We start from the raw sequence: 57,671 nt of genomic DNA, 5'->3' as shown, positions 1-57,671 counted from the left end.
CGTCAGCGAGCCGCCGCGTGGAATCGCGCCATTGCCGATAAGGATCAGGTTGAGCAGCAGCTTCACCTTGTTCTTCGGAAGCAACACGCGGTTGCCTTCCCAGGAGAACTCGGCTTTCTCGCCCTTCATATATTCGGTCGCCACATTCTGCGCGTCGCCCGTATCGATCTGCACCCCGGCAGACCCGGCGGCGCCGAAGGCGATGCGGGCGAATTGCAGGCGGGCCGAGGCGTTGCGCGCGCTCGCCTTGATCAGGTTCATCGCGTCCTCGTCCGCGCCGCCTTCTTCCAGCAGCTCAAGGCCATTGTTGATCGCGCCGACCGGCGAAATGATGTCGTGGCAGATGCGGCTGCACAGAAGCGCGGCAAGATCGGCGGCGGAAAGCTGGAATGGCAAGGACATGCAGATATCTCCGGACAGCATGGATTGCTCCGGGCCGAATCACCCGGGATGATCGTCTTTTGGATACACAGCGGTTTCGGCGACGGCAAGGAAAGCGGCCAAGGCATCGACATGAAGTCATCGAAACGCCAAGATCGAAATGTAAGGACTTTCGAAAGCATATCGTCGTTTGATAGCGATGATTCGGGCCGAAGCGGGCGTCAGATCCGCGCATGCCCTTCAGGAGCATCAGACAGAGAAGCGAGCAGCCAGAAGGAACATTGAATGGCCTCTCTATCCCTGTCCCCGTCCCGCCTGCGCCTGGCAGGCATTTTCGTCGCATTGCTGATGGTGATGCTCGCACTTGCGCCGCAGGCGCGCGCGAACGACACATTCACGATGCAGGAGATCGTCGATTCCGGCCATCGCTTCTTCGGCTCGACCTCGGGCGGGCTCGCCTCGGCCATCGAAAAGATCTTCCAGAATTATGGCCTGCCCAATGGCTATATTCTCGGCGAGGAAGGCTCCGGCGCGCTCATCGGCGGCCTCACCTATGGCGAAGGCATGCTCTACACCAAGAATGCCGGCGATCATAAGACCTTCTGGCAAGGCCCATCCATCGGCTGGGATTTCGGTGGCCAGGGCTCGCGCGTCATGATGCTCGTCTATAATCTCGATGATGTGCAGAATATGTATGGCCGCTATGCCGGCGTTTCCGGCTCGGCCTATGTCATCGCCGGCGTCGGCTTCAACGTGCTGAAACGCGGAAACATGCTGCTGGTGCCGGTGCGCACGGGCGTGGGCGCACGCCTTGGCGTCAATATCGGCTATCTCAAACTGACCCCGACGCCGACCTGGAACCCGTTTTAAAACCTCGGTGTTATCGGTATTGGATGGGCGGCAACGCTGGATTACCGCTCCCAGCTGTGTCATTCTGTCCGCAATTCCTGAAAACCGGCAGCATCCTGGACCCCGGAAGTGATCGAGTCTGTACTTTTCTTCATTCTCGGCTTCCTAAGCGCCGCGTTTCTCGTGGCGCTCGTCGCGCCATCCATATGGCGGCGCGCGGAGGTCCTGACGAAGCGGCGGATCGAGGCCGAAGTGCCGCTGACGCTCAATGAGATCGCCGCCGACAAGGACGCCCTCAGGGCCGAACACGCCATGGCCGTGCGCAAGCTCGAAATGCGGCTCAAGGAGTTTCAGGAAAAATATAACAAGCAGAAGCTCGCCTTCGGCGTCAATTACGAAAGGCTGCGGCAGCTTTCCCAAGTGGAGCGTGAGGTGCGCGAGCTGCGCAGCCGCCAGAACGAATGGGAAGAGACCGCAAGCGCGCTCGCTGCGAGAGAGCAGAGCCTCGAGCAGGTGAAGGGTGAGCTGCAAGCCCTGCAATCGAGCCACCGCGAGCTCTCGAACCTTGCGGACACGCTGCGCATCGAACTGGCCGTGCGCGAGACCGAACTGGACAAGCTGATGGGAGAACTGGACGACATGCGCCACGACCGTCGCAATCGGGAAGCCGCGCAGCGTGAATTGTCCGCCGAAGCGAAGGCGGCCAAGGCGGAACTCGGCAGCGAGCGCAAACGCAACGCCGCGCTGGAAAAGCGCCTGGCGCGCCTGCTCTCCGACCTCACGGATGCCAGGGAAAAGCTGGAGCGGCGCGAAGGTGAACTGGCGGCGCTGAAAAAAGGCAGCGCCAAGCCCTCGGCAGCAGAAGCGAAGACGGACGCCGATCTGCGCGACCAAATCCGCGACCTGGCCGCGGAGGTGGTGGCAGTGACCGCAGAACGCGAAGGACCCGCCTCGCCGGTTTATCAGGCCTTAGACGAAGCGAAGGATGAGGGCAACGAGGACAGCCTTGCAAAGCGGATAAGGCAGAAGAAGGGGAAGTAGGCCACTTTCTTGTGGGAAGGGGTTGGCGGGACAGAGGGGGGGGGCCTGTCCCGCCAACACATCTAATTATCACGCCCTCACGGCACCAGATAATGCTTGCTCCATTCGCTACGAGGAACCACCGCGCCGACCTTGTAATCAAACGAGACGATCGACATGTTGTCGTCGGTTGTGTGGCAGGTATAGGACAGGTGGTACCACTTACCCTTGCTGCGGAAAGCGGCGCCGGGGGCTTTCATGGCGTGTTCGCTCTTGACCGTATCGGCAAAGGCATAGGCGACGAGCTCGTCCGGCGCCATGCCCTTTTTCTCCCGTGAGATGCGGCCCATCGCCCTGCCATTGCATCTCTGTTCCATCCGAGTTTGCGGATCGAGCTTGGCTATCTGCCTCTGGATGGCGGCGTTGTTGTCGGCGGCGAGGACAGGGCCGGCGAGCCCCGCGGCGGCAAGAACAAGAACAGCCGGTCTGAGCATCGATAGCCTCTCCGTTTTTCTAATTTACTTCTTTCCGTGGAACTCCCGGATGGCGTCGATGATACGGTCCTGGTCGGCGGCGCTCAAGTAGGGATGCATCGGCAGGCTCAGAATACGGCCCGGCAACGCCTCTGAAACCGGCAGGCCGCCGGGCGCTTGCGGATAGTGCTTATAGGCTGTCTGCTGGTGCAGCGGCTTCACATAATAGATGACCGAGGGGATGCCCGCCGCCGTCAGATGCGCCTTGAGGCCGTCGCGGTCGTCGCTCTCGATCGAATATTGCGCCCAGGCGGAGCGATATCCCGAAGGCGTATGCGGCACCTTCACCACATCCTTGAGACCATCAGCATAGCGCTTCGCCACCGCCTGCCGGGCTTCCATCTCGTCTTCGAGGATGGCGAGCTTCTCGATCAGGATCGCCGCCTGGATCGTGTCGAGGCGGGAGTTGAGGCCGATGCGCACATTGTCATATTGCGTCTCGCCCTTGCCGTGGAACAGCACGGAGCGCAGCGTCTCCGCCAGTTCGCCGTCATTGGTGAACATCGCGCCGCCATCGCCATAGCAGCCGAGCGGCTTGGCGGGATAGAAGCTCGTCGCCGCGACATGGCCGAACGCGCCGCACATCGCATTGTCGCGCTTGCCACCGATGGACTGTGCCGCGTCCTCGATGACGAACAGCCCCTCACGCTCCGCCACAGTCATGATGGCGTTATATTCGGCGGCAAGGCCGAAAAGATCGACGGGGATGATTGCCTTGGGCTGCAGCCGCCCTTCCCGGCGGATCTCGGCGATGGCCGCTTCGAGCTGCGCCACATTCATGTTGTAGCTGTCTGGGTCGACATCGACAAAGACCGGCTCCGCGCCGGCAAGCGCCACCACCTCGGCGGTCGCCGCGAAGGTGAAGCTGGGGCAGAACACTGCGTCGCCCCGCCCGATGCCTCGCGCCATCAGCGGCATCAGCAGCGCGTCGGTCCCGTTGGCGCAGGCAATCACATGCTCGACGCCGACATAATCCGCCAGCTTCTTTTCGAACTCGCCCACTTCCGGGCCGAGAATATAGCGCCCATCGGCCACCACCTTGGCGATGGCCTGGTTCAGCCGCTCTCCGATGCGCTCGCGTTGCGCCGCCAGATCGATGAATTGCATGTCTGCTCCATGACGACTAGCATGACCCCAAAAAGCGGCAGGCTTTTCGGCCGGATCATGCGGCTAAGGGACGGATCCGCCGCCACCCGCGGGCGAATCCTGTGGGGAGTTGTGTAACGTCTCGTACAGGCGGTTGCCACCGGCCGATATTCAAAGATTGCTCGGGCTTTTAACAACGCTTGAGAGCATTGTCATCGCCTGCCAATCACATCCCTGTGTTGATATGGCTCAACCTCGCCACGCTCGCCGTGATGCACCGTGCCGGCGGTCAGGATGCGCAACACGCTGATCGCCTCCTCGCCATCGGTGCGTGGCTTGGCGCGGGTCTCGATGCAATCGATGAAATGCTGGCACTCACGCGTGAGCGGCATCCCCTCGCCGACCGGAATATAGGTCGGCTCCTCGGCGGTGAATGCCCACTGCCCGTTATCCTGCCACACCGCATGGCGATAGACGGCAAGCTTGCGCTCCCATGGCTCGACATCGTCGAATACCGCCATCGCCTTGGTGCCGACCACCGTAAGGCGGCGCTCCCGATAGGGATTGAGCCGCGAGGCGAAGAGATGGCCGCGCAGACCGCCCGGAAACTTCATATGCACATGCGCGAAATCGCTGAGGTGGTCGAGCACCGCCGCCCCCTCGCCCCGCACCTCGATGGGCTCGCAGCCGGTGAGCGCCAGGATCATCGAGAGATCATGGGGCGCAAGATCCCAAAGTGCGTCGTTCTCCGTGTGGAATTTGCCGAGCCCGATGCGGTGCGAATGGATATAGCGCACCTCACCCAGCTCGCCCGACTGCACCAGTTGAAGAAGCTTCTCGAAGGCGGGATGGAAGCGCAGCACATGGCCGACCATGAAGATGCGGCCATTGTCGCGCGCGGCCTTGACCTCGGCCTCCGCATCGGCGACCGTCAGCGCGATCGGCTTTTCAACGAGCACGTCCTTGCCGTTGGTTACGGCGCGGATGGCGTTTTGCGCATGAAATTGCGGCGGCAGCGCCAGCACGATGGCATCCACATCCTCATGGGTGAAAAGCGCCTCGACCGGAATATGCAGCACGCCATGCTCCGCGGCAAAGCCCGAAGCCCGGTCGCTATTCTCGTCGGATACGGCATAGAGCGCACCGAGGGATTTCAAGGTACGGATGTGGTTGCTGCCCCAATAGCCGCAACCCAATACTGCAATGCGGGGTGCCATTAATTTCAACGCCTTCGATTTTGCCCCTCCCCTTATCGGTGCAAAAGACGGAAAACAAGTCTGTTAGGCATTCAAGAACGCTTGACAGCCCCTCACTCCCCACCTTATACCCGCGCCGTTCCTGACGAAAACGACGCATCGCTGACAGGTTTCCATGATGGAAAACAGCTATGATGCGGGCTCGGGGGCGGAGTAGCTCAGTAGGTTAGAGCAGAGGAATCATAATCCTTGTGTCGGGGGTTCGAATCCCTCCTCCGCTACCATATATCGAGCTAACCGCTTGATTTTAAAAGTATTTTTTGGCGTCAGGGGCTCGAATCGCTATAGCGCTACCATAATGGCGTCAGCCTTCATTGATGAGCCCATGGAGGGCTGCGCAAGCCCTCCCGGCGAATCTAAGCTCCCCCTCAGCCGAAATATTTTTCCACCAGCGCATAGAGAGTAGCCGCCGTCTCCACATCCATCACCCCGTCATAGTTGTCAGCGCGGAAGTGCAATTGGAAGGCGCGGACGAGCAGCTGATATTGCTGGTCCGTCATCGCGTCGGTGAATTGATCCGGCGGGCCATATCCATAGGTATAGAAGGTGTGGAGGAGTTTCGAACGCTCGGGCAATCCATTGGCGGTGAATTGATCGATATATTTCTGCTTGGTGTCGTCATCATACCATGCGCCGATGCCCGCCTCATAGAAATCCTTCCAGGGAAACTGCGGCCCCGGATCGCTTTTGCGGGCCCAGGCAATATCGGAATGCGCCACGACATGGGTGGGCGTGATATCGGGATAGCGCTGCAGGATGTTGAGTGACAATTGCTTGAGCGCGGCCATCTGTTGCGGATCAAAAGGAGGAAAGTACTGATCAGTCGCAAGGTTGACGTTTTCAATTCCGATGGCGCTGTCGTTGAGATTGCTGTGATATTTCCAGTAGCTCACTCCCGCATGCCAGGCACGTTCGGTTTCGCTCACCAGGTTGAAAATCTGGATATTTACAAAGCCGGCATTCTTGTAGCTGTCATCGTCAAGTTGCGGTATCAGATATTGCACGCTGACGTCCTGGGTCAGGCTCTTGATCGAATCTGCGAAATTCTCCGCCGTGTAATGCATGACCAGAAATTGGATGTGCCTGTTGTAGGATACTATGGACCGGTACTTGTGATACTCGATCGGATACATGTCGGGGCTTACCTGAAAGCCCACCTCGAGATCCTTGTCCGCATGGTCATGAACACCCGATACCGGATTGACGGCCGAAGTCGTAATCACCGCAAGCGGGATAACATCGATGGCATTCCCGCCCTGCGCCTTGATCTTAATGGTTGCCACGCCGTTTACAGTCTTCGATTTATTCGTAACATTTCCCTGATCGTCAAAGAACGTCAGCCTGTTGGAGGGATAAGCCGTCCAGGTGACCTCGGTGCCATCCTGGATAAGGTTGCCGCCGGAGTCCCGGTACGTGACCGATAATTGATGCTTGCTGGCCAGAGACAGAGTTTGCCCATCGGCGGATGTCACCACCATGCTTCCTTGTCCGGGAACACCGGAATTGACGGGACCGAAAACGACGGCAATCCAATCGCTGCTGTCACTGGTGTTATCCGCCGTAACCCTCACCTGGCCAGCGCCGGCGTTGACGCCCCGAAGAGCATTGGTCATGGTGCCGTCCGCGCCGGTTGTGCCATTCGTCGTGGCAAGGATAATGGTCCCGCTCGAGGTGAGAAGGGTCCAGGTCAGCGGCGCGCGCGATACGGGCTTGCCGCCGCGCGTATAGCTTGCCTGAAATACATGCCATTCATTGTAGGCAAGCTGCCCTCCCCCCGGATTATCGGCATCGGGAACCCAGATGTTAATCGTCCCGGCCTCGTCCTCTATGCTATTATCGCCGCTGCTCATGCTGGTTCCCCTGCTCTTTCAAAGCCGTTGACGCGCGCAACCCACCGCAGGGTGCGACTGAGGAACTCTACCATCGAGAGAAAACGATGCCAATACCTGCAACTTAAGCTTTATCGCCTCACGCCGACTCCCGCAGCATGATCTCCGCATTGAGCAGGATACGCTCGCCGTCAGGCAAAGGCGCGGTTGCAGGTGAGGCCTCGCCTAGCTTGTGCAGGAGCAGCGCCATGGCCAGCCGGCCGATCTCGTTATAATTTTGCGCCACGGTAGTGATTGGCGGGCAGGCATAGCGCGAGAGCGGATGGTCGTCATGCCCGGCGATGCGCAGGTCGCAATCGGCCTCGCGCCCCACCTTTAGCCCCGCATGATAAGCGGCGGAAATCGCGCCGAACGCCACGCGGTCATTGGCGCAGAGCACCGTTTTCGTCGGCAGCGGCCCGTTTTCCAGAAGCTTCAGCATTTCGTCATAGCCGAACTTCTCGAAATCCCATGTGTCCACCTTGGCCGTCGGCAGCACCACCGGCTCCATCTTCAGCTGCTGCATCGCCTCGATATAGGCCAGCTCGCGCGTCGTGGCGTTGGTGTTCACCGCCGGCATGCCGAGATAGCTGGGTGGCTCACCGGAACGGCAGAGGTAATCGACGATGAGATGAAAGCTTTGGCGATTGTTGGTGCCGACAAAGGGCGACGTCTCGTTGAGCGGCGAGTCGACATAGATGAGCGGGATGGATGCACCGAGCGACAGCAGCTTTTCGTGATGCGACTGCGCGCCCAGCGGCGCGATGATGGCGCCCGCGACATTCATCGCCTTGAACGTCTCGATCGCCCGCTCCTCGATTAGCGGGTTACCATCAGAGGAGAGTACGAAGGCGAGAAATCCCGCCTCGTTGGCGATGAGCTCCACCCGCCGCGTCAGCGCCATATAGAACGGGTCGGTGGAATTCGGCACGATAACGCCGAGAATGTTGGTGCGGCGGCGGTTGAGATTGACCGCAAAAATATTCGGCCGAAATCCCGAGTCCTTGATCGCCGCCTCGATCAGTTCGCGCGTCTTGCGGCGCACCGAACTGGGGTCGTTGAAGTATTTCGAGACGGTCGGGCGCGACAGCCCGACATACTCGGAAAAATCCTCCATCGTCCTGATCGGTTTGTCGGCCAAAATCCGAATCCCTTGCTCCTGAGTCGGTCTAGAGCGGATGGTAAATAGCGAATGGCTTGCTAGTGCTAGTCCTATCGCTCAGCCGCAAGCCTCGAAATAATCCTCCAGCACCTTCTCCACCGCCGCGAGCGCCAGCCCTGCCGCGGTGGGGATCGCCCTGCCCTGCCTTACCGCCGGGTACAGGCCCGCGAGGTCCTGGCTGATCAGCGTCTCGGGAATCGTCATACCGTCCAGCAGCGTGAACAATTCATCCACCGCCGCGGCCACCTGGGGCTGCGGCCAGTAATAGCGGATGCGGTCGCTATAGCTGAAATGGCGCTGCAGGCGCTGCTCGTCGGGCGAGCCGTGGTAATATCTCTCCCAGTTCTTCGGCTCCGCCGTCAGGACCCGCTCCATGGTCGCCTGCAGCGTTTCCTTGCGCTTGCCTGGGAAAAGGAACTCGGCGATCCGGTCAAGCCCATAGAACGCCTCACGCAACGCGAAGGTGAGCCCCGGCCCGACTTTCAGAATGGCGAAGCCGTCATTGACCAGGCTGCGCAAGGCCTCGCGCGTCTGGTAATCGGTCGAATGCGCCTCGAAGACGAGGCCGGGAAGCCGCTCGAGCGCGGCGCTCAAAGCCTTCGCCTTCGCCGGCTCATAGGCGATTACATTGTGGTTGCCAAACTCCACGCCCGGCTGCACCACCACGCCGACGACCCGCAAGAAAGCTTCCGCCGCCCCCGCCGCAGCGAATGCCTCGCGATGAACTGTCACGGTCTCCAGCGCCGCCTCCGGCTTGGTAACTTCCAGAACGTCCAGTTCCTCCATCGCGCCGCCGGGAATCGGAACCTCCGTGCCGACGATATAGACGGGCTTCACTGCACCCGCTGGCACGGCGGCTTCCGCCACCGCCGCAAGGCTTGCCGCGCGCTCCGCCGTGACCGAATCGGGAAGCGCCACCGGTTCTCCGGCGCAGCCCATGCTGGTGTCGAGATGCAGCTTGGTGAACCCTGCTTCCGCATAAGCGCGGATCATCACGCGCGCCTTCGCCATCGCTTCGCCGGGCGGCAGATGCTTCCACGGATTGGGGCCCAGATGGTCGCCGCCAAGGATCAGCTTTGCCGCCGGAAAGCCGGTCCGGACAGCGATCTCTTCCACGAAGCGGCGGAAATCGAGCGGCGTCATGCCGGTGTAGCCGCCATCCTGGTTCACCTGGTTGCAGGTCGCCTCGACGAGCAGATGCGTGCCGCGCTTGAGCGCATGGCGCATCGCCGCCTCGATCACCATCGGGTGGGCCGAGCAGATCGAGGGAATGCCGCGCATCCCGCTCTGCCGTGTGCGCCAGCTGGCGATATCGGAAAGGTGGTTCGTGCTCATGCCGTCAATTCCTTCGTTTGCGATGCGATCAGCGCATCAAGTTCGGCGCGGGTCGAAGCGCCTTCCATGGGACCCGCCCTCGTCACCGCACGCGCGCCCGATGCATTGGCGTAGGTCAGAGCCTCGCGCGGCGACGCGCCTGCCAGCCAGAAGGTGACGAAGGTTGCGCCGAAGCAATCGCCCGCGCCGGTGGGGTCCACTTCCTCGACGGTGAAGCCCGGCACGGTAAGCCGTGTCGCGGCGTCGAAATAAGTTGCGCCCTCGGCCCCGCGCTTGACCACGATGGCGCGGATGCCTGCCGCGATGAGTTCGGCCACCGCCTCTTCCTCCGTCTGCGCCTCGGCGAAAAGGAAAAGCTCCGGCCCGCTCGGCAGGAAAAGATCGGTCTTGGAAAGCACCGTCTTCAGCGCCTCACGCATACCGGGGCTGTCGAGGATTTCGGGGCGGATGTTGGGGTCGAACGAGACGGTTCCGCCGCGCGCCTTGATGCGCTCCACCGCGGTCAGAATGCCCTTGATGAGGCTGCGCGAATAAAGCGCGCTTCCCATCACATGCAGATGCGTGCAGCAGTCGATGAGATCTAGCGCCGCTTGCGTCAGCTTGATCCTGCCGCAGGCGCTGTGGCGAATGTTGAAGACGAAGGCCCGGCTGCCATCCTCGCGATAGCGCACAAAGGCGCTGCCCGTCGTCCCCTGCGGCACCACTTCGATGCCCGATATGTCGACGCCATCGGCCTTCAGCCGGTCGAGATTGACATGGCCGAAATCATCGTCGCCGACGCGCGAGATGATGGCGCAATCCTGCCCGAGCTTGCCCACCTGGTCGATGAAGATGGCCGGCGCGCCTGACGGGAACGGCCCGATCAGCGGCACCGCCTCGCGAAAGCCATTGCCGCGCTTGGTCGCGACGATCTCCACCAGAACCTCGCCGATGGTGAGAATTTTTGACATGTGTATTGCCTGCTTTGATTACTGCTTTGCCCGCTTCGCGCGCACATCGAGATAGACGGCGATGAGGATCACCAGGCCCTTGACGATCAGCTGGTAGAAATACGGGACGGAGAGCATGTTCATGCCGTTGTTCATGACGCCGATGATGAGCGCGCCGATCAGCGTGCCGACCATGGTGCCGACGCCGCCGGCAAGGCTGGTGCCGCCCAGCACCGCCGCGGCGATGGCGTCGAGCTCATAGCTCACCCCGGCATTGGTCTGCGCCGAGAAGAGGCGCGAGGAGAGCAGGATGCCGCTCACCGCCGCCATGACGCCCGAGATCATGAAGATGATGATCTTCAGACGGTCCACCTTGATGCCTGAATAGAGCGCCGCCTCGCGGTTGCCGCCGGTGAGATAGGCGCGCCGGCCGAAGGTCGTCTTGCTCAAGAGGATATGATTGACGAGAAACAGCGCCGCGACGATCCAGATGATGATGGGTATGCCGAGAAAATTGTTCGTGCCGATGGCGGTCCAGCTCGCATCGGTGATCATTTCCGGCGCGCCATTGGTCGGCAGGCTGACGAGCCCGCGATAAATGCCCATCGTCGCCACCGTCACGATGAAGGACGGCAGCATCAGCTTGGCCGTGAGCGTGCCGTTGATGAAGCCGAGGATCGCCCCGGTCAGCAGCGTCAGCGCAATCGCCGGAACGAAGCCGAGCCCGAAGGCGAAGCACTGCGCTCCCACCATCCCGGCCACGGCAATGATCGAGCCGATGGAAAGGTCGATTTCGCCCAGCAGGATCACCCAGGTCATGCCGAAGGCGGCGATGGCGATGACCGACACCTGCTGCAGCACGTTGAGGAAATTCGCCACCGACATGAAGCGGGGATTGACCACCGAAAAGATGACGCACAGCACGATGAGCGACAGGAGAATGCCGCCATATTGCTTCGCCGCCCTCATCATCGTGGCGTTGGAATTGTTGCTCATGATGCGAAACCCGTTGCAAAAGTCATGATCTTTTCCGGCGTGCGGTCGTTGCCCGAAAGGGTGGCGCTGAGCCGCCCCTCATGCATGACGGCGATGCGGTCGCTCATGCCGATCACCTCCGGCAGCTCGGAGGAGATGAGCAGGATCGCCGTGCCTTCCGCGGCCAGCTGGCGGATAATCTTGTAAATTTCGAATTTAGCCCCGACATCGACACCGCGCGTCGGCTCGTCGAGGATGAGGATTTTCGGGCGCGTCAGCAGCCATTTCGCCAGCACGATCTTCTGCTGGTTGCCGCCTGAAAGCGCGCCGGCAGGTGTTTCCAGCGAGGCGGTCTTGATCGCAAGCCGCTTGACCTCGCCATTGGCCGCCTCGCGCTCCTCGCCCCTGCGGAGGAAACCGAAGAAATTGGAGAATGCCTTCAACCCCACCATGGAGATGTTGGAGGAGACGCTGTGACTCAGCACCAGCCCTTCCTCCTTGCGGTTTTCGGTGACGAAGGCGATGCCCCGGCCGATGGCTTGCGCGGGAGAGGCAGTCGAGACCGTGCTGCCATCGATGGCGACGGTGCCCGACGAGGCGCGCTTGATGCCGAACAGCGTGTTCATCACCTCCGAGCGTCCAGAGCCGACAAGCCCGAAAAAGCCGAAGATCTCCCCTGCCCTCACCTCGAAGGAAACCTGCTCGAACTCGCCGTCCCGCGAAAGGCCATTTACTTCCAGAACCGGCGCACCTGTTGGCACGGCTACGTCGCGGGGGGGGTAAATCTCGTTCATGTCGCGCCCGACCATCAGCGCGATCAGTTCCTCAATGGTCGCGTCCTGCTTTTCGCGGGTGGCGATATAGCTTCCGTCGCGCACGACGGTGATGTCGTCGCTGAGCCGCATGATCTCCTCCATGCGATGCGAGATGTAGATGACCGCAACGCCCTTGCGCTTCAGCCTCTCGATGATGCCGAAGAGAATTTCCGCCTCGCTGTCGCTCAAGGAGGAGGTCGGCTCGTCGAGGATCACCACCTTCGCCTCGATGCTGAGCCCCTTGGCGATTTCCACCAATTGCCGCTGGGCGATGGAGAGATTGCCGACCTTTTCGGTCACATCGACAGGCAGGCCCAGTTCCTCGACAAGCGCGGCAGCTTTGGCCACAAGCGCCCGGTCGTTGATGAAACCCGCCGTCGCCGGTTCGCGCGTCGCCAGAATGTTTTCGGCAACCGTCAGATTGTTGCAGAGGCTCAGTTCCTGGAAGACGATGGTCAGCCCCGCCCGCGCCGCCTCCTGCGGATCGGCGGGCGCATAGGGCGTGCCGTCGAGCACGATGCTGCCGGAAGTCGGCTGATAGACCCCGGCGAGGATCTTCATCAGCGTCGATTTTCCCGCGCCGTTTTCGCCCAGGATCGTATGAACCCGCCCGCGCCGGACCTGCAACTGCATGGATTTCAGCGCCGCTACCTGCCCGAAGGTTTTGGTGACGTCACTGATATCCAGGATGATATCGTTACCGGAAGAAGCCATGGATTTATCCTCTGGGCCGGCGGTGCGCAGCAACCCCTCATCCGTCCGCGCTACGCGCGGCCACCTTCTCCCACAAGGGGAGAAGAAGCTTGCGCGAGCGCTTCCGCCAATCGCAAACGTTAGGGGCTGGCATCAATGGGAATGCCACCCACCTCCCTTCTCCCCTTGTGGGAGAAGGTGGCCGCAAAGCGGCCGGATGAGGGGTAGGCCACAGCGCCGCCGCACGGCCCTGACCGAATTACTTCTTCTTCGTGTAAACGCCCGGCTCGATCGGCTGCTCGGCGGGGACCTTCTCCCCGGCGATCACCTTCACCGCCGTATCGACGGCGAGCTTGCCCATCTTGTCCGGATATTGCTGGATGACGCCGACCATGTCGGGATCGGTGTTCACAGCGTTAATCGCTTCAGGCATGCCGTCGAAGCCGATCACCTTCACCTTGCCGGTGAGGCCCGCCGACTTCACCGCCACGGCAGCAGCAAGCGCCGCGTCGTCGCCGAAGCCGAAGATGCCGTTGATGTCAGGATTGGCCTGCAGCATGTTCTGCGCCGCCGCCAGCGCCTCGGCGCGGGTGATGCCGGTCTGCTGGGCAACGATCTTGATGTTCGGATGCTTGGCGAGGGCGTCCTTGAAGCCCTTGACGCGGTTTACCACCGACTGCACGGTCGGATAATCGATGATTGCCACATTGCCCTTGTCGCCAAGCTCCTGGGCCATGAGCTCGCCCGCCTTGACGCCGCCGGCATAATTGTCAGTGCCGATATGCGAGGTCACTTCCACGCCATCCACAGGCACGTCGACCGTGATGACCTTGATGCCCGCCGCCTCCGCCCGCTTGATCGCTGCGACAGCGCCCTTGCTATCGACAGGCGAGATGATCAGCACGTCGATGCCCTTGACGATGAAGTCTTCTACATCGGCAAGCTGCTTGTTCAGGTCCTGATTGGCGATGGAGATTTCGAGCGGCACATTTTTGGCCTTCGCCTCTTCGGTGATGGCCTTGGCCAGCTCGTTATAGAACGGATGCTGCTGCGTCAGCAGCGAGGCGCCGATGCCATCCGCATGGGCGGCAATCGTCATGAGAGAGATCGCCGCGGAAGCGAGCAGCGGCTTCAGGAAACGAGAAAGGGTCACGAAATCCTCCCGGGATTTATCGGAGCCGAATTATGAAACTATTCTGTGCTGACGGGCTCCCTATGCCAGCCGACAAAGGAAGCCAACCACAAAACTTTCCGCGCGTCAAATTTAATTTCTATGTGCGTAAATTATATGTGACAGACGAGTGACTGCTCGCCCCGTGCTTTTTGCGGCCACCGCGAGCACACAGAGAATGTGCTTCGAGACCACGATCGAGCCCCTTCCCTACCTTATTTCCCCGCCTTTAAGGACACTATTAACCTTCATTTTTTATTGATTATAGGTAAGCCAAGCGGGCGATCTCCTATTTGCGGGTTGCAGGTGTAATGCGTATCCAGAGAACAAATTTCCCAATTAATTCAAACGACTACGACGAAGAAAACGAACGGCGCGAGCCGATCCCCCCCAGCGTACCCAGCCGTACGGCCGCCGAATCCATCAACCCATCCCATGCGCCCACCGGTTATCGCGGGGAAGCCGTCCGGCAGACCGCTCCGGGCGTCTATCAGCCGCTCCGTCCGGTCCAGCTTCAGCCGATAACGCCGCGTCCGGTGCAACCGGCGGCGAGCGCTATGCGCCCCGTCCCTCAGCAGCTGGCCGCATCCGGTGCACGCAGCGAGCACACGAACCAATCCGGCTATCCCCCGGTGTGGAAGCACGCTTTTTCCATGGGCGAAAATGTGCGCTTTACCCGCACGCCGCAGATCGAGCTGGAAAAGTCCAAGACGCCGCCCACCGATCCGCGTGCGAATGATCTGGTGCGCCCGAAAAAGGACGCTCCGGTGAAGCCCCAGCCGGCGGCAAGCGTTGCCGTGGCTGCGCCCGCCCCTGCCCCGCAGGCAGTGGTGGCCGCCCCTCAGCCTGTGGCGGCTGCTCCCATTGTAAAGCCGGCGCCCGTCATGGCCGCCGCTCCCGCAAGTAAGGAGCAAGCCGTCAGCCGTCATGACACGCCTTTCACCCATCTGTCCGATTTCGCCTTCTGGGAATCGGTCGATATTTTCGGCGAACTGCCCGCTGCACCGGTTGCCGCCCCCGCCCGGCCGAAGCCGCAGGCGACGGCAATCACCGAGCTCTTCCGCGTGCGCGAATGGAAGCAGCCGGGCATGGCCGACAAGGTGGCGGAAGCGCTGGCCGCAACCATGCCCGTGGCCGTCACACCGGAGCCGGTAGCGCCCGTGGCGGAAGTTGCCGCGACGCCGGAAACCGTAGCCGCCGCGCAGTCCAAGCCGGAGATTGAAGAAGCAGCAGCCGAGGTCGTTCAGGATAACGAGCCGCAAGCCGAAACGGTAAGCGCCCCGGAAGCGGCAGTGGAACAAGAACAGGCCGTCGAGCCCGCGCCGATCGCCGCAGCTCCTGCCCCTGTATCCTCGACCGTCGTCACCATGATGCCGCGCCGCGAGCAGTCCTTCACGCCCGCTCGCATGGAGTTGCGCCTGATGGGCGCGCAGGGCCAGCATGGCTACGAGCTGCCGCCGGTCGAGCTGTTGCAGGAGCCGCCCGCGCAGGAGGGCGAAGTCATCACGCAGGAAATGCTGGAGCGTAAGGCCGGGCTTCTGGAAAGCGTGTTGGAAGATTTCGGCGTCAAGGGCGAGATCATCCATGTCCGCCCCGGCCCTGTGGTCACGCTCTACGAGTTCGAGCCCGCGCCGGGCATCAAATCCTCGCGCGTCATCGGTCTTGCCGACGATATCGCCCGCTCCATGTCGGCCCTTTCGGCCCGCGTGGCGGTGGTTCCGGGCCGCAATGTCATCGGCATCGAGCTTCCGAACGCCAATCGCGAAACGGTCTATTTCCGCGAGATGATCACCTCGGAGGATTTCCAGGACACGGATTACAAGCTGGCGCTCTGCCTCGGCAAGAGCATCGGCGGCGAGCCGGTCGTGGCGGAACTGGCCAAGATGCCGCATTTGCTCGTCGCCGGCACCACCGGCTCGGGCAAGTCCGTGGCCATCAACACCATGATCCTGTCGCTGCTCTACCGGATGACGCCCGAACAGTGCCGCCTGATCATGGTGGACCCGAAGATGCTCGAACTGTCGATCTATGACGGCATCCCGCATCTGCTCACGCCCGTCGTCACCGACCCTAAGAAGGCCGTCATGGCATTGAAATGGGCGGTGCGCGAGATGGAAGACCGCTATCGCAAGATGTCGGCGGTCGGCGTGCGCAACATCGACGGCTTCAACGCCCGCGTCGCCGCCGCCAAGGAAAAGGGCGAGGCGATCGTCCGCACCGTCCAGACCGGCTTCGACAAGAACACCGGCGAGACCCTCTACGAGCAGGAGGAAATGGACCTCTCGCCGATGCCCTATATCGTCATCATCGTCGATGAGATGGCCGACCTGATGATGGTCGCGGGCAAGGAAATCGAAGGCGCGATCCAGCGTCTCGCCCAGATGGCCCGCGCCGCCGGCATCCACCTGATCATGGCGACGCAGCGTCCTTCGGTCGATGTCATCACCGGCACGATCAAGGCGAACTTCCCGACCCGTATTTCCTTCCAGGTGACGTCGAAGATCGACAGCCGCACCATCCTCGGCGAAATGGGCGCGGAGCAGCTCCTCGGCCAGGGCGACATGCTGCACATGGTCGGCGGCGGCCGCATCTCCCGCGTCCACGGCCCCTTCGTTTCCGACGAGGAAGTCGAGAAGGTCGTGTCGCACCTGAAGCTTCAGGGCCGTCCGGACTACCTCAACACCGTCACCGCGGATGAAGAGGAAGAAACGCCGGAGCCGGAAGATACCGCCGTGTTCGACAAGACCGCCATGGCGGAAGAGGATGGTGACGACGATCTCTACGCCCAGGCGGTCAAGGTGATCATGCGCGACAAGAAGTGCTCCACCTCCTACATCCAGCGCCGCCTCGGCATCGGCTACAACCGCGCCGCCTCGCTGGTGGAGCGGATGGAGAAGGAAGGGCTGGTCGGCCCGGCGAACCATGTCGGCAAGCGCGAGATCCTCTCACAGTAACGCGGCGGTCACGCAGCGAAGAGAACGATATCCGCGTCCACCCTTTAGGCCCCTCTAGGCCCTCCTGGCCCCGCTTTTTCAGCGGGGCTTTTTTAAGAATCAGCGCTTCAGCGCCAAATTTAACTTAAGTAATCGATTAAATGCTCAATTTCCTTCTATCAAAAAGTTGGGAACAAAAATCATATACCAATTGTTAACCTCCCCAGCGGGTCGGACCACTCTAACCCCAAGGAGCTAATGATGACTATTCGTACCCTGCTTTTCACCACCGCGGCTCTCGCCTTTGCAGTGCCCTTTGCACATGCCGACGACATCCATGCCGGTGGTGCAATCCGTACGCTGCCAACGGCGAAAGGTGAGATATTGACCGACGCCAATGGCATGGCGCTCTATATCCACACCAAAGACGGTGTGGGAACGTCGAATTGCTACGATCAATGCGCAAAAAACTGGCCGCCCCTGACCGCCGCCCAGGGCGCCACGGTCACCGATGACGACTACACGCTCATCCAGCGCAAGGACGGCACTCAGCAATGGGCGCATAACGGCCGGCCGCTTTACCGCTATGTGAAGGACAAGAAGGCCGGCGAAATCTCGGGCGACGGTGCCGATGGCGGTGCCTGGCATGCCGCGAGAGAATAGCCACCCATGTCCCCTCACGCAGTCCTGGACAGGATGCAATCCTGCCCAGGACTTTTCGCGCGCTCCAAATTCGTATTCCGAGCGGTCTCCTCGTAGGAGGGTAGAACCATGTCGATGAAATCTTTGGGCCTCGCCGCAATGATCTGCGCCATTGGGGTAGCTTTGTCCGGCTGCGTGGAAACCGATGGCTACGATGGATATGACGGCCCAATCTGGTATGGCGGATCGAGCTGGTATAGCGGCCCCAGCTATTATAACAATTATTACAACGGCTATTATTACAACAATGGCTACTATGACGACGGCTATTACCGCCATCACCACCATCGCCGCCGGCCGATTTATCCAGCCACGCCCGCGAGCCCGGCCACGCCGCTCATGCCATTAACTCCGGCCAGCCCGATCCAGCCGCTTTCCCCCGCCCGTCCGGCTCCCCCACGCATCGGCCAGGGAGCGATTCCGGGCGCTGTTCCTGCAAGCCCGGCTATGCCCTCATTCCCCCGCCGTCCGTTTCCCCGTATTGGCGAAGGAGCGACTCCGAGCGCGGCCCATGCCAGCCCGGCCATGCCCTCATTCCCTCGCCATCCGCTGCCCCGTATTGGCGAAGGAGCGACTCCGAGCACGGCCCATGCCAGCCCGTTCATCCCACCCAGACCTGTGGAAAGCAGCAGCCCGATCCATACGCCATCTCCTCCCCACTCGGATGAGACCCGGCATAACCGTCCACTCCTAAAGATCGGGCAAGGGGCGATTGTCGCCGACGCCGATACAAACTGACGGGGCAGAAACGAGGGCGCGCGGCAGGTTGAGAAATATCCGCCATGCGCCCTTCCCTCATACGCGGCGCTCGGCTAGCTTTGGCTGATCGATTGAAACAGCAGGTGCCTTGCCGTGTCCCATCAGCCCAATTCCATTGAAGCAAAAGACATCGCCTATCAGCTCCATTCCTATACCAATGCCCGCAAGCAGGAGGCGGAAGGCTCTCTCGTCATCGAGCGGGGCGAAGGCATTTATGTCTTCGATAACAACGGCAAGCGCTATATCGAGGGCATGGCCGGGCTATGGAGCGTCGCCGTCGGCTTCGGCGAAAAGCGGCTGGTCGAGGCGGCCGCGCGGCAGATGGAGAAGCTGCCCTATTACCACACCTTCACCCAGAAGACGCATGGCCCCTCCGTCGAACTGGCGGAAAAGCTGATCGCCATGGCGCCGGTGCCGATGTCGAAGGTCTATTTCACCAATTCCGGCTCCGAGGCCAACGATACGGTGGTGAAGATCGTCCGCTATCGCTCCAATGCGCTCGGCAAGCCGGAGAAGAAAAAGATCATCTCGCGCATGAAGGGCTATCACGGCGTCACACTGGCGAGCGCCAGCCTCACCGGCCTGCCCAACAACCACCGCGCCTTCGACCTGCCGATGCCGGGCATTCTCCACACCACCTGCCCGCATTACCGTACGGGAGCGGTCCCCGGCGAAAGCGAGCTCGAATTCGCCCAGCGCTGCGCCAGGGACCTGGAAGACCTGATCCTTGCGGAAGGACCGGAAACCGTCGCCGCCTTCATCGGCGAGCCTGTCATGGGTGCCGGAGGTGTGATCGTGCCTCCGACAGGCTATTGGCGGGAAATCCAGGAAGTCCTCAGGAAATACGACATTTTGCTCATCGCCGACGAAGTCATCTGCGGCTTCGGTCGCACCGGCGAGATGTTCGGCTCGACCCGATATGAAATCGAGCCTGACATCATGACGCTGTCTAAGCAGCTCGCCTCCTCCTACCTGCCCATTTCCGCCGTGCTCATCAACGACCGGGTCTACCAGCCGCTCGCGGATCAATCCGCCGAAATCGGCACGTTCGGCCACGGCTTCACTGCCAGCGGCCATCCCGTCGCCGCTGCGGTGGCGCTGGAAAACCTCGCCATCCTCGAGGAGCGGGATCTGGTCGGCAATGCCCGGAACCTGAGCCCACATTTCCTCTCCCGCCTGCGCACGTTGGAAAGCCATCCGCTGGTGGTGGAAGCCCGCGGCGTCGGCCTCATCGGCGCACTCGAGGTTTACCACGCCGCCTTCGCCGATAAGCCCGGCGCGCTCGGCCTCACCATCAACCGCGCCATGCACGAGCGCGGCCTGATCGGACGCAATGTCGGCGACGCCCTCGCCTTCTGCCCGCCGCTAATCATCACGGAAGAGCAGATCGACCAGATGTTCGATATCGCCGAGGCGGCGTTCGATGCGGTGAATATCGCGATTGATGATGGTGGGGCGGGCTAATCCGCCCCCTTTTTTTACACCAAAGGCGGATTCAGCCTCGCGAAGCCCGCCTGCCGCCGATACGGAAAATAGGGATAGGGCGCGGTCACGGCGCTGGCCTCGTCGAGCCTGGCGACCTGCTCCGCCGTCAGCGACCAGCCGACAGCGCCCAGATTCTGGCGCAATTGCTCCTCATTGCGCGCGCCGATGATGACCGATGACACCGTCGGGCGGCCCAGCAGCCAGTTGAGCGCGATCTGCGGGATGGTCTTCCCGGTTTCCCCGGTAATCGTGTCCAGCACGTCGATGATCCGGTAAAGCCTTTCGTCATCCACTGGCGGGCCATATTCCGCGGTCTGGTGCAGGCGGCTCTGCTCCGGCAGCGGCTGGCCACGGCGGATCTTGCCGGTGAGCCTTCCCCAGCCCAGCGGGCTCCACACCAGCGCGCCGACGCCTTGATCGAGGCCGAGCGGCATCAGTTCCCATTCATAATCGCGCCCCACCAGCGAGTAATAGGCCTGATGCGCGACATAGCGCGGATAGCCATGTTTTTCCGCCACGGCGAGCGACTTCATCAACTCCCAGCCCGCGAAATTGGAAACGCCCACATAGCGGATCTTGCCAGCCCGGACGAGACCATCCAGCGTCGACAGCACCTCCTCGACCGGCGTTCCCGCATCGAAGGCGTGCAGTTGCAGCAGGTCGATATAGTCAGTTCCAAGCCGCCGCAGCGCGTCGTCGACCGCCTTGATCAACCGGCTGCGCGACGTGCCCGCATCGTTCGGCCCCTCGCCCATTGGCAGGCCGGTCTTGGTCGAGAGGATCACCTGATCGCGGCGTCCCCGGATCGCCTCGCCCAGCACCTCCTCCGAAGCGCCGTTCGAATAGACATCGGCCGTGTCGAACAGATTGACGCCTGCCTCCAGGCAAATATCGACGAGCCGCCGCGCTTCGTCCGCATCCGTGTTACCCCATGCGCCGAAGAGCGGCCCCTGCCCGCCGAATGTTCCCGCGCCGAAGCTGAGGACGGGAACTTTCAGGCCGGATTTACCCAAATATCTGTATTCCATGGCTTTTTTCACTTTCAAATGTCGAGGAAGGAGAATGTTCAGTTCAGGCGTTGGCGGTCGCCCCGGAAGGCACGCCGCGCCCATCCATCCGGATGCTGATGACCGCGATGGCGAGTCCGCCCAAGGTGATGAGTGCAGCGACGACAGGGATGGCGCCCAGCCCCGGGCCGTGGTCGATCACCGCGCCGCCAGCCCACGCTCCGAGCGCATTGCCGAGGTTGAAGGCGGCGATGTTGAAACTGGAGGCGAGGCTCTGGCCCGCGCCCTCCGCCTTCGACAGCACCCACATCTGCAGCGGCGCGACCGTTGCGAAGGCGGCAGCCCCGAGCAGTCCGACGAAGGCGATGGCCGCAGTCTTCTCATGCAGCGCGAAGGTCATGAGGCCGAGCACGGCGGCAAGCACGACCAGTGTGCCGATGACGGTTTTCACCAAATGCCGGTCTGCAAGTTTGCCGCCGACGATATTGCCGACGATCAGCCCGCCGCCAAAGACGAGCAGGATCGGAGACACCGCGCCTTCAGAAAAGCCGGTAATCCGTGTCAGCGCCGGAGCAATATAAGTGAACACCGCGAAGACACCGGCATAGCCAAGCACCGTCGTCAGAAAGCCGAGCAGCACCGGGCGGCGCGCGAGCGCCTTCAGGTCCGCCCGCCAGGCGCCCGCCTCCGGCGCGGCCTTGTCGCGGGGCACGAGCAGCGCGATGATGGCGAGCGCGACGGCCCCGACCAGCGCCACCGCCCAGAAGGTGGCGCGCCAGCCGAATTGCTGGCCGAGCCAGGTGCCGAAGGGGACGCCGAGAATGTTGGCCACGGTCAGCCCCGTGAACATGACGGCGATGGCGGAGGCCCGCTTGTCGGGCGCGACGAGATTGGTCGCCACCACCGAGCCGACGCCGAAGAAAGTGCCGTGCGCAAAGGCGGTCAGCACCCGCGCCGCCATCAGGAAGCCATAGCCGGGCGCGAGCGCGCAGGCGACGTTGCCGATGGTGAAGATCAGCATCAGGCCGAGAAGCACGGTCTTGCGCGGCCACCGGCCGGTCAGGATGGTCATGACAGGTGCGCCGACGACGACACCCAGCGCGTAACCTGATATGAGCAGGCCCGCCATGGCGATGGAGACGCCCAAATCGGCGCTCACGTCCAAAAGCAGTCCCATGATGACGAATTCCGTAACGCCGATGCCGAAAGCACCGGCGGTCAGGGCATAAAGAGCCAAAGGCATTGATCGAGCCTCTCAATTGTTGCAGTGGCCCGGAATATGGACGAGCGCCATACGATGATGTAGAGAGCGCTGAGGAACAGGATTTATGAATTGAATTCACCATGAGCCGCATCGACATCAACCGCTTCGGCGAGATGGAAGTTTTCGTCCGCGTGGTGGAGATGGGCGGCTTCTCCGCCGCTGCCCGCGCCTGCCGGATGACGCCATCGGCGGTGAGCAAGCTTATGACCCGGCTGGAGACCCGCCTTGGCGCAAGGCTCGTTAACCGCTCGACGCGCAAGCTGCAATTGACGCCGGAGGGAACGGCCTTTTACGAACGCAGCACGCGCATCCTCGCCGATCTCGACGAGGCGGAGCGTAGCGCCTCGACCGGCGAAAAGCCTGCCGGGCGCATCCGGTTCAATACCAACGCCTCCTTCGCAACTCACATCCTCGCGCCGGTCCTGCCTGAATTTCTGGCAATGTATCCCGGCATAGCGCTCGACATGGTGCAGACGGATGCGGTGATCGACCTTTTGGCGGAGCGCACCGATGTCGCCGTGCGCGCCGGCCCGCTGAAAAGCTCCAATCTGGTCGCGCGCAAGCTCGGCGCGACCCGCATGGTCATCGTCGCCGCGCCTTCCTATCTGGAACGCTTCGGCGAACCCAAAACCGTTCCCGAGCTCGAAGGGCACAATCGCATCGCCTTCTGCTATGCCAGGACTGTCAAGGGGTGGCCGCTCGTCCATGAAGGGAGAACCGTCACCCTGCCCGTTACCGGCAGCGTCCAGGTCAATGATGGAGAGGCCATGCGGCATCTGGTGGTGGCGGGCGTCGGCCTCGCCCGGCTGGCCGCCTTCGCCGTGCGCAAGGATATCGAAGCCGGTCGCCTCGTGCCCGTGCTGGAAGATTGCAATCCCGGCGATCTGGAGGAGGTCCACGCCGTCTATGTCGGCCAGGGCGGCCCGCTCCCCGCCCGGGTGCGCGCGCTGCTGGATTTTCTGGCAGAGCGCGCGCGAGTGCAGTAGAGATGGCCGACCCTGCTTCCTCCAATCAAAATCCCATCGTCTCCAGATAATGCAGCGCGACTTTGCCGAAGGGGCCTTCCATGAGACCGACGAGGCCACCGAGCGCCGCGGCGGAGGAAACGATTCCCGGCGCGCCCCGGAACGGTATCGCGATGGCCGTGCTGAGGAACTTGACCGCCCGCCCAGCGAGTTTGAGCGGCAGGTTCCGGATAGTTTTTCGCGGATTTTCCCGATAGCTGGCGATGAATTCTGTGATGTTATGGTCGCGCGTGCGCCGGTAGTAGTAAGAAAGCGTCAGACGCGACAAAGGGACGTTCTCATAAACGATGGCGTTGCAGGCCCAGCCGGTTCTGGCGCCCAGGCTCTTCGCCTTTTCCCATAAATGCCAGTCTTCACCGCCGGTAAGGCCGAACTGCGCATCGAAGCGCAGGCCCGTCTCACGGAAGAAATCGAGCCGCCCCATCCAGCTTCCGGTGCCGAGTTTGATGGTATCCCCCCGGCCACACTCGCATTTCGCCTTGCAGCGTTGTTCCGATTTGACCTTCCTCTGCGCGATGCCGCGCCAGACGAGTTTCTGCATCGGCGTGAGCTTTCGAGCGAAGGGCTTGAGACGCACCGGCGAGCCGACGATGTCGAGATCGAGCCTGTCACGCTCGGCCAGCAGATTTACCAGCCAGTCCGCCTCCACGCATTCATCATCATCCACATAAACGAGGAGGTCGTAGCCGCGCCGGATCGCATGGTTCAGCGCGTGATTCCTGACGGCGGAAATGCCCGGCACGCACTCGTTCCGGTATTCTATTTTAATCCCGAGCATAAGAGCGCGAAACGGCTCGATGATCCCCGCAAGCGTCCGCTTATCGTTGTTCTCCACGACCAGAAGGGAAAGCTGCTCTTCCGGCGGTCGTTTCATGACGGCCAGCGAGAAAAACAGATGACACAACATCTGGGGTCTGTTGCGGGTAACCACAGCAACGCAGATATGACGCTTCATACTCAAGCCTCATTGTCTCGTCCCCGGGTTTGAAAATTGCCTACCCCTCGCAGGCCTCGGATCGGGGGCGTGGTAACGCACCCAACCGCGAAAAGTTACAAGCCTTTTCGAAAATTGTCACGAAGATATGAACAGCCGTCATTTGACGGACAGGGGGATCTACCTCGCCGCCCGCGCCCCTCCCCGAGCCGATTTATCGCCCAACAGCTTCCAGCGTGACTGGTTCCGGGCAGGCCCCGCCCCCTTTCCGGCCGCCTCCGGGCCGGGCGATGCATGCACAGAACCTTCCGGCGGATAGGCAAGCGTGTCGCTCATCTGCGCCTTGTCCTCATCGAGGAAATCCGGGAAAGGCAGCTTCTCTCCCTTGCGCCACGCCGCAACCCGTCTCTCCGCCTCCGCCTGCTTTTCCATATCGACCGGCAGATCGTCAGGACCGTATTGGACCGATGACGGGAATGCGAACTGCACGCCGGCTTCATCGACGATCTTCATGATATGCAGGAGGATATCCTCGCGGATCGCCAGGAATTCGTCGCCACTGTGGGTCCGGATATAGGCGGTGATCTCCACATCGAGGGAATAGTCGCCGAAGCCGACGAAGCGCACCTCCAGGTCTTCCATCACGCGCGGATGCGCGATGAGCAGATGACGCAGCTGGGCCAGCAGGTATCGCAGCTGGTCGGCGGTCGTCTCGCAGCGCAGCTGCAGCGTGGTGTTGAACCGGATGCGGTCGCGCCGGGAGTAGTTCTCGATCTTCATATCGGCGAATTCCGAGTTCGGGATCGAGAACACCGTGCGGTCGAGCGAACGCACCCGCGTGGACCGCATGCCGATATGCTCCACCGTGCCGAGCGTATCGTCGAATTTGCAGAAATCGCCGACACTGACCGGCCGGTCCGCATAGAGCGTGAGGCCCGAGAGAAAATTCTGCAAGGTCGGCTGTGCCGCGAGCGCCACGGCGAGGCCGCCAATGCCAAGCCCGGCCAGCACATGCTCATAGGGCAGCTGAAACACCTGCGCCAGCGCCAGGAAGGCGAAGAGGACGATGGCGGCGCGGGCAACGCCGGTCAAAAGTGCGATCAGCGTCTCATGATAGCCCGGAACGGGCCAGCGGTCACGGTAAACATCCCCCGCTTTACCGACGAGATGCCAGAGAATCGGTACTGCACCAAGCAGGATAGCGGCCCAGCCCAGCGCCTTGACAGGCGTCGCCACCATGCTCGGCAGACCCAGCAGCCGCAACGCCGCAAGCAGGAAGAGGCCCAGAACGATGATCCGCACCGACCATCCGACGGCATGCGGCAGCGCGGGCTCTCCGTCCGCGGAAGCCGCCGTACCGCGCCGGTGAAAGGCGTAGAGGAGCCCCTTGGCGATGAACCCGCCCACAATGCCGAGCGCGCCCAGAATGCCCAGCATCAGCCATTGCCACCAATCCACCGGCCCGGCGCGTTGTAAGAGGGCCGGGTTGAGCCAACGGGCGAAGGACCGTAGTTTGAAATAGGCGTCATCGCCCGCCGTGGCCGAGAATTCGGGCGCCACCGGCACATCCTCGATGGAGGCATAGAGCGAGCGGATATGATGCAGCGTATCCGGCGTGAACTGCCAGATGACGCCCTTGTCCGTCTCGACCGGCCCTACCGCGATGTTGCCCGCCGGATGCTGGAAGAACACATAAGGCGCCTTGCTCTTGGGATCGTCAGGAATCTCCTGCCAGTAGACATAGCCGATCCGGTCGATCACCTTCTTGAGGTAGCGGGTAAAGAGCGGCGCTTCGTCCGCGCGCACGGCAGCGGGAATGCCCTGCATGTTGAGCGTACTCTCTGCCGGCGCGTCGCTGCCGCCGCTGAAGCTGCCGAGCAGCACCTTGAAGGCATCGCGCGGCGTGCGCAACTTCTCCGGCTCGCTCACCGTGTCCACCGGCTCACCGCGCGCCTTGGAAAGCGCCGCGAGCTTCGCCTTCAGCGCATCGAGCGGTGGCCCGACGATGAACCACTTGCCGTCCTTACGGCGGAAATTGACGTCATAGGTCACGTCAGTATCGAACTGGCCGAGCCGCGCCGTGGCCTCGTCGCTTTTGATCGTCCGGTGCGGCAGGTTGGAAAGGCGGAAGGTGAGCTTGTCGATGACAGCGTAAAGCTCATGCACATAATCATTGATGTTGTGCCCGCCCCGATCCGTGTCAGCGACGTCGACCACGCTCGCCGCCTTGCCGACCAGCGCCATCCCGCCCCCTGCGGCGCGTGAAATATTGTCCGCGCCGCTTTCGTTCATCGCCTTGAGAAACGTGCTCATCGCCGCCATCGGGCTCGACTGGTCGACCGGCACACTCTGATAGAGCGCGGCATCGGCCCGAACACCTGTCCACCACTCCCCCATGGCATCGCCGAAACGGCCCATGAAGCTGGAACCGTCAGGCGACTGGACAAACAGGAAGTCGCCATGCCGATCCCCCTCGCTCCAACGGCCGATGAGCTGATTGCCCATCGCCTTGGCCTCGATGCGCCCGTTGTAAAGCGGGTAGCGGCCCGTCACCTGCTCTCCGTTCTGCTCGAACGTGATGGGCGCGGCGCCATAAGCCCATTTGGTATTCCACGTCCCCGCCCAGTCGACAGCTGCCTGCGACTGCGCCTCGGAGACGAGAAACATGAGGCTCAACAGCGAAAGCACGAAAAGAAGAAAGGGAGACCGCCATCCTCCGCGCAACAAAATTCTGTAATTCTTCTGTTCTCGCATCGAATCCTCGCAAATTCGATGCAAATATTAATTTATATTTATAGTATTTCTACAGACATAATAAATAAAACAGAATATTTTGGAATTAGTTTATAAAATACCTGAACTATGCAATGAAATACACTATACGAAATTAATTATTAGGAATAACTAATAGAAATTGACGCACTCGCCCCACTCGCCCAATATAAAAATCTCGGTTATAGATTTTCCGTCGAAGGTTGAAAGCAGACGCGCCGGTCCAGGGGGCGCACTGGCGACGAGGGGCAGCGCCAGCCAATCGGCAAGAGGCCCCAACTTTCGACAGGAGAAGCTGCAATGTGGTATCCGCCAATTTGGTCAATACCAATCATTGTCACTTTTGAGATAAAAAAGACCCGCACCACCTGGTCAGTGACGGTGCGGGTCCGATTTATCACATAAGGTACCGAGGGGCAGGAGGTCGCACTCCTGCTTCTCACTCCTACAATTTATAACACCACCCTCTTCTTTTCAAGCTACGCTTGCGCCTCCGGCTCCTTCACCCGGAACCACGCCACATAAAGTGCCGGTAGAAACAGGAGCGTGATGGCCGTACCCGCGATGATGCCACCCATCATGGCATAGGCCATCGGTCCCCAGAACACCTCGCGCGCGATAGGGATGAGCGCCAGGCTCGCCGCCGCCGCCGTAAGTGCGATGGGGCGCATACGGTGCTGCGTCGCCTCGACCACCGCCTCCCATGGATGGACGCCCTCCTTGATGAGGTCTTCCACCTGCACGATCAGGATCACCGAATTGCGGATAAGGATGCCGATCAGCGCCAGCACGCCGAGAATGGCGACGAAGCCGAGCGGCGCGCCTGATGGCAGCAGCGCCGCCACGACGCCGATAAGCCCCAGAGGCGCCACGGCGACGACGAGGAAGAGCCGCTGGAAGCTCTGCAATTGCACCATCAGGATCGTCGCGATGACGAACAGCATCAGCGGCACGACCGCGATGATCGGCCCTTGGCTCTTGCCGCTTTCCTCCACCGTGCCCGCCGTCTCGATCTTGTAGCCATCAGGCAATTTGGCCGCGAAGGCATCGATCTTCGGCGCGATTTCCTGCACGATGGTCGCCGGCATCACGCCGTCATTAATGCCCGCCGACACCGTGATGGTGGGAATGCGGTCGCGCCGCCAGACCACCGGCTGTTCCAGCTCGTAGCGGAAATTGGCAATCGAGGCGAGCGGGATGGATTCGCCCGTGCCGGTGGCGATCTGGAGATTGCGCAGCGTCTCTATGGAACCGCGCTCCCTGGCATCCGCCCTGGCAATGACGTTGATGAGGTAGGTCGCGTCCCGCACCTGCGTGATGGTAACGCCGCCCACCACGCTGTTGAGCGCCGTCGCGATGGACTTGGACGAAACGCCCAATTGCCGCGCCTTATCCTGCATGACATCGACCTTGATCATGCGGGCTGGCTCGTTCCAGTCATAGGCGACGACGCCGAGATGCGGGTTTTCGCCCATGATCCCCGCCACCTCCTGCGCCGTCTCGCGCAAGCGCTGGATATCCGGCCCGCTGACCCGGTATTGCACCGGTCTGCCCACCGGCGGCCCCAACTCGAGGAACTTCACGAAGGTATCCGTGCCGACATAATCCTTTCGCAGTACCCTGTCGAACTCTGCCTTCAGCCGGTTGCGCGCCTCGATATTCTTCGCGACGATGATCATCTGGCCGAAATAAGGATTGGCCGGCTGGACGTCGAAGGTCAGCACGAAGCGCACCGCACCTTGCCCGATATAGCTGCTCCAATGGTCGATATCCGGATTCCCCGCGAGCATCGTCTGCTCAAACCGCTCCATCTGCGCCTTCGTCTCTTCGATGGAACTCGACTGCGGCAGCTTCCAGTCGATGACGAGTTCCGGCCGGTCGGATGACGGGAAGAATTGCTGCTCGATGAAGCGCAAGCCGACGACCGACAAGGCAAAGGCGATGACGGTGGCGATGATGGTGAGCCAGTAATGGCGCACGGAGAAACGCAATACGCGCGAAAACGCCATGAAGAAGCGCCGCGGCTTTTCGTCATGATGCGCCATTTTCGCGGGCAGGAACGTCACGCCGAGCAATGGTGCGAACAGCACCGCCACGACCCACGAGACGATCAGCGACACGGCGATGACGACGAACAGGGTGAATGTATATTCGCCCGCCTGGCTGGAATTGAGCCCGATGGGCATGAAGCCGGCAATCGTCACCAGCGTTCCCGTCAGCATGGGAAAGGCGGTGTGAGTATAGACATAGGTCGCCGCCTTGTTGAGCGGGTCGCCCTGCTCCAGCCGCGCCACCATCATTTCGACCGCAATCATCGCATCGTCCACCAGCAGGCCGAGCGCGATGATGAGCGCGCCGAGCGAGACCCGCTGCAGCGAGATATCGAGATAGCTCATGGTGAGGAAGGTGATGGCAAGTACCAGCGGAATGGAGAGTGACACCACGAAACCGGCCCTCAAGCCAAGGCTGATGAAGCTCACGATTAGCACGATGGCGATGGCCTCGAACAATGCGCGGGTAAACCCTGATACCGCTTCCTCCACCACGACAGGCTGGTTCGCCACCTGATGCATACCGACGCCGACGGGAAGCTCCGCCACGGCCTTGCGCATTTCCTCCCGCAGCGCCTCGCCGAATTCCAGGAGATTGCCGTTCGGCTTCATGCCGATGGCAAGCCCAATGGCATCCTTGCCGTTGAAGCGGAAGATGGAGGTCGGCGGATCGACGTAGCCGCGCGTGACGGTCGCCACATCGGTCAGCCGGAAGAAGCGGTTATTCACCCGCAAATTCACCGCGCGAAGACTGTCTTCGGAGGTGAATTGCCCGTTGACCCGCACGCTCACCCGCTCCGGCCCCGCCTCGATGACCCCGGAGGGCGTGATGGCGTTCTGGTCCTGCAAGCTTTGCAGGATCGCCTGCTCGTCAAGCCCCAGCGCAGCGAGCTGCCGCGTCGAGAATTCCAGATAAATCGCCTCGTCCTGCGCGCCGACGAGATCGACCTTGCCGGCGTTGGGCACGGTCAGCGCCTTCGTGCGAACATCCTCGACATAATCGCGCAATTGCCGCTGCGTCAGCCCATCGGCGGTGAAGGCGTAGATATTCCCGTAGACATCTCCGAAACGATCGTTGAAGAACGGCCCGAGCACGCCCTCGGGGAAGGATGAGCGGATATCGTTCATCATGTTGCGCACGCGCACCCATGTCGCCTCGACATCCCGCCCCTTGGTGGTCGCTTTCAGATTGACGAAAACGATAGTCTTTCCCGCCGTGGTGACGCTGCGGGTGAAATCGAGATCGTCAAGTTCCTCCAGCTTCTTCTCGATACGGTCGGTGACCTGGTTGATCGTCTCCTCGACCGAAGCGCCCGGCCAGTTGGCCTGCACCAGCATGGTCTTGATCGTGAAGGCGGGGTCTTCCTCGCGGCCGAGGTCGATATAGGAAACGACGCCGGCGACGAGGAACACCAGCATGAAATACCAGACAAGCGAGCGGTGATTGAGAGCCCAGTCGGAGAGATTGAAATTCTTCACTGGCCTGTCCCCTCTTGCGGCAAGCTGACCTTCTGGCCTTCTTCGAGGCTATGGACGCCCGCCGTCACCACATAAGCGCCATCGGCGATATTCCCCGCCGTGAAACTCGACCCGTTGCGCGCCACTACGTCCACCGCCTGCCTGGCAACTGTCCCCGTCCTGGGATCGGCGATCCAGACAAAAGTCTTGCCGCCTTCCTCCAGCAACGCCGAGAGCGGGAGCACCACGGAAAGCTTCGTCGTTACATGCCGTGTTGCAGATATCATCGAGCCGAGCCGGAACGCCGGCGGCGGATTGTCGAGCGTGATCCGGACGCGCCGTGTGCGCGTGGCAGGATCGGATTGCGGGGCGATCTGCCGTACCCGCCCGTTCGCCCGGGTGGAGGGGGCCGATTGCAGGATGACGTCGAAAGGCGTCCCTTCGGGAATATCGCCGATCATGCTGTCAGGTATATCCACGACCGCCTCGCGGACATCCGAGCGCGCGACGGTCAGCACCGTCTGCCCCGCGGCAACCACCTGCCCCACTTCAGCACTGACGGATGACACCACGCCGTCGAAATCCGATTTCAACTGCGCATAGCTCCGCTGGTCCTGCGCCTGAGCCAGCGCGGCCTGCGCCTTCTCCACCTGCGCGCTCGCCGCATCTCTCCCTTGCGTCGCCGCGTCCAGCATCGCCTGCGAGATGTTGCCCTGCTCGAACAGCGTGCGCTGCCGCTCTTCGCTGGCCGCGGCATTGGCGAACTGCGCCTCCGCGCTCGCCAGATCTGCCCGCGCTGCTTGTAGGGCGAGGTCGAGAGAGGTCGGGTCAATAGCGGCGACCGTCTCGCCCTTTTTGACCGTATCCCCGACATCCGCATCCCGGCTGATAATCCGCCCCAGCACCCGAAAGGCAAGGTTCGTGCTATAGCGCGGCTCAACCGTGCCGACGAAACCGTAAGCGCGCTGCACCTGAGGTTCCGCCTTGATGTAGAGGACAGGCCGGATGGGCTCGGGCGGCTCCTGATGCTGTTCGCTGCAGGCGGTGAGGAGGAAGGAGAGGGTTAGGAAGGCGATTATTTTGGTGTATGCGCGAAGCACCCCCCTCTGCCCTGCCAGCCATCTCCCCCGCTTCAGAAATGAAAAACTCATTCCCCCGCCCCCTCGATCACATCCACCACTTCCCCAGCCCGCAGCATTTGCGTTCCCTTGGTCACCACCCGCTGGCCTTCCTCAACCCCGCTGACGATCACCACCCGCTCGCGCTCGTAGGTCAGCACCTTCACCGGTGCGAGCGTAACGACATCGCCCTCCCCCACGACGAACACCGCCGGGCGCCCCGCATCTGACGTGAGGGCGCTCCAGGGCAGCACCGCCGCGCGTTGCGGCTCAAGCTGCATGGTGCCGGTGATCGGCGCGCCGAGCGTCATCTCCCGCGGCGTGTCAATAATCCCCACCTTGACCCGCACCGTGCCGGTGGCCGGTTGAACGACGGGCGACACCTCGCGCACCTCTCCCCGCGCCTGAATCTTCGGATTGGCGATGAGGCTCACCGTCACCCCTCGCCCCGCCTTGCCTTTCGCCACCAGCGTTTCCTGCACGTCGAACACCGCGTCGCGCGGGCCATCCTCGGCGATGGTGAAGGCTGGTTCCGTCGCCTGCACCACTTGCCCGACCTCGATGTTGCGGGCGGTGATGACGCCGGAAATCCCGGCCCGCAATTGCGTATAGGAAAGCTCGTCCCGCACGTTGGCAAGCTGGCTTTCGGCCACCGCCACCGCGCTTTGCGCGGTGCGCAGGCTCTGCTGCGCCTCGTCGAACTGCCGCCGCGTGGTGAAGCCACGGTCGAGCAGCACCTGCTGCCGCTCAAAGGTGGAAGTCGCCTGTGTCAATTGCGATCTGGCAGCATCGAGGGAGGCCTGCGCCGTGCGGATATTGACCTGCTGCGTAGAGGGATCGAGCTTCGCCAATACTTCATTCGCAGTGACATGCTGTCCAACATCGGCATCGCGCTCGATCACCTGCCCGCCGACGCGGAAGGACAGGTTCGTGAGCGTGCGCGCCGCGATGGCTCCGGTCAGCACGATTTCCGGCGCATAGTCGGTGTAATGGACGGTTTTGACGGCGACCGCGACGGTATCCTCGCCCTTCACCGTCTCGCCCTGCCGCTCGCAGGCTGAAAGCGCCACGGCGATAAGTCCGAGGCCGGCAAGCCGCATCCAGCCAAATGCTGCAAAATGGCGCATGCCGCCGTCCCTCTCCTTGCCTGTCATTCCATCCCCCGACAGTCCTGTTCCGGAACAGATAAGTCATCCGCGTCAATATGCAACGCAATAATGACACTTGATTCCGCTGCCGCAATCCGCCATGCCGGAAGGGTGAGGAATGGATAAAGGGTGGGAGAAATGACGAGAATCCACGAAATCGCGGATTTGAAGGAACTGGCGCGCCGCCGCGTCCCCAAAATGTTCTTCGATTACGCCGATTCCGGCGCTTGGACGGAAAGTACCTACCGCGCCAACGAGGAAGACTTCAAGAAAATCCAGCTGCGCCAGCGCGTTCTGGTCGACATGACCGACCGCTCGCTGGAAAGCACCATGATCGGCCAGAAGGTCTCCATGCCCGTGGCCCTCGCCCCCACCGGCCTCACCGGCATGCAGCATGCCAATGGCGAGATGCTGGCGGCGCAGGCGGCGGAAGAGTTCGGCGTTCCCTTCACCCTCTCCACCATGAGCATCTGTTCCATTGAAGACGTCGCCTCGGTCACGAAGAAGCCGTTCTGGTTTCAGCTCTACGTCATGCGCGACCGCGATTTCGTGAAAAGCCTGATCGACCGCGCCAAGGCCGCCAAATGCTCGGCCCTCGTCCTCACCCTCGACCTGCAAATCCTCGGCCAGCGCCACAAGGATCTGCGCAACGGCCTCTCCGCCCCGCCGAAATTTACGCCCAAGCATATCTGGCAGATGGCGACCCGGCCCGCCTGGTGCATGGGCATGCTCGGCACCCAGCGCCGCACCTTCCGCAACATCGTGGGCCACGCCAAGGGCGCGACCGACCTTTCCTCCCTCTCCGCCTGGACCGCCGAACAGTTCGACCCGCGCCTCAACTGGAGCGATGTCGAATGGATCAAGCAGCACTGGGGCGGCCCGTTGATCCTGAAGGGCATCCTCGACGTCGAGGACGCAAAGATGGCCGCGCAATCAGGCGCGGATGCCATCGTCGTCTCCAACCATGGCGGCCGCCAGCTTGACGGCGCCCCCTCTTCCATCTCGATGCTGCCGAAGATCGCCGATGCCGTCGGCGACAAGATCGAAATCCACATGGATGGCGGCATCCGCTCGGGCCAGGACGTGCTGAAGGCGCTGGCGCTCGGCGCGCAGGGCGTCTTCATCGGCCGGCCTTTCCTCTACGGCCTCGGCGCAATGGGCAAAAAGGGCGTCACCCTCGCGCTCGACATCATCCGCAAGGAACTCGACATCACCATGGCGCTCTGTGGCAAGCGCCGCGTGACCGATATCGGGCAGGATGTGCTCTATAAAGAGTAAGGAGACCACCATGCGGAATACCCCCAGCCTTGAAAACTACTGGATGCCCTTTACCGCCAACCGGCAGTTCAAGGCCGCGCCGCGTCTACTCGCCTCCGCCGAAGGCATGTATTACACCGATATGGACGGCAACAAGGTTCTCGACGGCACATCCGGCCTCTGGTGCGTCAATGCCGGCCATGGCCGCAAACGCATCGCGCAGGCGGTGGAGCGTCAGCTCACCACCATGGACTACGCCCCCTCCTTCCAGATGGGGCACCCCATCGCCTTCGAATTCGCAGAGAAGCTGGCGGAAAAAGCACCGGGCGGCGAAGGTGCGAAGCTCGACCGGGTGTTCTTCACCGGCTCGGGCTCGGAATCCGTCGATACCGCGCTAAAGATCGCCATCGCCTATCAGCGCGCCGTCGGCCAGGGAACGCGCACCCGCGTCATCGGTCGTGAGCGTGGCTATCACGGCGTCGGTTTCGGCGGCATTTCGGTGGGCGGGCTCGTCAACAACCGCCGCGTCTTCCCGACCCTCCCCGGCACGGACCATCTGCGCCACACCCACGATCCCGCGCGCAACAGCTTCGTCAAGGGCCTTCCCGGCCATGGTGCGGAACTGGCCGACGATCTGGAGCGCCTCGTCGCCCTCCACGGCGCGGAGACCATCGCCGCGGTCATCGTCGAGCCCGTCGCGGGTTCCACGGGCGTCCTGCTCCCTCCGCAAAACTATCTGGAGCGCTTGCGCGCCATTGCCGACAAGCACGGTATCCTCCTGATCTTCGATGAAGTCATCACCGGCTTTGGGCGTCTCGGTGCGCCCTTCGCGGTCGATTATTTCGGCGTCGTGCCCGACCTCGTTACCACGGCCAAGGGATTGACCAATGGCGCGATCCCCATGGGCGCGGTCTTTGCCAGCCGCAAGGTCCACGATGCGCTGATGCAGGGACCGGAAAGCCAGATCGAGCTTTTCCATGGCTATACCTATTCCGGCCACCCCGTCGCTTGCGCGGCCGGCCTGGCGACGCTCGAAATCTATGAGGAAGAGGGCCTCCTCACTCGCGGCGCGGAAATGGCCGGCCACTGGCAGGACGCGATCCATTCCTTGAAAGGCCTGCCGCACATCATCGACATCCGCACCATCGGCCTCGTCGCCGGCATCGAGCTTGCCTCCCGCGACGGCGCACCGGGTAGCCGCGCCTATGACGTTTTCACCGATTGCTTTAATAAAGGCTTGCTCATTCGCGTTACCGGCGACATCATTGCCCTCTCACCGCCCTTGATTGTCGAGCGCGATGAGATCGACATGATGGTTTCGATGCTTGGAGAGAGTATTAAGCAGGCAGCATAGTAAAACGCAAAATATTCCTCTTTCCACCGGCATTATACTCGCTTAAACTTCAAATGACTTAGGCGAGCGGGGAAGGTTGCTGATGAATATTTTTCGGTCGTTGGGGCTGGCCAAGGCCCCGCAGAGGCCGGCCCGGCAGAGGCTGACGCTGGATATTTCGAACATCGCCGTTTACGCCATCGGCGATGTGCATGGCTGCTATGACCAGCTCCTGGCGCTGGAGCGCATCATCGCGGCCGATGCGAGCCGCCTGCCCGATCCGAAGCTCATTATCATGCTCGGCGATTACATCGATCGCGGCCCTGCCCCAGCGGAAGTGATCGAGCATCTGATCGGCCCGCCGCCGGATGGCTTTTACCGCATCTGCCTCATGGGCAATCATGAGATGGCGATGCTGGATTATCTCGACGGGCAATTGCCGCTGAAGGACTGGCTGAAGCTCGGCGCGGCCGCCACGCTTTTCTCCTATGGCATCGACGTCGACCAGTTGAAGAAGACCCATCGCACGGCGAAGAAGCTGAACGAGGCCATCCAGTCCGCCATACCGGAAAGCCATGTGGAGTTCCTGCGCTCCCTGCCGATCATGATTGATTCCGGCTTCTTCGTCTTCGCCCATGCCGGCATCCGCCCAGGCACTCCGCCGGGAGAGCAGACGGAGGAGGATCTCGTCACCATCCGCGAGGATTTCTTCGCCAATGCCCACCTCCTCGACCGCTGGGTCGTCCACGGCCATACGCCGGTGGAAGCGGCGGGGCCGGTGGGACGCCGCATAAATGTCGATACCGGCGCCTTCTTCTCCGACAAGCTCAGCGCCGTGCGGCTGTGGAACCGGAAGGGACGCATTCTCTCTACGTAATATGGCTGCTTGCGCGCAGGTGGGAATGGAGCTTAATTGAGCGGAAGACGCATCATCATAGCGTCATTCCCCATGGAGCCGTTCCTTGCCTGCTTTCCCCATTGCCGATGAACTGACCCTGCGCGACTGTCAGACAGCCGATATTCCCGAAATCACAGCCATCTATGCCCATGCGGTGCGCACTGGCACGGCAAGTTTCGAGCTTGAGCCGCCATCCGAAGCGGAGATGGCGAGACGCCGCGAAACGCTCGTCGCAGGCGGCTTTCCATACGTCGTCGCGATTATCGGCGGCAAAATCGCGGGCTATGCCTATGCGGGACCACACCGGGCGCGTCCGGCCTATGACGACACGGTGGAGAACTCGGTCTATGTGCACGAGGATTTTTATGGCCGCGGCATCGGCAAGGCGCTGATGATCGAGGTGATCGAACAGGCGGAAGAGCGCGGTTTCCGCCAGATGGTCGCCGTCATCGGCGATTCCGCCAACACCGCCTCCATTCGCCTGCACGAAAGCTTGGGCTTTGAGATCATCGGCACGCTGAAATCGGTCGGCTGGAAGCATGGCCGTTGGCTCGACACGGTGCTAGCGCAGCGCGCGCTCGGGCCGGGAGATGTGGCGCCGCCGTCGCGGAAGGCGGGAGTTTAACCGACTCTCTTCCCCTTCTCATCCACCACCCTCTCCCCATCCTCCTTCGTAAACGCCCCCTGCTGCGGAAGCGGCAGAATGTCGAGCACCAACTCCGACGGCCTGCACAGCTGGACACCAAGCGGGGTAACCACAAACGGGCGGTTGATCAGGATCGGATGCTCCAGCATCGCGTCGAGCAATTGCTCATCATCAAGGGCGGGATCGTCCAGCCCGAGCTCGGCATAGGGCGTGCCCTTCTGCCGGATCGCCTCGTGCACGCTCAGGCCGGCCCTGGCGATCATAGCCTTGAGTTCCTCCCGGCTGGGCGGCGTCTTCAGATATTCGATCACATCAGGCTCGATCCCGGCATTGCGGATCATGGCAAGCACGTTGCGCGACGTGCCGCAGGCGGGATTGTGGTAGATTATCACGTCCATATTACGCTCCATGCGCCCCGAGATAATGAATATGCAGCCGTCCATGATGCGGCGAGCGATCGATGAAGGCTTTCACGCCGAAAACCTCCGCGACAAGGTCCTGCGTCAGCACCGCCTCCGGCGCGCCAGCCGCCACGACCCGGCCATGCTGGAGAACGGCGATCCGGTCGCAGAACATGGCGGCGAGGTTCAAATCGTGCAGCGCCACCACGCTCGTCACCGGCAGTTTTGAGACCAGCGACAGGATCTCCAATTGGTGCTGGATGTCCAGATGATTCGTCGGCTCGTCGAGAATGAGTTCCGTCGGCGTCTGCGCCAGCGCCCTCGCAATATGGACGCGCTGGCGCTCGCCGCCCGAGAGCGTGTGCCAGGATTGCGCGCGCTTGTGTGCCATGCCGACGCTGGCGAGCGCATGCGTGACCGCTTCCTCATCCCGGGCCGTCCATGGCGTGAGCGGCCCGCGATGCGGCGTGCGCCCAAGCCGCACCACATCCTCGACACTGACAGGCGCATCCGTCGCCGCCTGCTGCTCCACCAGCGCGATCCGGCGCGAAAGCGCCGCGCGGGACAGGTCGCCCACCCCGTCCCCGCCCAGCGTGATCACGCCGCTGTCCACGCGCCTGAGGCCGCAGATCAGCCGCAACAGGCTCGATTTGCCCGAGCCGTTCGGCCCGAGCAGGCCCAGCATCTGTCCCGGCTCGATATGAAGCGTGACATCGTCAACGATGGTCTTGCCCGACGCCGCCCAGCATGCGGCCTTGACGGATATGCTCATACCGCCCTCCTCGCCCGATAAAGAATGAATGCAAATGCCGGCGCGCCGAACAGCGCTGTCACCACGCCGATGGGCAGGACCTGCTGCGGAATGATGATCCGCGAAACGATATCCGCCAGCACCATGAAGATCGCCCCCGCCATGGCCGAGGCCGGAATGAGCCGCAAATGCCCCGGTCCGACGATGAACCGCGCGGCATGGGGAATGACCAGCCCGACAAAGCCGATGGAGCCGACAATGCTGACCATCGCCGCCGTCATCAGCGAAGTGAGACCGATGAGCACGACCCGCACCCGCGCAACCGGCACGCCCAGCGTCGACGCCGCATCGGTGCCGAACGTGAAGGCGTCGAGCGCGCGGGCATAAAAGAGGCAGACGGCAAAGCCGCCAAGCGCCACCGGCGCAGCGAGATACACATCCGGCCAGCGGACGCCGCCAAGGCTGCCGAGCAGCCAGAACATCACGCCCCGCGCCTGCTCCGCATTGGCTGACGTGGTGACGATATAGGAGGTCAGCGCATTGAAGAGCTGCGACCCCGCCACCCCGGCGAGGATGATCCGCTCACGGCTCCCGCCGGAGCCTGCCGCCAGAACCGAAACCAGCAGAAAGGCAATGATCGCCCCGATGAACGCCCCGCTCGAAAGCGTCAGCACCCCGTAACCGAGCCCCAGGATCATCACCGCCACCGCTCCTGTCGATGCGCCCGCCGAAATGCCGAGCACATAAGGCTCCGCCAGCGGATTGCGCAGCAGCGCCTGCAGGATGACGCCCGAAAGCGCCAGCGCCGCCCCGCACGAAGCCGCCACCAGCGCCCGGCTCATCCGATAATCCCAGATGATACCCGCCTGAATACCGCTCACCGCGAAATCCGCCCCGATGAGCCGGTTGGCGACGGCCTTGAAGGTGGTCGTGAGCGGGATCGCCATTTCGCCGACGGAGACAGCCATGGCGATGGAGAGGAGCAGTGCCAGAATGGAGACGAGGGCGAAGAGAATGAGGGTGGTTTCGGTTTTAAGAGAAGCGCGAGGCACACCCCCCTCTACCCTGACGGGCATCTCCCCCTCAAGGGGGGAGATTACGCCTTCATGGATACGCGGTGCCAATCGCAGCCGCTGCAAAATGGGGGCGGAGCGTCGTGTCAGCCAATCTCCCCCCATGAGGGGGAGATGTCCGGCAGGACAGAGGGGGGTACTGTCCCGCTGCCGTTTCCATTTAAAATGTATCACTTCACCAACCCGAACGTCTTGATCCCCGCTGCCAGCGCCTCGATGCCATCTATGGTGCGGATGGTCGGGTTCATCGCCTGCGCATCCATCATCACGAAATGCTTGCTTTTAACCGCCTCGAGCTGGCTCACGACCGGATCGGTTTCAAGGAAATCGACCTTCACCTTGGGGTCATCAGCCGCATAGCGGCGGCGGGTCATTTCGCCGATAACGATCACCGCCGGGTTCTTCGCGGCGATGGTCTCCCAGCTCACCAGCGGCCATTCCTCATCGGTGTCGATGATGTTTGTCGCGCCAAGCGCCCGCAGCATATAGGCGGGCGCACCGTTCTTGCCCGCCACAAAAGCATCGCCCTTCACATCCTTGCTGGAGAACCAGAAGACGACGGGCACGCCCACTGCCTTCTCGCCCGCGACCGAGGCAATGGCATCCGCCTCGCGCTTCTTCAGTTCCGCCACCAAGGTCTCGCCACGCTCCTGCACATCGAAGATTTCCGCTAATTCCCTGATCTCCTGATAGACGAGGTCCATCGTGAACGGCTGCTTGCGCACCCCGTCCCCGCCGCCGGAATTGTCCTTGGCCACGCAATCGGCGGGCGAGATATAGGTGGGAATGCCGAGGTCCGCGAATTGCCGGCGCGTGCCGACCGCTCCCTGCGGGCCGACATCCCACTCGAACTGCGCGGCGACAAGGTCCGGCTCCTGCGCCACGACGGATTCGAAGCTCGGGCTGTTGTCGGCCAGCCGCTTGATCTTGGCGTTCTCGGCTTCAAAAGGCTTCAGCACCGGCCCGACCCAGACCGCTGTGCCGACGATCTTGTCGGCCAGCCCGAGCGAAAGCAGGATTTCCGTCGAGTTCTGCCCGATGGCCACCGCCCGCTGCGGCGGCTTGTCGAAAGTGACCGAAGTACCGCAATTCTGCAGCGTCAGCGGGTATTGCGTCTGCCCGGCGGCTTCCGCTGTGCAAAGGCCCGCAACGATGCCGAATATAGCCGTAACGGCAAAAGCGGCTTGATTGGAAATAAGGTTTCGCATGGTTTTCCTGAAATGAAATCTTGATGAAGCAGACGCTCAGTTTGTCAGCCCGAATTGCCGGAGCCCGTCCGCCAGCGCCTCAATTCCGTCAATCGTGCGGATCGTGGTGTCCATCGACTGTGCGTTCATCACGACGAAGCGCCGGGCCTTGACCGCTTCCAGCTGGCTGGTGACGGGATCGGTTTTCAGAAATTTGATCTTCTCCGCCGGATCATCGGCGGCGCGGCGGCGGCGCCCCATTTCTGCGACCACAATCACGGCGGGGTTCTTGCCGGCGATCGTCTCCCAACCGACGAGCGGCCAGTCTTCGTCGCTGTCGATTACATTCCGCGCACCAAATGCTCGCAATATATAGGCGGGCGCGCCCATTCTGCCCGCCACGAAAGCATCGTCCTTCAATTGCTTGCTGGAATACCAGAATACGACCGGCAGTCCCTCGACTTTGCTCGCCGCAACCGAAGCCAGCGCACCCGCCTCGCGCTTTTTCAATTCGCCGACGAGCCTCTCGCCGCGCTCCTGCACGTCGAATATCTCGGCAAGTTCCTGAATCTCCTGATAGACCAGTTCCATCGTGAACGGCGCCTTGCGGACCCCATCGCCGCTATTGCTGACTGAATAGTCCTTCACGCAATCGGCGGGCGAGATGTAGGTGGGGATGCCAAGGTCTGCGTATTGCCCGCGCGCTCCGGCATCGGATTGCGGCGCGATATCGGATTCGAACTGGACCGCGACGAGATCCGGCTCCTGGGCCACGACCGTCTCGAAGCTGGGGCTGCCATCGGCAAGCCGCTTGATCTTCGCATTCTCGCTTTCGAACTGCTTGAGAACCGGACCGAACCACCAGGATGTGCCCGCGATTCTGTCGGCAAGCCCGAGCGAAAGCAGGATCTCCGTCGAGTTCTGGCCGATGGTGACCGCCCGCTGCGGCGCCTTGCCGAAGGTGATGCTGACGCCGCAATTCTGCAGGGTCAGCGGGTATTTCGTCCGCCCGGCGGCAAGGCCGGATGAGGCGTCGGCCATCAGCCAAAGGGCGGCTGTTATGACGAAGGCCCCTCCCCGGACGCACCGGTGAGTGATGTCTGGCATGATTGTTTTCCTCTCCGGGCAACCCCGCCCGCGAAAATGGACATTTGATTTGACGGCAGGTCTCCTGGCTCGCGGATATCTGCCTCACATCTGCCTTCCCGCCATCCGTCACCGGACCGGCAGTGGCATGGCGCCTCCTAGAGGAGACGCCACAAGGACGTTCGGCAATCCGCCTACAGTTGCGGGGGCAGCCACGGTCTTGGTCCCGATTGGGTCGTCCGCACCGTGTTCCCTATTAATCCCCTGAGAGTCATCCTTCGGGGAACCGTCACCCGCGATTCTTAAAGGGGCCGTGAGGCCCTCGTCAAGACGAGCGAAGCCGAACGGGCTTTTCGTAATGTAATAACGTTACAAACGTCAAGCGCTAAAATGCCGCGGCACCGGGCTCACCATGCCGCAAGTTGCAAAAGCTTTGACACAAGATCATGCGGATAAAACAGAGACTTAAGACGAAATATCTTGCCTTGACTCAATCGCGCCCTACACTGATATGCAAAAGAACTGGAATAAGCTTGGCGATGAGATTTGGACACTGTATCCACTGCAAATATCGCCGCTCAACGCTGGATAGCGGAAAACCTATTGACTCCTTAACTATAGTACTATTTATCTCTCGCAACTTTTAGGGGGACCCCATGAACAACGCAAACGATCGCGGCTTGAAGGATGTTTTGCTCTGGCTGAGCTACGCCTTCCTGTTCGTCGTGATCTGTCTCGTTGTGAACGAACTGCGTGGCGTGCTCGTTTAAATTTTCTGCAATAGAGAAACGCTCAAAGCGAAGCGAAGCATAAATAGAGAAGCTTTCTTGATAGCAGACACGCTGGGGAAAATCACAGCCCGCCGAACCTAAAACCCAATTATACTTTGGTCTATATCTCAGGCGGAGAATCCGCCATTTCGCAGCCTCGCTTTCCCTCAATAATCCTCCGGAACAATACGCGCCCTCGGCGGTTAACCGGGTGGGTGTATTGGAAAGGAGATTTGAGACATGTCGAACATGGACGAATGGGTAAACCAATGGCTGCGTGACGCGCACGCCATGGAAGAACAGGCGGAGCAGATGCTGAGCGCACAGGCGAGCCGCTTGGAGAATTACCCGCAGTTGCGCGCTCGCATCGAGCAGCATCTGGCCGAGACGAAATCCCAGCGCGACCGGATCGCCCGCTGCATCGAGCAGCGCGGCTCCTCCACCTCCACCATCAAGGACGCCGCCGGCAAGCTGACGGCAATGATGCAGGGCCTGGGTGGCGTCGTGGCCGGCGATGAAGTCGTAAAGGGCACGCTGGCGAGCTATACGTTCGAGCACATGGAAATCGCCTCCTATCGCATTCTGGTTGCTGCGGCCAAAGCTGCGGGCGACATGACCACCGCACGGGTCTGCGAAGAAATCTGCCGTGAGGAAGAGGCCATGGCCGAATGGCTCGCCGATCATACCGATGGCATCACGCAGGAATATCTGCGGCGCGATTCAGCTGAGCTCGAAACGGCCAAGCGCTGATTTGTCGCACAAAATTCGCTTGCGCAGCCGGGTGACAGATCACCCGGCGCCGCCTGCCCAGCGCTTCGCACATTAGCGCTGACGCAAGCGATTGAAATCATATGACAATTCTAACACACTGAATTATTTACGATATTTTAAAGGGTTTGACTCCGTTACCCGACCAGCCCACACTTCCCGCCCTAGGCACTCCCGTCATTTGGGCTTATTTCGTAGCCTGGTAAAGCTAAACGGAGAATCACATGCCTATTAGGGGTGAATATCCAGGTCCTGGGTCCGCATATAGCGGCGAAGACTGGCGCATCATGCAGACAGCCTACCATAGGGCCGCCGCAATCCTGGATCACGGCCCCGACGACAGCTGGAAGGCCGACCGGTTGGCCCGCGAGGTCATGCGGCTGTTCAATCTCGGCTATCGGGACGTAGAAGCCCTCGCTTTCGCCGCAGCCGATAGCGAGAGCAATCGGGTGGAGCAGGAAAGAAGGTTTCCTGTCGCTATATAATGGATGGCTGCCTGCATAGGACAGCCTTCCATGGCCGCCTCGATATCTCGTAAGAAGTTGAGGCGAGGCGAGGCGAGCGCAATTCCCCACCAGCAAGGCGGGGGATATCAATTGGCATTTCATATGTGCAGCCCGGTCCGTGATCTGCATCGTTGCGGCAACGTCACCGGAGAGGCATGGATTCCTGTGACAAGCACAGGAATGACGATTGCTTTGCAGTTGGCCGCTAATCTCCCAATCGCTCCGTTTGGCTCAAACGGTATTAATCAATCGAGTAAATCTCCACCCGTCATTCCTGTGCTTGTCACAGGAATCCATGCCTCGACATTTCCGCTATAACAACGGTGCCGAATGGTGGCCCGCAGCTCCATCAAACCACGAGCTGCCCTTCCTGAGCAGCACGAAAGTTCCAGTTCCGACGCCGAATCAATCCGAGATTCGCCGAGATTCTCTGGGACCACCGATACCCACCAATATCCGAACACCAAATTTCTCCCAATAGGCTCTCGTCCGCCACAACTTCTTGCGAAGAAATTCTTCGATTTTCCGTTAAAAATGAAAGACTTAACCGATATCATCAATTTTAGCTTAATTAGCATAAATTCCTCCCCATTTATTAGGGTTGCGACTTACCCTGTTTTTATCGCACAAATTGCACGCCGGATGTTCCATCGGCGCTGAGGCCCGACCCCCACCCGCAACCATCATCCAGGTCGGGCCTCTTCCCTTCCCTTCCCTTCGACAGACAGAAAAACTTTCAGGGCGCGAACCGCAGGATATCGATCCGATCCGGCGGCCGATATGCGCATACAAAACGGCGGGCCCCGATGGCAGCCCGCCGTCTTGTAAGAGCGCCGGTAAGCGCGGCTCTTAGTAGTCGGTCTCGTAGTCCGTGTCGTTGTAGAGGCGCTTGGCACCGCGATATTCGGTGCCGCCATTGAGACGGACCGTCTTGGAAGTGTGGATGCGGCGCTCCGGCAGTACCTCTGTGCGATGGACGTACTGGTTGCGGGTCACGACCCGCGGACGCTCATGAATGCGCGTCACGACGTTCTCGCGAACAACCGGCTGCACGCGGTCAACCCGGACGATCCGGTTGACGTGACGCACATAGCGCGTGTTGTTGACGTCGCGATAGCGGGTCATGTTCTTGACGTTGCGGACGGTCTTGTAACGATAGACCGTCTCGGACGTCGGAGCCACATGGGCGCGGTTCACGATCGTCTTCGAGGTGCGGATATGGCGGGTCGGCAGAACCTCTGTCCGGCTGCCATAACGGTTCTCACGGATGACCGCGGTCTTGTTATGAACGCGCGTCACCGTATTGACCCGCGTGACGGGCTGCACGCGCGTCACGTTCACAATGCGCTTGGTATGCGTCACGACGCGAGGACGCTCAACATCACGATAGCGTGTGACATTGCGCACCTGGCGCTTGACATTCCCCTCACGATAGGTCGTCTCGACCTTGGTCGTGGGGATATTTCTCCTTGCTTCCTGCGCTTCCGCGGCAACCGTGATGGCTACCATCGAAGCACTTGCCAGAGCGGCAACAGCAAAGAGATTCTTGAAGGACTTCATCATGACTCTGTCTCCTAGAGTTACACAAGATACACATCACAGAACTAAGCCCTCAGTTTCCCCCTACTGAAAAGACCTAACGCAGCGAAATCTAGTCGATAATACTTACGAATGTACAAAGGAAATCCAAAACACCACTATTCTACTTTAAAATATTACTGATAATTTTTACTAAGTTTCTAAGTATTTTATGATTTGCTATTGATTTACTTGGCCACTATCCAGACAAATTCATATGCATTCTTTCTTTATCTTCCTAAAATTCTAAATATTATAAGGAACGAAAATATGAGAGCGACGATAAGAGTGGGTGCGGTTCTTCTGAGCCTGTTTGGTCTTTCCGAGGCGGCCGCCGCCGCGTCGAATACTGACTGCCGCCCGGCGGCTCTTCGCGGCCTTCAGAAGCTATCTCCCGAGGGCTATGCGATATACCGGGCAATGCAGGACAAGGATCAGTTCACGACATGGATCACCTGTCAGGACGTGCAGCTCGATCTTGCGACGGCAGTCCATGAATCCGTGCATACGCTGACGGAGGAGCGGGATGCTTATCCGCTTATCGGCGGCGCCAGCCTTCCCCGCCCGCATGAAACCGAGAGCTTCTTCGCGCCGCAGGAAATCGCCGGCCAGATGGAGAGGCGGTTCCAGGATCCGCTCTTCATCGAAACCTATCTGAAGCCGGGCGCGGCATCGTCGGCGGATAATTTCATGTTTCTCCTGGATGAGCTCAATGCCTTCAGCCATGATCTGAACTCTGCTGTCCGGCTCACATCCGTTCACACCGGCGACAACCGGCCCGATCATCGCGACGGCCTCGCGGCGATGATGGCATTCGTGACGGCTTATGCGGACGAAGCGCGAAAGAACCATCCCGAAACATGGCAAGGGCTGAACCAACCAAAGACCGCGAAAATCATCGCCACGCTCTGGAAACAGGCCGAAACCACGATGGCCTCCTCCTGCGGCATAGCGGAGTTCGGCACCAATGATCGCGATTATCTGAGCTATGTGGCGAATACGGAGAATTCCGCGGCCCTCGGCGCTATCATCGGCCGTACGCCTGCCCGCCTCACAGCCTGTCTCACCGCTCCGGTCACCGCCGCGACGCAATGATCGGCTCTCTTGGGCGGGGCTGAGGCAAGGGTGCCCAAGCCCCGCCATCCCGGCGCCCTTTTCTACCGCCAGGCGCACATGAATCTTTTTTAATTTAGCGATTGCAGCTGCACCAAGCTCTACCTATTTCATTCTGTGAGGCCACTGCATTTCATCTGTTTTGTTTACGCGCGGAGAATTCAGAAATGGCCGGCTCAAATGGAAATGCTGGATCGCGTCAGGCTTAAACCATGCGTATACCGCATTTATCGTTTTTACTGCGGTGGAATTGCTCATAAAGCCATATAAAGGGCCAGATTTCCGTATTACCACTAGGGATAGCAGATTCGCGTTTACTGGCTGATAAGAACACTGGGAACATTCCTCTTGCCCCGTTGCGCGGACTGCTGAAAACTATTACTCGCATGCCACAAAACAATAATGATTCTAGAGGAGCCTAAAATGTTGGAAGAAAAGAACCAGAGCGAAATCATCGAGTTCACCGCCGAGATCGTCACGGCCTATGTGGCCAACAATCCGGTTGCGGCGAACGACCTGCCAGCCCTGATCGCGGAGATCCATGCCTCGCTTTCCGGCCTGATAATGGAAGCGCCTGTACTGCCCGCTGAAAAGCCCACGCCCGCGGTGCCGGTCAAGAAGTCCGTGACTGATGACTACATCATCTGCCTGGAAGACGGTAAGAAGTTCAAGTCGCTCAAGCGCCACTTGATGACCCATTACGGAATGACGCCCGAAGAATACCGCGCAAAGTGGGATCTCCCCGCCGACTACCCGATGGTCGCGCCCAACTATGCCGCGACCCGCTCGAACCTTGCCAAGCAGATGGGGCTGGGGCGCAAAGCCAAGGCGGAAGTGGTAAAGCCGCGCAAGAAGGCCGCCTGATATTCCCCTGGCCGCGATTTCTAAGCCGCGCATGTGGAAACGAGAGGGCAGGATATCCCGTTCGGCTTATCCTGCTCTTGCCTTCCCGGATACTCGACCACCTCGCCCACTGCGGCGGGACCGAAACGGGATAAAATATGCGTGAAAAATAAGAAACCGGCGCTCGCAGGGATATCCGGAATTCGTACCTTGGGTCTTCAGGCACGCGAGCAGCACGTTCAAAGCCCCTCCCTTGGCTTCCGTAGGGAGGGGCTTTTTGTGGCCTGAAGCTTAGCCTGCGGGCGCCACGGCAGGGGTCAGCGTCACGGAAGTGCCCGTGGCCGCAGCGTTCAGGCCCTTGAGGCCCTCCACGCTCACCGTCTGCAGCTGGATGGAGCCGGCGGTACCACCGGTAAGCACATTCACTCCGACGCCGAGGCCGACAGTCGCCTGCACGCTCAGACCCTGATAGAGGCCGGCGAGCGAGCCGTGGTGATAGCCGGCGGTCGGTGCGAAAACAGCCCAGATGATGCGCCCTTCGGTCGTAAAGCCGAGATCTACGCCCATTTTACGGATAACACCGTTATAATGGTCGAGCGGCTCGGCCCCACCCATAGTCGACTTGAAGACGCAATCCATCTCTTTCGCCGAACCCAGCACATAGCCGACACCGCCGGCAACGTGGCAATCGAGATAACCGATGCGAACGCCATCGCGCTGGTCAGGCACCTGCTGGATCGGCGCTTCGCGAACCATATCGGCCGCAAGGGCGGTTCCGCCGAATGCCAGAACCGGAAGAGCGGCAAGCGCTGCGGCAACAATCTTCTTCATTTCCCTGTAACTCCTTCAAGTACTTCGTGGCCCGTCCATTTTTTCGATTCTGTTCGAACGAGCCGGTGGGCTATGGGCCACACATGTGGCGGAAGAATGATTGAACGTGCGGGCGCACAATTTGTTGCATTTATTGCCCGACCGCCCATCTTCGCCTCACGCGCCCGTGAACGGCCGATCGATGCCAGAACGATGAAATTCCGCCACCGTGGGTTTCACTCCTATTGCCAGAAAAATCCGAAAAGTGGAACATTCGTCCGGGGAATCAAGGCAAACGATTCGGGCGGGGGGAGCGCATTATGCGTTATTACGCACATACGGGAAACGAGCCGGATAAATCCGACTGGCAGACACTTAAGGACCATTTGCTGGCGGTGGCGGAAATGGCAAGCGCCATGGCCGAGCTGCTCGGTCTCGGACAAGCCGCCTATATGGCCGGGCTTTTCCACGATCTCGGCAAATATACGCTGGCATTCCTGGCGCGGCTGGAAGGGTCCACCAATCCGGTCGATCATTCCACGGCAGGCGCAGCGCTACTGCTGGAGCGCACGACAGGTCCGGACAAATGGATGGCTGAACTCCTTGCCTATTGCATCGCAGGCCACCATGCGGGCCTGCCTGACCGGCGCAATGAATTTTCACATTGCCTGCATCACCGCCTGAAGGAATTCAGCAACCGGCCCGATCCGGTCTGGGAGGACGAACTCGCGCCCAACTTCACCGGGCTTTCCACCGATGTGCTCCTGAATGCGATGCGCCAGCCCTATCCGGCCTTCGTGCTTTCCGTTCTCACTCGGATGCTGTTCTCCTGCCTCGTGGATGCGGATCGCAAGGACACAGAACGGTATGCCGAGGCCCTTAAAGGACGCGAACCGGACAGAAAATGGAAGTCCCTGCAAGAGTTGCTGCCGGATTTCCTCGATCGCTTCGACCGCCATATGGCCGGGATGCCAAAGGACAGCGAGCTTTCGCCACTGCGTCGGGAAATCCTCGATCATGCGCGCAGCCAGGCGGCGCTGGAACCCGGTCTGTTTACCCTTACCGTACCCACAGGCGGCGGCAAGACGCTTACCTCGCTTGGCTTTGCGCTCGATCACGCAAAGGCTTATGGCCACACGCGGATCATATATGCCATTCCGTTCACTTCGATCATCGAACAGACAGCGGATATCTTCCGCAAAATTCTGGACTTCGGTGGAGAAGAGCACGTCCTAGAACATCACTCTGCGATCGATGAGGAAGAGTTCGATTCGAAGAATGCGCGCGAACGCGGCGACAAGCTGAAGCTCGCTATGGAGGACTGGTCCGCGCCGATCGTGGTGACGACCAATGTGCAGTTCTTCGAAAGCCTGTTCGCCGCCCGCCCCTCCCGCGCCCGCAAGCTGCACAACATTGCGGGCAGCATCATCATTCTCGATGAAGCACAGACAATCCCGCGCCATCTCTTGGTCCCGTGCGCGCGAACGCTCGATGCGCTCGCGCGGATCTGCCGATGCACCATCGTGCTATGCACCGCCACCCAGCCGGCGCTGGACGCGGACAATTTCGAAAAAGGCCATCCGGTCGGCCTGCCGCTTGCGGGCCGCGAACTGGCCCCTGACCCGCAAGGTCTAGCCCGGCGACTGCGCCGCGCGCATATCCGTTTCACCGGAGAAATGACCAATGGCGATCTCATTGAAGCGCTAAGCGGGGAACAGCAGGCGCTTGTCATCGTCAACAGCCGCAAGCACGCGCTCGAACTGTTCCGCGAGGCACAGGCGGCGGAGCTTTCCGGCCTCGTGCATCTGACGACGCGGCAATATGCCGTGGACCGGCGGCACATCATCGCCGACGTAAAGAAGCAGCTCAAAGACAACCTACCCGTCCGCGTCATCGCCACCAGCCTGATCGAGGCGGGCGTCGACATCGATTTTCCAAAGGTCTGGCGTGCGGAAGCGGGACTCGACCAAATAATTCAAGCCGCAGGCAGATGTAACAGAGAGGGTAAACGGCCCGTCGAGGATAGCATCGTCAGCGTATTTTCAGCGGCCGGCTATCCAATCCCGGTGGAGATAAAGGGACTGGTTGAAGACATGCAGCGCATGCTCAGCCGTCACGACGATCTCCTCTCGATCGAAGCCATAGAGGATTATTTCGGCGAGGTGTACTGGCGCAAAGGGGAGGAAGGATTGGGCAAGCCATTCCTCGACCGGTTTTCCGTGACGCCTGATGGAACCGACTTTGCCTTCCGCACCGTGGCGGCGGACTTCCGCATGATCGACAGCAGCATGGTGCCGGTCATCGTCGCAGGCGACGAAACGGCGCGCAAAGCGGTGGCCGATCTGGCGTTTGAAAACATCCCGTCCGGCTCCATCGCCCGAAGACTGCAAGGCTACATCGTGCAGACACCGCCCAAGGCACGCGATCTGCTGATTCAGAACGGCTACGTCCATTTTGTTGAGCCCGACCTTCGCGGCGATCAGTTCGCTGTCTTGCAGAATGACAGCCTCTACAGCCATGAAGTGGGGCTCTTATGGGAGAACGGAGAATATCTCACCAACGAGAATTCCATCATCTGAAAAAGCGGCGGTTCTGCGAGGGCAGAACCGCCGCTTTTTTACAATCGCTTCCAAAAAGAAGTTTCGATCCACGCTCACCTTGGAGCGACCTCCCTTGAATAAGCAGCTTTATGGCATTTCTTCATCACGCACATCGGAAAAACTAATTCTCTGTTGCCAAACTTTTTCGCTTCCAATAAGAAGAAAATAGGTAATAGGGGACAGGAGATGACGTACGGCATCCGACTAAGAGTTTGGGGAAATTACGCGTGTTTTACGCGCGCCGAAAACAAGGCTGAGCGGCTCTCCTATGAGGTCATGACGCCTTCGGCCGCACGCGGAATACTCGAAGCGATACATTGGAAGCCGGCAATCCGGTGGATAGTTGACGCCATTCACATTTTGGAACCTCCCCGCTTCCAATCGATCCGCCGCAATGAAGTGGGGACCCCTATATCGGCGGACAAAGCGATGAGCGCCATGAAACGCGGTAGCTTGGACGGGCTACACTCGCTTGTAGATGAAGATCGTCAACAGCGTGCAGCAACAGTTCTGGTAAAACCTGAATACGTCATTGCCGCCCATTTTGAGTTGACTTCGAAGGCCGAAATTACAGAAACCGAGGGTAAGCATCTCGACATATTTAACCGGCGGGCACGGCGTGGACAAAGTTTTCATCAACCCTGCCTCGGAACTCGGGAATTCGCTGCTTATTTCGAACTGATCGAACCTGACGCACCGACGCCGGAGCCGAGGGAGCGCACAAGGAATCTTGGCTTCGGCGAGGAGCGTCGGCTCGGTCTAATGCTATGGGACATAGATCATCAAGCCAAAGGCAAACCCTCTTTGCTCTTTGATGCGGTGTTACGCAACGGCGTAATGAACGTACCCCGCCCGGGCTCTCCGGAAATCTTCAAGCGTGAGGTCCGATCATGAGCATCCTCGCCTCGCTCGTTCGTGCTTATGAACGTCTACCCCACGCTCCGCCCTTCGGTTTCTCATCTCAGAATATTGGCGTTGTGGTTGGCCTCCGTGAAGATGGGTCCGTGGCAAGCGTCACGTCGTGGCTGGAAGGAGAAGGTAAAAAGCGTAGGCCGCGCCAGATGCTGGTACCGCAGCCGGTGAAGCGGGCATCCAATATCGCGCCGAACTTCTTGTGGGATAAGACTGCCTATTCGCTCGGCGTAAAGGCTGAAGTTGGAGGGCGGACAATTCGCGAGCATGCTGCCTTCAAGGAATATCACGAGAAGGCCCTAGCTGGCACGGAAGATACCGGCCTAAAAGCATTTCTCCTGTTCCTACGGCAATGGACGCCAGATCAGTTCGTCCCGCCATTCTGGACAGAAGAACTGAAAGATCAAAACATCGTATTTTGTCTGGAAACTGATCGCCGCCGAAATCTCTGGCTCCATGAACGGAGCGCCGCGAAGGAATTGTGGAAACAAATTTCTGGCGGAAGTGATGAAAATCAGCAAATCTGTCTGGTTACCGGCAAGCTCGGCCCGGTGGCACGGCTGCACCCGTCGATCAAAGGCGTGTGGGGCGCGCAAAGCGCTGGCGCTTCTATCGTTTCTTTCAATCAAAAGGCCTTCACCTCCTACGGCCACGAACAAGGCGACAACGCGCCCATCTCTGAATATGCCGCCTTCGCCTACACCACCGCGCTCAACCGCTTTCTGGAGCGTGACAGCGGCCATCGCATCCAGATCGGCGACACCTCCACCATATTCTGGGCAGATGCATCGAAGATCGAACTGGCCAAGGAGGCCGAAAGTCTTTTCCTTGCCATGCATGGCGGTGCCGTCCCGCCCGAAACCGACAGCAAAGAGGCAAAAAAACTCGGTTTCCTTCTGGCCAACATCAAGGCCGGCGTGCCATTGAAAACGCTCGATCCGGAACTGGCGGACGGCGTGCGTTTCCACGTGCTCGGCCTCGCGCCCAATGCCGCACGCATCTCCATCCGCTTTTACTATGAGAATGATTTCGGCGATCTGGCCAGAAATTACAGTGATTACTACCAGGACATGCTCTTCGAGCCGCGCCCCAAGGACCGGCGCGTTACAATCGGCAGCATGGTTCTGCGCACCGCGCCCGCGCGCAAAGACCGCAACAACCAGATCAAATTCGACAGCGAACAGGTATCCCCGCTGCTCTCGGGTGAACTGTTGCGCGCCATCCTAACGGGCGACCGTTTCCCGCGCGGACTTCTGGCGCAAATTCTCATGCGCATACGCTCCGATCATGTGCTCGACAGCCTGCGCATATCCACCATCAAGGCCATCATCGTGCGCGACATGCGCAAGGAAAACCGCTTACCGAAGGGGGACTATCTCGTGCATTCAGATACCGACGATCCGAATTCCGCCCGACGCTTGGGCCGACTCTTCGCCCTGATCGAGCGCGCGCAACTGGCGGCGCTGGGTGATGAAATTAACGCGACCGTGAAAGACAAATTTCTTAGCTCTGCCGCGGCGACGCCAGCGCAGACCTTCGTACCCATCCTAAAAAATGCGCACAACCATCTAAAGCGGCTACGGAACGGGCATACCGATGCGAGATGGATAAAAGAACTCGCGGCCAAAAAGGGTAAACCGGTTTCAGAGGTTGCCCGCAATGTGGGCAAAGGCCTCTCCGATAAAATTGAAGAATTAGGTGCTTCATTCTTTGAAACCGGGTTCCCCGCGCAGCACTCCGATGAAGAACAGGGATTTTTCCTGATCGGCTACTATCACGAACGCTATACTAGTCGGAATAGCGGGGAGAATGACAGCGATGGCGGCAATCCGGCCGACGATGAATTGACCAACGAAGGAGAGGAATAAACCATGGCCGCGATCCAGAACCGCTATGACTTCGTCTATCTTTTCGACATCAAGAACGGCAATCCCAACGGCGACCCCGACAATGGCAACATGCCGCGCATCGAGACCCAGACTCAGAAGGGGCTGGTCACCGATGTCAGCCTCAAGCGCAAGGTGCGCAACTATGTCGATCTGGTGAAGGGCGGCCAGCCTCCCTACGCGATCTACATGCAGGAGAAGGCCGTCCTCAACAACCAGCATAAGAAGGCCTATGAAGCGCTGGGCCTGAAGCCCGACAACAAGAAGCTTCCAAAGGAAGAAGATAAAGCGCGCGAACTGACCCGCTGGATGTGCAACAATTACTTTGACGTCCGCGCTTTCGGCGCTGTCATGACCACGGAAGTGAATGCCGGGCAGGTTCGCGGGCCGATCCAGATGACCTTCGCGGAATCGGAAGACGCCATCGTGCCGCAGGAGGTGACGATCACCCGCTCCTCGGTCACCAACGACCGCGACGCAGACAAGGAGCGCACGATGGGCCGCAAATATATCCTGCCCTATGCGCTCTACCGCAGCCACGGCTTCGTTTCCGCCAATCTCGCAGGTGACAACACCAAGGGCACCGGCTTCTCGGAGGATGACCTCTGCCTGTTCTTCGACGCGCTGTGCAATATGTTCGATCACGACCGCTCCGCGGCGCGTGGCGAAATGAACGCCCAGCGTTTGATTGTGTTCAAGCATGAAAGCGCGCTCGGCAACGCGCCGGCGCAGAAGCTTTTCAAGCTAGTTACTGTTGAGCGTGAGAAAGACATCAAAATGCCTCGCAGCTTTGGGGATTACAAGGTCACCATCGACCGCGACAACCTCCCCGCCGGCGTCGAGATCATCGAGAAGCTCTGAGCCATGGAAGCGGAAGGGGGACATCGCGGCGAGATGGAGCCCATCCCCCTCTCTGCGCTCCAGCATGCGGTCTATTGCCTGCGCCAGGCGGCTTTGATCCATCTGGAGCGCGTCTGGGCGGAGAACCGCTTTACGGCGGAGGGGCAGGTGCTGCATCAGGTTGCCGACAAGGGCGGGACGCGCAAGGCGCGCGGCGTGAAGCGCGTCATGGCGCTGCCCCTCGCCTCGAAGCGGCTCAACATCGCCGGCGTCGCCGATATGGTCGAGTTCCACCCCGGCGATGGAGGTGAAACACCCTTCCCCGTCGAATACAAGCGCGGCAAGGCCAAGCTGCACCGCGCCGACGAAGTGCAGCTCTGTGCGCAAGCGCTATGCCTCGAAGAAATGACGGGCCGCCCCGTGCCGGAGGGCGCACTTTTCTATGCCGAAACCAAGCGCCGCGTCGCCGTCCCCTTCGATGCCGAATTGCGCCGCCTGACCGAAGAGACCATTACCGCCCTCACGGAAATCTTCGCCAGCGGCAAGACCCCGCCGCCCACCCCGCTCAAATCCCGCTGCCGCGCCTGTTCGCTCAACGAACTCTGCCGTCCGGATGCTGTGGCGCGGCCCGTCAAGGCCTGGCGCAGTCGCATGGTCGGGCGACTCCTCACTGATGACAGATAGCCCGCATGAAAAAGCTGCTCAACACCATCTATATCACCACCGAAAACGCCGCCCTGCGCAAGGACGGCGAAAACCTTGTGGCCGAGGTCGATGGTGCCGAGCGCGCCCGCGTGCCCATGCACATGCTGGCGTCTGTCGTGCTGTTCGGCCCCATCTTCATCTCTCCCGCGCTTATGGCGGCCTGCGCTGGCGCGGGCATCACGCTGGTGCTGCTCGACCGCAACGGCCGTTTTCAGGCAAGGGTGGAAGGTCCCGTCACCGGCAACGTGCTGCTGCGCCGCGCACAATATATCGCCTCCGACAAGCCGGAAGAGATCGTGCGTTCCATGGTCATCGGCAAGGTGGCGAACCAGCGCTCCGTGCTGATGCGATCCTTGCGCGATTATGGCGAGGAATATGCGGAAGCCGACCGCGAGGCGATAACACGGGCTGCGGAGCGTCTCGCGCGGATCATCCGCCGCGTCGAGCTTGTCGACGAGACGCTCGATGCCATGCGCGGCTCGGAAGGCGAAGCCGCCAATCTCTATTTCTCGGTTTTCGACCATCTGATCCGCTCGCCGGACAAGGAGATGCGCTGGAAAGGGCGTTCGCGCCGGCCGCCGCTCGACCCGATCAATGCGCTCCTCTCCTTCCTCTATACGCTACTGACGCATGACTGCCGCAGTGCCTGCGAGAGCGTCGGCCTCGACCCGGCGGTGGGCTTCCTCCACCGCGACCGCCCCGGCCGCCCGTCCCTCGCGCTCGACCTGATGGAGGAACTGCGCCCGGTTCTCGCCGACCGCCTGGCGCTCTCGCTCATCAACCGGCGGCAGCTGCGTGGCCGTGATTTCGAAACGCGCGAAGGCGGCGCGGTGATGCTGTCCGACGAAGCACGCAAGACGGTGCTGACCGCCTGGCAGGAGCGCAAGAAGGACGAGCGCCTGCATCCCTTCCTGGAGGAAAAAGCACCGCTCGGCCTCGTCCCCTACCTGCAAGCACAAATGCTCGCCCGGCACCTGCGCGGCGATCTGGACGCCTACCCACCCTGGTTCTGGAAATAGCCCATGCTGGTTCTCGTCACCTACGACGTCAACACCACCGAACCCAACGGCGCAAAACGCCTGCGCGCGGTGGCCAAGGCCTGCCGCGACTATGGCCAGCGCGTGCAATTCTCGGTCTTCGAGATCGAAGTGGACCCGGCTCAATGGATAAAGCTGAAGGCCCGGCTGGAAGGTATCATCAAGCCGGAATTCGACAGCCTTCGCTATTATTACCTGGGCTCCAACTGGCAGCGGAAAGTGGAGCATTTCGGCGCCAAGCCGGCGGCAGACCTTAGCGGCACACTGATTGTCTGATGCACGGACCGGGTACCGGTGGAACTGGTGCGAACCACAAGCGTGCCGCAAAACCCCGGCAGGTTCGCACCCAGCCCAGCTCTTTGAAATCGTGGATGTTTTTAAGGCAGGAGCTTATTTCTGCCCTGAGCAGCCCCGAAACCATCGCCCCCTTCGCGCACACACCCACCTTTTCTATTTCGAGCCAACCCGTTAGACAAACACAGTCGCCCTCCCCGCGAGGGCGTGGATCGAAACCTTGATCGTAAACTGGTCAACCGTCAATGGTTCAGTCGCCCTCCCCGCGAGGGCGTGGATCGAAACGAAGCCGTCGCGGCAAGCGCAGCGGTATAGGCGATGTCGCCCTCCCCGCGAGGGCGTGGATCGAAACCAAGTCAGGTTTCCGCCCTCGCAAGTGGAAACCTGTCGCCCTCCCCGCGAGGGCGTGGATCGAAACCTGCTCAGCATCCGGCTTCTTGCCGGTGTCCGGTGTCGCCCTCCCCGCGAGGGCGTGGATCGAAACGGGGCTGCTTGCGCAGGGAGGCCGAAGAACCAAGCGTCGCCCTCCCCGCGAGGGCGTGGATCGAAACATCCCGGCCAATCTGGAAGACAACCCAGACCTGATGTCGCCCTCCCCGCGAGGGCGTGGATCGAAACTGGAAGCCATGCCGGAAGAGCTGCGCATTCGCCTTGTCGCCCTCCCCGCGAGGGCGTGGATCGAAACGAGCCCATGAAGATGCTGGTACGCGCCCAGTAGTGTCGCCCTCCCCGCGAGGGCGTGGATCGAAACGCGTCGCAGGGCGATGGTCGCCGGATCATGCAGGTCGCCCTCCCCGCGAGGGCGTGGATCGAAACGTCAACGCGGTCTTCACCGCTTATCACCTCGTTCAGGTCGCCCTCCCCGCGAGGGCGTGGATCGAAACTAGACCCAGGACTATATGATGCCGTGAAAGCACGTCGCCCTCCCCGCGAGGGCGTGGATCGAAACCCTCGCGGATGAGACCTTTTTCGGCGGTTCTGCAGTCGCCCTCCCCGCGAGGGCGTGGATCGAAACCAATTACCCGAATCCGTTGGGCATCCGTTACTAGGTCGCCCTCCCCGCGAGGGCGTGGATCGAAACAAGGTGCGAACCACCAATGACGAGATCAACGAAGAGTCGCCCTCCCCGCGAGGGCGTGGATCGAAACAGCTACCGCCAGTGATAAACAGGAGGCCCGCGATGGTCGCCCTCCCCGCGAGGGCGTGGATCGAAACCTTGGCTGCGGCAAAGGCGTTTTGCGCGGCCTCCATGTCGCCCTCCCCGCGAGGGCGTGGATCGAAACTATTCCGTGCATGGCATCCGAAGGACTGCGCGTGGTCGCCCTCCCCGCGAGGGCGTGGATCGAAACCTCTATCGGAGCGCCGACACCGCGGCGACCGTCAAAGGTCGCCCTCCCCGCGAGGGCGTGGATCGAAACGATGACGACGCCCCGGAGTCTTTCGATGACCGCCGTCGCCCTCCCCGCGAGGGCGTGGATCGAAACCTTGGATGGCGGCACGGAGAATGGTTCTGACCGGTAGTCGCCCTCCCCGCGAGGGCGTGGATCGAAACCCTTGGAAAATCCACTCGTCCCAGGCGGCATTGGGTCGCCCTCCCCGCGAGGGCGTGGATCGAAACGCTTGATCCCATCTGTGCATCCAGGGATGC

47 protein-coding genes, 1 tRNA gene, 1 CRISPR repeat array and 1 riboswitch (2 of these 50 only partly in view) are annotated in these 57,671 nt (G+C 60.9%); of the genes, 23 read left to right on the top strand and 25 right to left on the bottom strand.

The genetic code is table 11. The features are described 5' to 3' along the window. Positions 1-402: the 5' portion of a histidine phosphotransferase ChpT gene (gene chpT, locus ACOWVG_RS12425; RefSeq protein ID WP_420962535.1), read on the bottom strand. 228 nt of this gene lie to the left of the window's left edge; 402 of the gene's 630 nt are visible here — the first part of the coding sequence; the start codon lies at positions 400-402; its stop codon lies beyond the left edge, outside the window. Between the two features lie 264 nt (positions 403-666). Between chpT and ACOWVG_RS12420 the strand changes: the two genes are divergently transcribed. Together ACOWVG_RS12420 and ACOWVG_RS12415 are read left to right on the top strand one after the other, a co-directional pair. After that, the gene (locus ACOWVG_RS12420; RefSeq protein ID WP_420962533.1) at positions 667-1,251 is read left to right on the top strand and encodes a DUF1134 domain-containing protein; all 585 of its coding nucleotides are present in this window, start codon (positions 667-669) and stop codon (positions 1,249-1,251) included. 108 nt (positions 1,252-1,359) lie between these two features. Continuing rightward, entirely contained in the window at positions 1,360-2,271 is a 912-nt protein-coding gene (locus tag ACOWVG_RS12415; RefSeq protein ID WP_420962532.1) for a hypothetical protein, read from the top strand. Between the two features lie 77 nt (positions 2,272-2,348). Here ACOWVG_RS12415 and ACOWVG_RS12410 read toward each other — a convergent pair whose 3' ends face one another. The 3 genes from ACOWVG_RS12410 to ACOWVG_RS12400 all read right to left on the bottom strand — a co-directional run bounded on the left by ACOWVG_RS12410 (position 2,349) and on the right by ACOWVG_RS12400 (position 5,086). Next, entirely contained in the window at positions 2,349-2,744 is a 396-nt protein-coding gene (locus tag ACOWVG_RS12410; RefSeq protein ID WP_420962531.1) for a DUF930 domain-containing protein, read from the bottom strand. A 24-nt stretch (positions 2,745-2,768) separates the two neighbouring features. Next, a complete protein-coding gene (locus ACOWVG_RS12405) occupies positions 2,769-3,890 on the bottom strand; it encodes a DegT/DnrJ/EryC1/StrS family aminotransferase (RefSeq protein ID WP_420962529.1) in 1,122 nt (373 codons plus the stop codon). Between the two features lie 191 nt (positions 3,891-4,081). Beyond that, entirely contained in the window at positions 4,082-5,086 is a 1,005-nt protein-coding gene (locus tag ACOWVG_RS12400) for a Gfo/Idh/MocA family protein (RefSeq protein WP_420962528.1), read from the bottom strand. Positions 5,087-5,272: 186 nt separating this feature from the next. On the opposite strand from ACOWVG_RS12400, the gene ACOWVG_RS12395 reads away from it, so the two are divergent. Next, a tRNA-Met gene (locus ACOWVG_RS12395) sits at positions 5,273-5,349 on the top strand. Positions 5,350-5,493: 144 nt separating this feature from the next. Here ACOWVG_RS12395 and ACOWVG_RS12390 read toward each other — a convergent pair. The 7 genes from ACOWVG_RS12390 to ACOWVG_RS12360 all read right to left on the bottom strand — a co-directional run bounded on the left by ACOWVG_RS12390 (position 5,494) and on the right by ACOWVG_RS12360 (position 14,001). After that, positions 5,494-6,975, bottom strand: a complete 1,482-nt coding sequence (locus tag ACOWVG_RS12390) for an N-acetylmuramoyl-L-alanine amidase (protein WP_420962527.1) — start codon at positions 6,973-6,975, stop codon at positions 5,494-5,496. A 118-nt stretch (positions 6,976-7,093) separates the two neighbouring features. After that, complete coding sequence (locus ACOWVG_RS12385) at positions 7,094-8,110, bottom strand: LacI family DNA-binding transcriptional regulator (RefSeq protein ID WP_420962891.1); 1,017 nt, start codon at positions 8,108-8,110, stop codon at positions 7,094-7,096. Positions 8,111-8,212: 102 nt separating this feature from the next. Beyond that, entirely contained in the window at positions 8,213-9,490 is a 1,278-nt protein-coding gene (locus tag ACOWVG_RS12380; protein ID WP_420962526.1) for a D-tagatose-bisphosphate aldolase, class II, non-catalytic subunit, read from the bottom strand. Then, positions 9,487-10,440 (bottom strand): sugar kinase, encoded by a 954-nt coding sequence (locus ACOWVG_RS12375; RefSeq protein ID WP_420962525.1) that lies wholly within the window; start codon positions 10,438-10,440, stop codon positions 9,487-9,489. Before ACOWVG_RS12375 ends, ACOWVG_RS12380 begins: the two co-directional genes overlap by 4 nt. Positions 10,441-10,458: 18 nt before the next feature. Beyond that, positions 10,459-11,415: an ABC transporter permease gene (locus ACOWVG_RS12370; RefSeq protein ID WP_420962524.1), complete on the bottom strand. Its 957-nt coding sequence runs from the start codon at positions 11,413-11,415 to the stop codon at positions 10,459-10,461. Then, positions 11,412-12,923: a sugar ABC transporter ATP-binding protein gene (locus tag ACOWVG_RS12365; RefSeq protein ID WP_420962521.1), complete on the bottom strand. Its 1,512-nt coding sequence runs from the start codon at positions 12,921-12,923 to the stop codon at positions 11,412-11,414. Before ACOWVG_RS12365 ends, ACOWVG_RS12370 begins: the two co-directional genes overlap by 4 nt. A gap of 238 nt (positions 12,924-13,161) precedes the next feature. Beyond that, the gene (locus ACOWVG_RS12360; RefSeq protein WP_420962890.1) at positions 13,162-14,001 is read right to left on the bottom strand and encodes a substrate-binding domain-containing protein; all 840 of its coding nucleotides are present in this window, start codon (positions 13,999-14,001) and stop codon (positions 13,162-13,164) included. A 383-nt stretch (positions 14,002-14,384) separates the two neighbouring features. On the opposite strand from ACOWVG_RS12360, the gene ACOWVG_RS12355 reads away from it, so the two are divergent. From ACOWVG_RS12355 to ACOWVG_RS12340, 4 genes are all read left to right on the top strand, one after another. Beyond that, positions 14,385-17,027, top strand: a complete 2,643-nt coding sequence (locus tag ACOWVG_RS12355; protein ID WP_420962519.1) for a DNA translocase FtsK — start codon at positions 14,385-14,387, stop codon at positions 17,025-17,027. Between the two features lie 240 nt (positions 17,028-17,267). Next, positions 17,268-17,669, top strand: a complete 402-nt coding sequence (locus ACOWVG_RS12350) for a hypothetical protein (protein WP_420962518.1) — start codon at positions 17,268-17,270, stop codon at positions 17,667-17,669. Between the two features lie 108 nt (positions 17,670-17,777). Then, positions 17,778-18,446, top strand: a complete 669-nt coding sequence (locus ACOWVG_RS12345) for a hypothetical protein (protein ID WP_420962516.1) — start codon at positions 17,778-17,780, stop codon at positions 18,444-18,446. 114 nt (positions 18,447-18,560) lie between these two features. Next, the gene (locus ACOWVG_RS12340) at positions 18,561-19,931 is read left to right on the top strand and encodes an aspartate aminotransferase family protein (protein ID WP_420962515.1); all 1,371 of its coding nucleotides are present in this window, start codon (positions 18,561-18,563) and stop codon (positions 19,929-19,931) included. 14 nt (positions 19,932-19,945) lie between these two features. On the opposite strand, the gene ACOWVG_RS12335 is transcribed toward ACOWVG_RS12340, so the two are convergent. Beyond that, positions 19,946-20,980 carry an aldo/keto reductase gene (locus tag ACOWVG_RS12335; RefSeq protein WP_420962514.1) on the bottom strand — a complete coding sequence of 345 codons (1,035 nt, stop codon included), beginning with the start codon at positions 20,978-20,980 and terminating at the stop codon, positions 19,946-19,948. A gap of 43 nt (positions 20,981-21,023) precedes the next feature. Further along, positions 21,024-22,202, bottom strand: coding sequence for an MFS transporter (locus ACOWVG_RS12330; RefSeq protein ID WP_420962513.1), 1,179 nt, complete (start codon positions 22,200-22,202; stop codon positions 21,024-21,026). 101 nt (positions 22,203-22,303) lie between these two features. Between ACOWVG_RS12330 and ACOWVG_RS12325 the strand changes: the two genes are divergently transcribed. Continuing rightward, on the top strand, positions 22,304-23,209 hold the full coding sequence (locus ACOWVG_RS12325; RefSeq protein WP_420962512.1) for a LysR family transcriptional regulator: 906 nt from the start codon (positions 22,304-22,306) through the stop codon (positions 23,207-23,209). A 25-nt stretch (positions 23,210-23,234) separates the two neighbouring features. Here ACOWVG_RS12325 and ACOWVG_RS12320 read toward each other — a convergent pair whose 3' ends face one another. The 5 genes from ACOWVG_RS12320 to ACOWVG_RS12300 form a co-directional block, all read right to left on the bottom strand. Next, positions 23,235-24,203 carry a glycosyltransferase gene (locus tag ACOWVG_RS12320; RefSeq protein WP_420962511.1) on the bottom strand — a complete coding sequence of 323 codons (969 nt, stop codon included), beginning with the start codon at positions 24,201-24,203 and terminating at the stop codon, positions 23,235-23,237. A gap of 159 nt (positions 24,204-24,362) precedes the next feature. Then, positions 24,363-26,849, bottom strand: a complete 2,487-nt coding sequence (locus tag ACOWVG_RS12315; RefSeq protein WP_420962510.1) for a mechanosensitive ion channel family protein — start codon at positions 26,847-26,849, stop codon at positions 24,363-24,365. 584 nt (positions 26,850-27,433) lie between these two features. After that, positions 27,434-30,484, bottom strand: a complete 3,051-nt coding sequence (locus ACOWVG_RS12310; protein ID WP_420962509.1) for an efflux RND transporter permease subunit — start codon at positions 30,482-30,484, stop codon at positions 27,434-27,436. Further along, entirely contained in the window at positions 30,481-31,614 is a 1,134-nt protein-coding gene (locus ACOWVG_RS12305) for an efflux RND transporter periplasmic adaptor subunit (protein WP_420962508.1), read from the bottom strand. Before ACOWVG_RS12305 ends, ACOWVG_RS12310 begins: the two co-directional genes overlap by 4 nt. After that, a complete protein-coding gene (locus ACOWVG_RS12300; protein ID WP_420962507.1) occupies positions 31,611-32,708 on the bottom strand; it encodes an efflux RND transporter periplasmic adaptor subunit in 1,098 nt (365 codons plus the stop codon). Before ACOWVG_RS12300 ends, ACOWVG_RS12305 begins: the two co-directional genes overlap by 4 nt. A 159-nt stretch (positions 32,709-32,867) precedes the next feature. Here ACOWVG_RS12300 and ACOWVG_RS12295 point away from each other — a divergent pair, with 159 nt between their 5' ends. From ACOWVG_RS12295 to ACOWVG_RS12280, 4 genes are all read left to right on the top strand, one after another. Next, complete coding sequence (locus tag ACOWVG_RS12295; RefSeq protein WP_420962505.1) at positions 32,868-34,007, top strand: alpha-hydroxy acid oxidase; 1,140 nt, start codon at positions 32,868-32,870, stop codon at positions 34,005-34,007. A 10-nt stretch (positions 34,008-34,017) separates the two neighbouring features. Beyond that, positions 34,018-35,340, top strand: coding sequence for an aspartate aminotransferase family protein (locus ACOWVG_RS12290; protein WP_420962504.1), 1,323 nt, complete (start codon positions 34,018-34,020; stop codon positions 35,338-35,340). 82 nt (positions 35,341-35,422) lie between these two features. Continuing rightward, on the top strand, positions 35,423-36,196 hold the full coding sequence (locus ACOWVG_RS12285; protein WP_420962502.1) for a metallophosphoesterase: 774 nt from the start codon (positions 35,423-35,425) through the stop codon (positions 36,194-36,196). Positions 36,197-36,281: 85 nt separating this feature from the next. Beyond that, positions 36,282-36,842 (top strand): GNAT family N-acetyltransferase, encoded by a 561-nt coding sequence (locus ACOWVG_RS12280; RefSeq protein ID WP_420962501.1) that lies wholly within the window; start codon positions 36,282-36,284, stop codon positions 36,840-36,842. Here the strand turns inward: ACOWVG_RS12280 and arsC are convergent. The 5 genes from arsC to ACOWVG_RS12255 all read right to left on the bottom strand — a co-directional run bounded on the left by arsC (position 36,839) and on the right by ACOWVG_RS12255 (position 41,382). Next, positions 36,839-37,261: an arsenate reductase (glutaredoxin) gene (arsC, locus tag ACOWVG_RS12275; protein ID WP_420962500.1), complete on the bottom strand. Its 423-nt coding sequence runs from the start codon at positions 37,259-37,261 to the stop codon at positions 36,839-36,841. The genes ACOWVG_RS12280 and arsC overlap by 4 nt on opposite strands. Before the next feature lies 1 nt (position 37,262). After that, complete coding sequence (locus tag ACOWVG_RS12270) at positions 37,263-38,036, bottom strand: ABC transporter ATP-binding protein (RefSeq protein WP_420962498.1); 774 nt, start codon at positions 38,034-38,036, stop codon at positions 37,263-37,265. Next, positions 38,033-39,091, bottom strand: coding sequence for a FecCD family ABC transporter permease (locus ACOWVG_RS12265; RefSeq protein ID WP_420962497.1), 1,059 nt, complete (start codon positions 39,089-39,091; stop codon positions 38,033-38,035). Before ACOWVG_RS12265 ends, ACOWVG_RS12270 begins: the two co-directional genes overlap by 4 nt. A 167-nt stretch (positions 39,092-39,258) precedes the next feature. Beyond that, the gene (locus ACOWVG_RS12260; RefSeq protein WP_420962496.1) at positions 39,259-40,296 is read right to left on the bottom strand and encodes an ABC transporter substrate-binding protein; all 1,038 of its coding nucleotides are present in this window, start codon (positions 40,294-40,296) and stop codon (positions 39,259-39,261) included. Between the two features lie 36 nt (positions 40,297-40,332). Continuing rightward, on the bottom strand, positions 40,333-41,382 hold the full coding sequence (locus tag ACOWVG_RS12255) for an ABC transporter substrate-binding protein (protein WP_420962495.1): 1,050 nt from the start codon (positions 41,380-41,382) through the stop codon (positions 40,333-40,335). Between the two features lie 36 nt (positions 41,383-41,418). After that, positions 41,419-41,667: riboswitch (cobalamin riboswitch) on the bottom strand. 704 nt (positions 41,668-42,371) lie between these two features. Between ACOWVG_RS12255 and ACOWVG_RS12250 the strand changes: the two genes are divergently transcribed. Further along, the gene (locus tag ACOWVG_RS12250; protein ID WP_420962494.1) at positions 42,372-42,881 is read left to right on the top strand and encodes a ferritin-like domain-containing protein; all 510 of its coding nucleotides are present in this window, start codon (positions 42,372-42,374) and stop codon (positions 42,879-42,881) included. Between the two features lie 305 nt (positions 42,882-43,186). After that, the gene (locus tag ACOWVG_RS12245) at positions 43,187-43,384 is read left to right on the top strand and encodes a hypothetical protein (RefSeq protein ID WP_420962493.1); all 198 of its coding nucleotides are present in this window, start codon (positions 43,187-43,189) and stop codon (positions 43,382-43,384) included. A gap of 870 nt (positions 43,385-44,254) precedes the next feature. On the opposite strand, the gene ACOWVG_RS12240 is transcribed toward ACOWVG_RS12245, so the two are convergent. After that, positions 44,255-44,968 carry a hypothetical protein gene (locus tag ACOWVG_RS12240; protein WP_420962491.1) on the bottom strand — a complete coding sequence of 238 codons (714 nt, stop codon included), beginning with the start codon at positions 44,966-44,968 and terminating at the stop codon, positions 44,255-44,257. A gap of 285 nt (positions 44,969-45,253) precedes the next feature. Between ACOWVG_RS12240 and ACOWVG_RS12235 the strand changes: the two genes are divergently transcribed. Together ACOWVG_RS12235 and ACOWVG_RS12230 are read left to right on the top strand one after the other, a co-directional pair. After that, positions 45,254-46,078, top strand: coding sequence for a hypothetical protein (locus tag ACOWVG_RS12235; RefSeq protein ID WP_420962490.1), 825 nt, complete (start codon positions 45,254-45,256; stop codon positions 46,076-46,078). A gap of 441 nt (positions 46,079-46,519) precedes the next feature. After that, positions 46,520-46,960 carry a MucR family transcriptional regulator gene (locus tag ACOWVG_RS12230; RefSeq protein WP_420962489.1) on the top strand — a complete coding sequence of 147 codons (441 nt, stop codon included), beginning with the start codon at positions 46,520-46,522 and terminating at the stop codon, positions 46,958-46,960. 270 nt (positions 46,961-47,230) lie between these two features. Here ACOWVG_RS12230 and ACOWVG_RS12225 read toward each other — a convergent pair whose 3' ends face one another. Further along, entirely contained in the window at positions 47,231-47,770 is a 540-nt protein-coding gene (locus ACOWVG_RS12225; RefSeq protein WP_420962488.1) for a DUF992 domain-containing protein, read from the bottom strand. Positions 47,771-48,069: 299 nt separating this feature from the next. Here ACOWVG_RS12225 and cas3 point away from each other — a divergent pair, with 299 nt between their 5' ends. From cas3 to cas2, 7 genes are all read left to right on the top strand, one after another. Continuing rightward, complete coding sequence (cas3, locus tag ACOWVG_RS12220) at positions 48,070-50,328, top strand: CRISPR-associated helicase Cas3' (protein ID WP_420962487.1); 2,259 nt, start codon at positions 48,070-48,072, stop codon at positions 50,326-50,328. 207 nt (positions 50,329-50,535) lie between these two features. Further along, positions 50,536-51,243: a type I-C CRISPR-associated protein Cas5c gene (gene cas5c / locus ACOWVG_RS12215; protein ID WP_420962486.1), complete on the top strand. Its 708-nt coding sequence runs from the start codon at positions 50,536-50,538 to the stop codon at positions 51,241-51,243. Next, entirely contained in the window at positions 51,240-53,129 is a 1,890-nt protein-coding gene (gene cas8c / locus ACOWVG_RS12210; RefSeq protein WP_420962484.1) for a type I-C CRISPR-associated protein Cas8c/Csd1, read from the top strand. The genes cas5c and cas8c overlap by 4 nt, the downstream gene beginning before the upstream one ends. A gap of 3 nt (positions 53,130-53,132) precedes the next feature. Further along, on the top strand, positions 53,133-54,008 hold the full coding sequence (gene cas7c / locus ACOWVG_RS12205; RefSeq protein WP_420962483.1) for a type I-C CRISPR-associated protein Cas7/Csd2: 876 nt from the start codon (positions 53,133-53,135) through the stop codon (positions 54,006-54,008). A 3-nt stretch (positions 54,009-54,011) separates the two neighbouring features. Then, on the top strand, positions 54,012-54,671 hold the full coding sequence (gene cas4, locus ACOWVG_RS12200; RefSeq protein ID WP_420962482.1) for a CRISPR-associated protein Cas4: 660 nt from the start codon (positions 54,012-54,014) through the stop codon (positions 54,669-54,671). A gap of 5 nt (positions 54,672-54,676) precedes the next feature. Next, positions 54,677-55,711, top strand: a complete 1,035-nt coding sequence (gene cas1c / locus ACOWVG_RS12195; protein WP_420962481.1) for a type I-C CRISPR-associated endonuclease Cas1c — start codon at positions 54,677-54,679, stop codon at positions 55,709-55,711. Between the two features lie 3 nt (positions 55,712-55,714). Further along, positions 55,715-56,005 (top strand): CRISPR-associated endonuclease Cas2, encoded by a 291-nt coding sequence (cas2, locus tag ACOWVG_RS12190; protein ID WP_420962480.1) that lies wholly within the window; start codon positions 55,715-55,717, stop codon positions 56,003-56,005. 205 nt (positions 56,006-56,210) lie between these two features. Next, positions 56,211-57,671: direct repeats of the CRISPR family, unit length 32 nt; unit sequence GTCGCCCTCCCCGCGAGGGCGTGGATCGAAAC (it continues 298 nt past the right edge of the window).

The sequence above is a fragment of the Brucella sp. IR073 genome, assembly GCF_049065735.1.
Lineage (GTDB): Bacteria > Pseudomonadota > Alphaproteobacteria > Rhizobiales > Rhizobiaceae > Paramesorhizobium.
The sequence above is the reverse complement of the archived record's forward strand: the minus strand, read 5'-3'. Positions and strand labels throughout refer to the sequence as shown.

Coding starts and splice junctions, on each gene's coding strand:
- ACOWVG_RS12420 (WP_420962533.1), top strand. CDS start 667: ATGGCCTCTCTATCCCTGTCCCCGTCCCGCCTGCGCCTGGCAGGCATT.
- ACOWVG_RS12410 (WP_420962531.1), bottom strand. CDS start 2,744: ATGCTCAGACCGGCTGTTCTTGTTCTTGCCGCCGCGGGGCTCGCCGGC.
- ACOWVG_RS12405 (WP_420962529.1), bottom strand. CDS start 3,890: ATGCAATTCATCGATCTGGCGGCGCAACGCGAGCGCATCGGAGAGCGG.
- ACOWVG_RS12400 (WP_420962528.1), bottom strand. CDS start 5,086: ATGGCACCCCGCATTGCAGTATTGGGTTGCGGCTATTGGGGCAGCAAC.
- ACOWVG_RS12390 (WP_420962527.1), bottom strand. CDS start 6,975: ATGAGCAGCGGCGATAATAGCATAGAGGACGAGGCCGGGACGATTAAC.
- ACOWVG_RS12385 (WP_420962891.1), bottom strand. CDS start 8,110: ATGGAGGATTTTTCCGAGTATGTCGGGCTGTCGCGCCCGACCGTCTCG.
- ACOWVG_RS12380 (WP_420962526.1), bottom strand. CDS start 9,490: ATGAGCACGAACCACCTTTCCGATATCGCCAGCTGGCGCACACGGCAG.
- ACOWVG_RS12375 (WP_420962525.1), bottom strand. CDS start 10,440: ATGTCAAAAATTCTCACCATCGGCGAGGTTCTGGTGGAGATCGTCGCG.
- ACOWVG_RS12370 (WP_420962524.1), bottom strand. CDS start 11,415: ATGAGCAACAATTCCAACGCCACGATGATGAGGGCGGCGAAGCAATAT.
- ACOWVG_RS12365 (WP_420962521.1), bottom strand. CDS start 12,923: ATGGCTTCTTCCGGTAACGATATCATCCTGGATATCAGTGACGTCACC.
- ACOWVG_RS12360 (WP_420962890.1), bottom strand. CDS start 14,001: ATGACGATTGCCGCCCATGCGGATGGCATCGGCGCCTCGCTGCTGACG.
- ACOWVG_RS12355 (WP_420962519.1), top strand. CDS start 14,385: ATGCGTATCCAGAGAACAAATTTCCCAATTAATTCAAACGACTACGAC.
- ACOWVG_RS12350 (WP_420962518.1), top strand. CDS start 17,268: ATGACTATTCGTACCCTGCTTTTCACCACCGCGGCTCTCGCCTTTGCA.
- ACOWVG_RS12345 (WP_420962516.1), top strand. CDS start 17,778: ATGTCGATGAAATCTTTGGGCCTCGCCGCAATGATCTGCGCCATTGGG.
- ACOWVG_RS12335 (WP_420962514.1), bottom strand. CDS start 20,980: ATGGAATACAGATATTTGGGTAAATCCGGCCTGAAAGTTCCCGTCCTC.
- ACOWVG_RS12330 (WP_420962513.1), bottom strand. CDS start 22,202: ATGCCTTTGGCTCTTTATGCCCTGACCGCCGGTGCTTTCGGCATCGGC.
- ACOWVG_RS12325 (WP_420962512.1), top strand. CDS start 22,304: ATGAGCCGCATCGACATCAACCGCTTCGGCGAGATGGAAGTTTTCGTC.
- ACOWVG_RS12320 (WP_420962511.1), bottom strand. CDS start 24,203: ATGAAGCGTCATATCTGCGTTGCTGTGGTTACCCGCAACAGACCCCAG.
- ACOWVG_RS12315 (WP_420962510.1), bottom strand. CDS start 26,849: ATGTTTCTCGTCTCCGAGGCGCAGTCGCAGGCAGCTGTCGACTGGGCG.
- ACOWVG_RS12305 (WP_420962508.1), bottom strand. CDS start 31,614: ATGAGTTTTTCATTTCTGAAGCGGGGGAGATGGCTGGCAGGGCAGAGG.
- ACOWVG_RS12300 (WP_420962507.1), bottom strand. CDS start 32,708: ATGCGCCATTTTGCAGCATTTGGCTGGATGCGGCTTGCCGGCCTCGGA.
- ACOWVG_RS12295 (WP_420962505.1), top strand. CDS start 32,868: ATGACGAGAATCCACGAAATCGCGGATTTGAAGGAACTGGCGCGCCGC.
- ACOWVG_RS12290 (WP_420962504.1), top strand. CDS start 34,018: ATGCGGAATACCCCCAGCCTTGAAAACTACTGGATGCCCTTTACCGCC.
- ACOWVG_RS12285 (WP_420962502.1), top strand. CDS start 35,423: ATGAATATTTTTCGGTCGTTGGGGCTGGCCAAGGCCCCGCAGAGGCCG.
- arsC (WP_420962500.1), bottom strand. CDS start 37,261: ATGGACGTGATAATCTACCACAATCCCGCCTGCGGCACGTCGCGCAAC.
- ACOWVG_RS12270 (WP_420962498.1), bottom strand. CDS start 38,036: ATGAGCATATCCGTCAAGGCCGCATGCTGGGCGGCGTCGGGCAAGACC.
- ACOWVG_RS12265 (WP_420962497.1), bottom strand. CDS start 39,091: ATGCCCGTCAGGGTAGAGGGGGGTGTGCCTCGCGCTTCTCTTAAAACC.
- ACOWVG_RS12260 (WP_420962496.1), bottom strand. CDS start 40,296: ATGCGAAACCTTATTTCCAATCAAGCCGCTTTTGCCGTTACGGCTATA.
- ACOWVG_RS12255 (WP_420962495.1), bottom strand. CDS start 41,382: ATGCCAGACATCACTCACCGGTGCGTCCGGGGAGGGGCCTTCGTCATA.
- ACOWVG_RS12250 (WP_420962494.1), top strand. CDS start 42,372: ATGTCGAACATGGACGAATGGGTAAACCAATGGCTGCGTGACGCGCAC.
- ACOWVG_RS12245 (WP_420962493.1), top strand. CDS start 43,187: ATGCAGACAGCCTACCATAGGGCCGCCGCAATCCTGGATCACGGCCCC.
- ACOWVG_RS12240 (WP_420962491.1), bottom strand. CDS start 44,968: ATGATGAAGTCCTTCAAGAATCTCTTTGCTGTTGCCGCTCTGGCAAGT.
- ACOWVG_RS12235 (WP_420962490.1), top strand. CDS start 45,254: ATGAGAGCGACGATAAGAGTGGGTGCGGTTCTTCTGAGCCTGTTTGGT.
- ACOWVG_RS12230 (WP_420962489.1), top strand. CDS start 46,520: ATGTTGGAAGAAAAGAACCAGAGCGAAATCATCGAGTTCACCGCCGAG.
- ACOWVG_RS12225 (WP_420962488.1), bottom strand. CDS start 47,770: ATGAAGAAGATTGTTGCCGCAGCGCTTGCCGCTCTTCCGGTTCTGGCA.
- cas3 (WP_420962487.1), top strand. CDS start 48,070: ATGCGTTATTACGCACATACGGGAAACGAGCCGGATAAATCCGACTGG.
- cas5c (WP_420962486.1), top strand. CDS start 50,536: ATGACGTACGGCATCCGACTAAGAGTTTGGGGAAATTACGCGTGTTTT.
- cas8c (WP_420962484.1), top strand. CDS start 51,240: ATGAGCATCCTCGCCTCGCTCGTTCGTGCTTATGAACGTCTACCCCAC.
- cas7c (WP_420962483.1), top strand. CDS start 53,133: ATGGCCGCGATCCAGAACCGCTATGACTTCGTCTATCTTTTCGACATC.
- cas4 (WP_420962482.1), top strand. CDS start 54,012: ATGGAAGCGGAAGGGGGACATCGCGGCGAGATGGAGCCCATCCCCCTC.
- cas1c (WP_420962481.1), top strand. CDS start 54,677: ATGAAAAAGCTGCTCAACACCATCTATATCACCACCGAAAACGCCGCC.
- cas2 (WP_420962480.1), top strand. CDS start 55,715: ATGCTGGTTCTCGTCACCTACGACGTCAACACCACCGAACCCAACGGC.